The 54,835-nt window shown below is 54.4% G+C and carries 60 protein-coding genes, 2 tRNA genes and 1 pseudogene (2 of these 63 running past the window's edge); 32 read left to right on the top strand and 31 right to left on the bottom strand.

Features of this window, described 5'->3' with window-relative positions:
• Positions 1 to 43, top strand: partial view of a DMT family transporter gene (locus RHH81_RS12245; protein WP_310453778.1) — the 3' end only. 872 nt of this gene lie to the left of the window's left edge; the window shows 43 of its 915 coding nt (coding positions 873–915); its start codon lies off the left edge, out of view; its stop codon occupies positions 41 to 43.
• Here RHH81_RS12245 and RHH81_RS12250 read toward each other — a convergent pair.
• A complete protein-coding gene (locus RHH81_RS12250) occupies positions 33 to 392 on the bottom strand; it encodes a hypothetical protein (RefSeq protein ID WP_310453779.1) in 360 nt (119 codons plus the stop codon). The two genes, RHH81_RS12245 and RHH81_RS12250, sit on opposite strands and share 11 nt — an antisense overlap.
• A 78-nt stretch (positions 393 to 470) precedes the next feature.
• On the opposite strand from RHH81_RS12250, the gene prmC reads away from it, so the two are divergent.
• Positions 471 to 1,346, top strand: coding sequence for a peptide chain release factor N(5)-glutamine methyltransferase (gene prmC, locus RHH81_RS12255; RefSeq protein ID WP_310453780.1), 876 nt, complete (start codon positions 471 to 473; stop codon positions 1,344 to 1,346).
• Here the strand turns inward: prmC and RHH81_RS12260 are convergent.
• Entirely contained in the window at positions 1,343 to 1,606 is a 264-nt protein-coding gene (locus RHH81_RS12260; protein ID WP_149819902.1) for a DUF3493 domain-containing protein, read from the bottom strand. The two genes, prmC and RHH81_RS12260, sit on opposite strands and share 4 nt — an antisense overlap.
• Positions 1,607 to 1,713: 107 nt before the next feature.
• Here RHH81_RS12260 and RHH81_RS12265 point away from each other — a divergent pair, with 107 nt between their 5' ends.
• A complete protein-coding gene (locus tag RHH81_RS12265) occupies positions 1,714 to 2,292 on the top strand; it encodes a M23 family metallopeptidase (protein WP_206200409.1) in 579 nt (192 codons plus the stop codon).
• Between the two features lie 19 nt (positions 2,293 to 2,311).
• Here the strand turns inward: RHH81_RS12265 and RHH81_RS12270 are convergent.
• Positions 2,312 to 2,385: transfer RNA gene (locus RHH81_RS12270), tRNA-Asp, on the bottom strand.
• A gap of 63 nt (positions 2,386 to 2,448) precedes the next feature.
• Here RHH81_RS12270 and RHH81_RS12275 point away from each other — a divergent pair.
• Positions 2,449 to 2,835 carry a HEAT repeat domain-containing protein gene (locus tag RHH81_RS12275; RefSeq protein ID WP_302678443.1) on the top strand — a complete coding sequence of 129 codons (387 nt, stop codon included), beginning with the start codon at positions 2,449 to 2,451 and terminating at the stop codon, positions 2,833 to 2,835.
• Here the strand turns inward: RHH81_RS12275 and RHH81_RS12280 are convergent.
• Positions 2,788 to 3,592 (bottom strand): annotated as a pseudogene (locus RHH81_RS12280) (IS630 family transposase). The gene RHH81_RS12275 and the pseudogene RHH81_RS12280 overlap by 48 nt on opposite strands.
• A gap of 131 nt (positions 3,593 to 3,723) precedes the next feature.
• On the opposite strand from RHH81_RS12280, the gene RHH81_RS12285 reads away from it, so the two are divergent.
• Complete coding sequence (locus RHH81_RS12285) at positions 3,724 to 4,056, top strand: endonuclease domain-containing protein (RefSeq protein WP_206200410.1); 333 nt, start codon at positions 3,724 to 3,726, stop codon at positions 4,054 to 4,056.
• A gap of 198 nt (positions 4,057 to 4,254) precedes the next feature.
• On the opposite strand, the gene RHH81_RS12290 is transcribed toward RHH81_RS12285, so the two are convergent.
• Complete coding sequence (locus RHH81_RS12290) at positions 4,255 to 4,692, bottom strand: single-stranded DNA-binding protein (RefSeq protein WP_206200411.1); 438 nt, start codon at positions 4,690 to 4,692, stop codon at positions 4,255 to 4,257.
• A gap of 178 nt (positions 4,693 to 4,870) precedes the next feature.
• Here RHH81_RS12290 and RHH81_RS12295 point away from each other — a divergent pair, with 178 nt between their 5' ends.
• The 3 genes from RHH81_RS12295 to RHH81_RS12305 are packed head-to-tail and all read left to right on the top strand — an operon-like array spanning position 4,871 to position 7,272.
• The gene (locus RHH81_RS12295) at positions 4,871 to 6,169 is read left to right on the top strand and encodes an FAD-dependent oxidoreductase (RefSeq protein ID WP_310743120.1); all 1,299 of its coding nucleotides are present in this window, start codon (positions 4,871 to 4,873) and stop codon (positions 6,167 to 6,169) included.
• A 38-nt stretch (positions 6,170 to 6,207) separates the two neighbouring features.
• Positions 6,208 to 6,783: a DUF3365 domain-containing protein gene (locus RHH81_RS12300; RefSeq protein WP_310743121.1), complete on the top strand. Its 576-nt coding sequence runs from the start codon at positions 6,208 to 6,210 to the stop codon at positions 6,781 to 6,783.
• A gap of 12 nt (positions 6,784 to 6,795) precedes the next feature.
• Positions 6,796 to 7,272, top strand: a complete 477-nt coding sequence (locus RHH81_RS12305) for a DUF3122 domain-containing protein (protein ID WP_310438617.1) — start codon at positions 6,796 to 6,798, stop codon at positions 7,270 to 7,272.
• Here the strand turns inward: RHH81_RS12305 and RHH81_RS12310 are convergent.
• Genes RHH81_RS12310 through RHH81_RS12320 form a run of 3 tightly spaced genes read right to left on the bottom strand, consistent with a single transcriptional unit; the run spans position 7,269 to position 10,285 of the window.
• Positions 7,269 to 8,744: an anthranilate synthase component I gene (locus tag RHH81_RS12310; RefSeq protein ID WP_399379008.1), complete on the bottom strand. Its 1,476-nt coding sequence runs from the start codon at positions 8,742 to 8,744 to the stop codon at positions 7,269 to 7,271. The genes RHH81_RS12305 and RHH81_RS12310 overlap by 4 nt on opposite strands.
• On the bottom strand, positions 8,642 to 9,544 hold the full coding sequence (locus RHH81_RS12315; protein WP_206200416.1) for an energy-coupling factor transporter transmembrane protein EcfT: 903 nt from the start codon (positions 9,542 to 9,544) through the stop codon (positions 8,642 to 8,644). Before RHH81_RS12315 ends, RHH81_RS12310 begins: the two co-directional genes overlap by 103 nt.
• Positions 9,545 to 9,553: 9 nt before the next feature.
• A complete protein-coding gene (locus RHH81_RS12320) occupies positions 9,554 to 10,285 on the bottom strand; it encodes a PspA/IM30 family protein (RefSeq protein ID WP_302678449.1) in 732 nt (243 codons plus the stop codon).
• Between the two features lie 140 nt (positions 10,286 to 10,425).
• On the opposite strand from RHH81_RS12320, the gene RHH81_RS12325 reads away from it, so the two are divergent.
• On the top strand, positions 10,426 to 10,839 hold the full coding sequence (locus RHH81_RS12325) for a pentapeptide repeat-containing protein (RefSeq protein ID WP_302678450.1): 414 nt from the start codon (positions 10,426 to 10,428) through the stop codon (positions 10,837 to 10,839).
• On the opposite strand, the gene RHH81_RS12330 is transcribed toward RHH81_RS12325, so the two are convergent.
• Positions 10,840 to 11,940: a histidinol-phosphate transaminase gene (locus tag RHH81_RS12330; RefSeq protein ID WP_302677376.1), complete on the bottom strand. Its 1,101-nt coding sequence runs from the start codon at positions 11,938 to 11,940 to the stop codon at positions 10,840 to 10,842. It lies immediately after the preceding gene.
• 114 nt (positions 11,941 to 12,054) lie between these two features.
• Between RHH81_RS12330 and RHH81_RS12335 the strand changes: the two genes are divergently transcribed.
• Entirely contained in the window at positions 12,055 to 12,996 is a 942-nt protein-coding gene (locus RHH81_RS12335) for a DnaJ C-terminal domain-containing protein (protein ID WP_206200420.1), read from the top strand.
• A gap of 1 nt (position 12,997) precedes the next feature.
• Here RHH81_RS12335 and panB read toward each other — a convergent pair whose 3' ends face one another.
• Positions 12,998 to 13,783, bottom strand: a complete 786-nt coding sequence (gene panB / locus RHH81_RS12340) for a 3-methyl-2-oxobutanoate hydroxymethyltransferase (RefSeq protein WP_206200421.1) — start codon at positions 13,781 to 13,783, stop codon at positions 12,998 to 13,000.
• Between the two features lie 116 nt (positions 13,784 to 13,899).
• Here panB and RHH81_RS12345 point away from each other — a divergent pair, with 116 nt between their 5' ends.
• Together RHH81_RS12345 and RHH81_RS12350 are read left to right on the top strand one after the other, a co-directional pair.
• The gene (locus RHH81_RS12345; protein ID WP_310743123.1) at positions 13,900 to 15,423 is read left to right on the top strand and encodes an AAA family ATPase; all 1,524 of its coding nucleotides are present in this window, start codon (positions 13,900 to 13,902) and stop codon (positions 15,421 to 15,423) included.
• 45 nt (positions 15,424 to 15,468) lie between these two features.
• Complete coding sequence (locus RHH81_RS12350) at positions 15,469 to 16,755, top strand: homoserine dehydrogenase (protein ID WP_255521468.1); 1,287 nt, start codon at positions 15,469 to 15,471, stop codon at positions 16,753 to 16,755.
• Here the strand turns inward: RHH81_RS12350 and cysW are convergent.
• The 6 genes from cysW to RHH81_RS12380 all read right to left on the bottom strand — a co-directional run bounded on the left by cysW (position 16,752) and on the right by RHH81_RS12380 (position 24,785).
• Positions 16,752 to 17,591 carry a sulfate ABC transporter permease subunit CysW gene (gene cysW / locus RHH81_RS12355; RefSeq protein WP_206200423.1) on the bottom strand — a complete coding sequence of 280 codons (840 nt, stop codon included), beginning with the start codon at positions 17,589 to 17,591 and terminating at the stop codon, positions 16,752 to 16,754. The two genes, RHH81_RS12350 and cysW, sit on opposite strands and share 4 nt — an antisense overlap.
• Positions 17,578 to 18,429 carry a sulfate ABC transporter permease subunit CysT gene (gene cysT, locus RHH81_RS12360; protein ID WP_206200424.1) on the bottom strand — a complete coding sequence of 284 codons (852 nt, stop codon included), beginning with the start codon at positions 18,427 to 18,429 and terminating at the stop codon, positions 17,578 to 17,580. Before cysT ends, cysW begins: the two co-directional genes overlap by 14 nt.
• Positions 18,429 to 19,445 (bottom strand): sulfate ABC transporter substrate-binding protein, encoded by a 1,017-nt coding sequence (locus tag RHH81_RS12365; protein ID WP_255521469.1) that lies wholly within the window; start codon positions 19,443 to 19,445, stop codon positions 18,429 to 18,431. Before RHH81_RS12365 ends, cysT begins: the two co-directional genes overlap by 1 nt.
• Before the next feature lie 115 nt (positions 19,446 to 19,560).
• Positions 19,561 to 19,887, bottom strand: coding sequence for a hypothetical protein (locus RHH81_RS12370; RefSeq protein WP_190278112.1), 327 nt, complete (start codon positions 19,885 to 19,887; stop codon positions 19,561 to 19,563).
• 123 nt (positions 19,888 to 20,010) lie between these two features.
• Complete coding sequence (locus RHH81_RS12375) at positions 20,011 to 23,991, bottom strand: magnesium chelatase subunit H (RefSeq protein WP_206200426.1); 3,981 nt, start codon at positions 23,989 to 23,991, stop codon at positions 20,011 to 20,013.
• Between the two features lie 128 nt (positions 23,992 to 24,119).
• Positions 24,120 to 24,785 carry an ABC transporter ATP-binding protein gene (locus tag RHH81_RS12380; protein ID WP_206200427.1) on the bottom strand — a complete coding sequence of 222 codons (666 nt, stop codon included), beginning with the start codon at positions 24,783 to 24,785 and terminating at the stop codon, positions 24,120 to 24,122.
• Between the two features lie 25 nt (positions 24,786 to 24,810).
• Between RHH81_RS12380 and RHH81_RS12385 the strand changes: the two genes are divergently transcribed.
• Entirely contained in the window at positions 24,811 to 25,698 is an 888-nt protein-coding gene (locus RHH81_RS12385; protein ID WP_310453788.1) for a Sll0314/Alr1548 family TPR repeat-containing protein, read from the top strand.
• Here RHH81_RS12385 and RHH81_RS12390 read toward each other — a convergent pair.
• Entirely contained in the window at positions 25,695 to 26,684 is a 990-nt protein-coding gene (locus tag RHH81_RS12390; RefSeq protein ID WP_310453789.1) for an FkbM family methyltransferase, read from the bottom strand. The genes RHH81_RS12385 and RHH81_RS12390 overlap by 4 nt on opposite strands.
• A gap of 389 nt (positions 26,685 to 27,073) precedes the next feature.
• Here RHH81_RS12390 and RHH81_RS12395 point away from each other — a divergent pair, with 389 nt between their 5' ends.
• Entirely contained in the window at positions 27,074 to 27,814 is a 741-nt protein-coding gene (locus RHH81_RS12395) for a TerC family protein (protein WP_206200430.1), read from the top strand.
• Here the strand turns inward: RHH81_RS12395 and ndk are convergent.
• On the bottom strand, positions 27,789 to 28,241 hold the full coding sequence (gene ndk, locus RHH81_RS12400) for a nucleoside-diphosphate kinase (RefSeq protein WP_302677370.1): 453 nt from the start codon (positions 28,239 to 28,241) through the stop codon (positions 27,789 to 27,791). The genes RHH81_RS12395 and ndk overlap by 26 nt on opposite strands.
• Positions 28,242 to 28,296: 55 nt before the next feature.
• Between ndk and RHH81_RS12405 the strand changes: the two genes are divergently transcribed.
• Positions 28,297 to 29,094: a PhzF family phenazine biosynthesis protein gene (locus RHH81_RS12405; RefSeq protein ID WP_225901590.1), complete on the top strand. Its 798-nt coding sequence runs from the start codon at positions 28,297 to 28,299 to the stop codon at positions 29,092 to 29,094.
• Here RHH81_RS12405 and cobO read toward each other — a convergent pair.
• The 4 genes from cobO to RHH81_RS12425 all read right to left on the bottom strand — a co-directional run bounded on the left by cobO (position 29,091) and on the right by RHH81_RS12425 (position 33,227).
• Complete coding sequence (gene cobO, locus RHH81_RS12410; RefSeq protein WP_206200433.1) at positions 29,091 to 29,693, bottom strand: cob(I)yrinic acid a,c-diamide adenosyltransferase; 603 nt, start codon at positions 29,691 to 29,693, stop codon at positions 29,091 to 29,093. The two genes, RHH81_RS12405 and cobO, sit on opposite strands and share 4 nt — an antisense overlap.
• A 3-nt stretch (positions 29,694 to 29,696) precedes the next feature.
• A complete protein-coding gene (locus tag RHH81_RS12415) occupies positions 29,697 to 30,644 on the bottom strand; it encodes an RNA polymerase sigma factor, RpoD/SigA family (protein ID WP_206200434.1) in 948 nt (315 codons plus the stop codon).
• Between the two features lie 355 nt (positions 30,645 to 30,999).
• Complete coding sequence (locus RHH81_RS12420; RefSeq protein ID WP_310743124.1) at positions 31,000 to 32,835, bottom strand: SPFH domain-containing protein; 1,836 nt, start codon at positions 32,833 to 32,835, stop codon at positions 31,000 to 31,002.
• A gap of 71 nt (positions 32,836 to 32,906) precedes the next feature.
• Positions 32,907 to 33,227 carry a hypothetical protein gene (locus RHH81_RS12425; protein ID WP_206200436.1) on the bottom strand — a complete coding sequence of 107 codons (321 nt, stop codon included), beginning with the start codon at positions 33,225 to 33,227 and terminating at the stop codon, positions 32,907 to 32,909.
• Between the two features lie 349 nt (positions 33,228 to 33,576).
• Between RHH81_RS12425 and RHH81_RS12430 the strand changes: the two genes are divergently transcribed.
• Together RHH81_RS12430 and RHH81_RS12435 are read left to right on the top strand one after the other, a co-directional pair.
• Positions 33,577 to 35,118 (top strand): bifunctional pantoate--beta-alanine ligase/(d)CMP kinase, encoded by a 1,542-nt coding sequence (locus RHH81_RS12430; RefSeq protein ID WP_310743125.1) that lies wholly within the window; start codon positions 33,577 to 33,579, stop codon positions 35,116 to 35,118.
• Positions 35,119 to 35,176: 58 nt separating this feature from the next.
• The gene (locus RHH81_RS12435; protein WP_206200438.1) at positions 35,177 to 35,530 is read left to right on the top strand and encodes a hypothetical protein; all 354 of its coding nucleotides are present in this window, start codon (positions 35,177 to 35,179) and stop codon (positions 35,528 to 35,530) included.
• A gap of 44 nt (positions 35,531 to 35,574) precedes the next feature.
• On the opposite strand, the gene RHH81_RS12440 is transcribed toward RHH81_RS12435, so the two are convergent.
• Positions 35,575 to 35,796 carry a DUF4327 family protein gene (locus tag RHH81_RS12440; RefSeq protein ID WP_024123956.1) on the bottom strand — a complete coding sequence of 74 codons (222 nt, stop codon included), beginning with the start codon at positions 35,794 to 35,796 and terminating at the stop codon, positions 35,575 to 35,577.
• 268 nt (positions 35,797 to 36,064) lie between these two features.
• Here RHH81_RS12440 and RHH81_RS12445 point away from each other — a divergent pair, with 268 nt between their 5' ends.
• From RHH81_RS12445 to recF, 4 genes are read left to right on the top strand one after another with little or no spacing between them, the layout of a single operon-like run.
• The gene (locus tag RHH81_RS12445; RefSeq protein ID WP_206200439.1) at positions 36,065 to 37,273 is read left to right on the top strand and encodes a M20 family metallopeptidase; all 1,209 of its coding nucleotides are present in this window, start codon (positions 36,065 to 36,067) and stop codon (positions 37,271 to 37,273) included.
• Positions 37,274 to 37,280: 7 nt separating this feature from the next.
• Positions 37,281 to 37,934, top strand: a complete 654-nt coding sequence (locus tag RHH81_RS12450) for a response regulator transcription factor (RefSeq protein ID WP_206200440.1) — start codon at positions 37,281 to 37,283, stop codon at positions 37,932 to 37,934.
• Between the two features lie 47 nt (positions 37,935 to 37,981).
• Positions 37,982 to 38,470, top strand: coding sequence for a DUF427 domain-containing protein (locus RHH81_RS12455; protein ID WP_310438631.1), 489 nt, complete (start codon positions 37,982 to 37,984; stop codon positions 38,468 to 38,470).
• 10 nt (positions 38,471 to 38,480) lie between these two features.
• Positions 38,481 to 39,620: a DNA replication/repair protein RecF gene (gene recF, locus RHH81_RS12460; RefSeq protein ID WP_206200442.1), complete on the top strand. Its 1,140-nt coding sequence runs from the start codon at positions 38,481 to 38,483 to the stop codon at positions 39,618 to 39,620.
• Here recF and RHH81_RS12465 read toward each other — a convergent pair.
• Entirely contained in the window at positions 39,559 to 39,945 is a 387-nt protein-coding gene (locus tag RHH81_RS12465) for a hypothetical protein (RefSeq protein WP_206200443.1), read from the bottom strand. The two genes, recF and RHH81_RS12465, sit on opposite strands and share 62 nt — an antisense overlap.
• A gap of 7 nt (positions 39,946 to 39,952) precedes the next feature.
• A complete protein-coding gene (locus RHH81_RS12470; RefSeq protein WP_149821405.1) occupies positions 39,953 to 40,258 on the bottom strand; it encodes a cell division protein SepF in 306 nt (101 codons plus the stop codon).
• 237 nt (positions 40,259 to 40,495) lie between these two features.
• Here RHH81_RS12470 and RHH81_RS12475 point away from each other — a divergent pair, with 237 nt between their 5' ends.
• The 5 genes from RHH81_RS12475 (at position 40,496) to RHH81_RS12495 (ending at position 43,707) form a co-directional block, all read left to right on the top strand.
• Positions 40,496 to 41,272 (top strand): energy-coupling factor ABC transporter permease, encoded by a 777-nt coding sequence (locus RHH81_RS12475; protein ID WP_310743126.1) that lies wholly within the window; start codon positions 40,496 to 40,498, stop codon positions 41,270 to 41,272.
• The gene (locus tag RHH81_RS12480) at positions 41,265 to 41,570 is read left to right on the top strand and encodes an energy-coupling factor ABC transporter substrate-binding protein (RefSeq protein WP_206200444.1); all 306 of its coding nucleotides are present in this window, start codon (positions 41,265 to 41,267) and stop codon (positions 41,568 to 41,570) included. Before RHH81_RS12475 ends, RHH81_RS12480 begins: the two co-directional genes overlap by 8 nt.
• A gap of 7 nt (positions 41,571 to 41,577) precedes the next feature.
• Positions 41,578 to 42,366 (top strand): cobalt ECF transporter T component CbiQ, encoded by a 789-nt coding sequence (cbiQ, locus tag RHH81_RS12485; protein ID WP_310743127.1) that lies wholly within the window; start codon positions 41,578 to 41,580, stop codon positions 42,364 to 42,366.
• A gap of 1 nt (position 42,367) precedes the next feature.
• Entirely contained in the window at positions 42,368 to 43,228 is an 861-nt protein-coding gene (locus RHH81_RS12490) for an ABC transporter ATP-binding protein (protein ID WP_310743128.1), read from the top strand.
• Between the two features lie 116 nt (positions 43,229 to 43,344).
• Positions 43,345 to 43,707, top strand: coding sequence for a response regulator transcription factor (locus RHH81_RS12495; RefSeq protein WP_206200447.1), 363 nt, complete (start codon positions 43,345 to 43,347; stop codon positions 43,705 to 43,707).
• Between the two features lie 2 nt (positions 43,708 to 43,709).
• Here RHH81_RS12495 and RHH81_RS12500 read toward each other — a convergent pair whose 3' ends face one another.
• Entirely contained in the window at positions 43,710 to 44,972 is a 1,263-nt protein-coding gene (locus RHH81_RS12500) for a phospholipid carrier-dependent glycosyltransferase (RefSeq protein ID WP_310743129.1), read from the bottom strand.
• A gap of 1 nt (position 44,973) precedes the next feature.
• Positions 44,974 to 46,101: an HhoA/HhoB/HtrA family serine endopeptidase gene (locus RHH81_RS12505; RefSeq protein ID WP_206200449.1), complete on the bottom strand. Its 1,128-nt coding sequence runs from the start codon at positions 46,099 to 46,101 to the stop codon at positions 44,974 to 44,976.
• A gap of 155 nt (positions 46,102 to 46,256) precedes the next feature.
• Here RHH81_RS12505 and RHH81_RS12510 point away from each other — a divergent pair, with 155 nt between their 5' ends.
• A complete protein-coding gene (locus RHH81_RS12510) occupies positions 46,257 to 47,117 on the top strand; it encodes a prephenate/arogenate dehydrogenase (protein WP_225901722.1) in 861 nt (286 codons plus the stop codon).
• Here the strand turns inward: RHH81_RS12510 and RHH81_RS12515 are convergent.
• From RHH81_RS12515 to RHH81_RS12530, 4 genes are all read right to left on the bottom strand, one after another.
• A complete protein-coding gene (locus RHH81_RS12515; RefSeq protein WP_302677354.1) occupies positions 47,094 to 47,585 on the bottom strand; it encodes a phosphate-starvation-inducible PsiE family protein in 492 nt (163 codons plus the stop codon). The two genes, RHH81_RS12510 and RHH81_RS12515, sit on opposite strands and share 24 nt — an antisense overlap.
• A gap of 2 nt (positions 47,586 to 47,587) precedes the next feature.
• Positions 47,588 to 48,343, bottom strand: a complete 756-nt coding sequence (locus RHH81_RS12520; protein WP_206200452.1) for an MBL fold metallo-hydrolase — start codon at positions 48,341 to 48,343, stop codon at positions 47,588 to 47,590.
• 10 nt (positions 48,344 to 48,353) lie between these two features.
• Positions 48,354 to 49,850, bottom strand: coding sequence for a serine/threonine-protein kinase (locus RHH81_RS12525; RefSeq protein ID WP_206200453.1), 1,497 nt, complete (start codon positions 49,848 to 49,850; stop codon positions 48,354 to 48,356).
• 99 nt (positions 49,851 to 49,949) lie between these two features.
• Positions 49,950 to 50,022, bottom strand: a tRNA-Thr gene (locus tag RHH81_RS12530).
• Between the two features lie 241 nt (positions 50,023 to 50,263).
• On the opposite strand from RHH81_RS12530, the gene RHH81_RS12535 reads away from it, so the two are divergent.
• From RHH81_RS12535 to RHH81_RS12555, 5 genes are all read left to right on the top strand, one after another.
• Positions 50,264 to 51,508 (top strand): protein kinase domain-containing protein, encoded by a 1,245-nt coding sequence (locus tag RHH81_RS12535; protein ID WP_310743130.1) that lies wholly within the window; start codon positions 50,264 to 50,266, stop codon positions 51,506 to 51,508.
• 32 nt (positions 51,509 to 51,540) lie between these two features.
• Positions 51,541 to 52,212 carry a DUF1614 domain-containing protein gene (locus RHH81_RS12540; protein ID WP_206200455.1) on the top strand — a complete coding sequence of 224 codons (672 nt, stop codon included), beginning with the start codon at positions 51,541 to 51,543 and terminating at the stop codon, positions 52,210 to 52,212.
• 69 nt (positions 52,213 to 52,281) lie between these two features.
• Positions 52,282 to 52,734, top strand: coding sequence for a photosynthetic/respiratory NAD(P)H-quinone oxidoreductase subunit N (gene ndhN / locus RHH81_RS12545; protein WP_149821379.1), 453 nt, complete (start codon positions 52,282 to 52,284; stop codon positions 52,732 to 52,734).
• 130 nt (positions 52,735 to 52,864) lie between these two features.
• Positions 52,865 to 53,125, top strand: coding sequence for a TM2 domain-containing protein (locus RHH81_RS12550; RefSeq protein WP_206200456.1), 261 nt, complete (start codon positions 52,865 to 52,867; stop codon positions 53,123 to 53,125).
• Between the two features lie 125 nt (positions 53,126 to 53,250).
• On the top strand, positions 53,251 to 54,835 hold the 5' portion of the coding sequence (locus RHH81_RS12555; protein ID WP_302678469.1) for a DNA polymerase III subunit gamma/tau. 221 nt of this gene lie beyond the right edge of the window; the window shows 1,585 of its 1,806 coding nt (coding positions 1–1,585); the start codon lies at positions 53,251 to 53,253; its stop codon lies beyond the right edge, outside the window.

The raw sequence follows: 54,835 nt of genomic DNA on the forward strand, positions 1-54,835 counted from the left end.
GGTGCTGGTGGGTTTAAGTGTAGCACTGTGGCCTAGTCCCTAGGGGGGTTCGGCGATCGCCGCCGCTGTTTGAGGGTGTCCAAAGCATCCCCTAAGGCGGTAATGAGTCCCTCACGGGTACGGGCATGATTTTGCCGCTCCTCCTCTAGGGCACGCCGTAGCCGTTCATTTTCCAAGAGGGCTTCAATCAGTTGTGCCTGAAGTTCGGCAACAGAGGTTTCACTGCGCACGCGGGCTTCAATCCGTGCCCGTTCACCCGCGCATTCCGGGGCTTCGGGATCCACAGGCGGTGGGGGCGGTTCAGGAACCAGTGACGGCAGTTCATTTGCTCGCGCCTGCGCCCGTTGCAGTTGCTCTTGCAGACGTTGAAGCTGTTCCTGAAAATCTGCCACAGTGGATAAGGCACAGTTAGAAATTCTAGGGCTATTTTGATACGAGTATCCTCAGAAAACAAGGGTCAAGATATATTCGTGAGTAGCGAGGCACTCCAAGCATGGTGGCACTGGGCACAGGCGATCATTCCAGCCCCTGAGCGCGAGAGTGGCCTACGGGAGTTAAAACAATTTCTCAGTGCCTTCACACAGTTGAGTCCCCTTGACATCACCCTGCGCCGCTTTCCGCCCGAGATTCCTCTAAAACTGCCCCTTGCAGAACTCCAAGAGCGTTGGCAACGCCGCTGGCAGGAGCGGGTTCCCCTGCAATATCTCATTGGTACGGTTCACTGGCACGATCTGGAATTAGTTGTCACCCCCAGTGTGTTGATTCCTCGGCCAGAAACAGAGGAACTCCTAGAAGTGGTGGCAGTAACGGTACCCCCTTGGCAACAACAGGGGCATTGGCTGGATTTGGGCACCGGCAGTGGGGCGATCGCTATTGGCTTGGCGCGGTTATTTCCTCAAGTGGTTGTTCATGCTGTCGATTGCAGTCCTGAGGCCCTAGAGGTAGCGCGAATCAACATTCAGAAGTACGGTTTGGGCGATCGCGTGCGTTGCTATGTTGGCAGTTGGTTTGCCCCCCTTACCCATCTGCAAGGGCAGGTGCAGGGCATTGTCAGTAATCCTCCCTATATTCCCACCCGCCTAGTGGCCACTCTCCAACCTGAGGTGCGCTGCCATGAACCCCCTATTGCTCTCGATGGTGGTGCGGATGGCTTGCAGGCGATTCGTCAGATTGTTGAGACGGCACCAGAGTATCTTCAGCCCCAAGGCTGGCTCTTTATCGAATTGATGGCAACCCAAGGGGAAGCTGTGGCAGCGCTAGCAATGGCCAGCCAAGCCTATGAACGAGTGGAAATTCTTCGGGATCTCAGTGGCCACGATCGCTTTTTGCTCGCTCAAGCAGTTTAGCCGCGATCCCAGCGCCAGAGAGCAACCATCAGGGCAACCACTCCGATTTGTAATGCCAGATTCCACACCAAATCGTTACCAGCAGTGCCCGCCAATCCCTTGAGGCCAAGGATAAAGGCACCCATGAGTCCGGAAGCGGCAAAAACGGCATAGAAAACGCGCCGTAGTCCCCGATAGGGAGCGGCTGCCTCGGCTCGCAGGCGATCGCGCAGAGTTGATTGAGTCACTTCAGCCGGTTGCTGGGGTTTGTGAGTAGCCATTTTGATTTTCCCATCACCTGAAAATATCCTACGTCCCTACAATGGGGAACGGTGTGCATCAATAACGGTCTAAGGCCGTAGGCCAAAAGAGATGTGAGGAGTTTGATATGCATTGGCAGCGAATCAGTGTAGCCCTGGCGATCGCCTTGGGTAGCACGGTTGCAATTCCCCAACTCAGTCAACCCTCCCAAAATACTGGTGCAGGGACACTCCGCTGGAGCGATGCTTCCTTTCCTGTGGAAAATTTCCAAGGCTATACCTCTCCCTTTGGCTACCGGCGATCGCCCACGGGGGAACCCACGACCGAATTTCACAATGGCCTTGATTTTGCTGCTCCTCAAGGGAGCTATATCCGTAATTGGTGGGTCGGGCAGGTGATTGAAGTTTCCGATCACACCGCCTGTGGCACACTGGTACGAATTCAATCGGGGGCTTGGGAACACGTTTACTGCCACATGATGGGGCGGGTTGAGCAGACCCCCCAAGGACGAGCCATGGTCGATCGCGCCGGTGGCATTTTCATCCTAGAGGGGCAGCGGGTACCCACGGGGGCACGTATTGGTCGAGTGGGCATGACAGGCCGCACCACCGGACCTCACCTTCACTGGACGCTCCGCCACCGAGGGCAATTGGTCAACCCTGCCGTGGTTCTACAGGCCATGTATGGTAGCCAGGCCCAACGATAACTTTCTGATTAAAAACTAACGGGACTGACGGGGCTCGAACCCGCAACTTCCGCCGTGACAGGGCGGTGCTCTAACCGATTGAACTACAGTCCCAATTTTTGAGCGATTTTTAGACTATCAGGAAAATCATGGCTTTGTCAACTGGTTAAATTTGCCTTGCTGGGCGATCGCCTGCGGGGCATCAATCAACTGCGTAGCCTTGACCCCAACGATGCCTTTCGGCTCATTCAACCCCTCAGCCAAGATGAAAATTCCCGTGTCCGCTACACTGCGGTGAGTCAAATTGCCAGCCTTGGGCACGTCAATCTCAATCAAGCCCATGACCTGTTGCGCGATCGCCTGCTCCATGACAGCGAAACGGATGTCCGTGCTGCCGCAGCGGATGCGATGGCTGCCCTACAAGTTCCCTTTGCCCTTGAAGATTTAGAAACGGCCTACCACAGTACCGATGATTGGCTGTTGCAGTTTATAGCAATTCTAATCAAGAATGAGACATCATCCAGCACAATACTTGCGAATCACCTCATCAATCGAACTGTTTGACCCTGCATACATCCGCGCTCGCTTCAACGCACTAAAGTTGTGCTCAATCACATTCAAATCAGGAGAGTATTTCGGTAAAAATAACACCTCGTGACCCGCCGCTTTCACCACTGCCTGAATCGCCCCTTTTGGATGAATCGGTGCATTATCCATCATCAACAACGAACGTTTCTCTAACGCTAGCAAACAGTATTGACTCAGCCAGCTCACAAACCCTAACGCATTCAAATATCCTGAAAACAGCATTGGGGCGATGAAGTCTTTCTAGTATCTATACCGTCCTGCGACTCAACTCTCTCTTTTCTGACGCCTTCCCACTCGCTCTCCATCAATTCGTTGGCCTCGCGCTGACCACCCATACTCACACTCCACTCGAGAGTCAAACCCCCTCTCATCGATAGACACCACCGTTTCCTCCCCATGGCTCTCTACCCATGTGTCGAGCTGCTGTTGATACGCTTGTCGCTCTGCCTCACACCTTTCTTGGTAACGTATCTGTTTTCTTTCGAGTGATGCCCATCTGGGCGAGGGCATAACTAATGGTGGAAACTTGGACGCCAAATCGCTGGGCACGGTCGATTAAACGGTCATCGGGATGGGCAGCAACATCCGCTGCTAAGGCCGCCCAATCCAGTTTCCAAGGACGACGGGGGACAACCGTGGGGGCTAAGTCGTCTCGCTTCAGCCAGCGATGGATAGTGGCGCAACTGACTTGGAAGATTTGAGTTGCTTCACTGATTTTGCCACCTTGCTGGATGTAGGAGACAACCCGCTCTCGTCAGTCTAAGCTATAGCTCATGTTCTTGAGTAACATTCATGACGCTTTGAGTATAGCCTATCCCTCTTGAAAATATCTCACTCCCTTTCGAAATAGCCATACGAAAAAGAATGACGCGATCGGAGGTGATTCTCTGGCAGCATCTCAAGGGCAAGCAGATGAATGGCTATGATTTCGATCGCCAACGTCCTATCGATGAGTACGTTGTTGACTTCTACTGCAAAAAGCTGAAGCTAGCGATCGAAGTTGATGGCTCATCCCACGATAGCGAAGAAGCTCAAGAGCAAGACCGCTACCGTCAGCAAAGGCTTGAAGCCTTAGGGGTTCGATTCTTGCGGTTTCGAGATGAAGAGGTGTGCCACAATGTTGAGGGAGTCCTTGAGGCGATCGCAACCTGGATAAAGGACAACGCCTCCAAAACTTTCCCTCCAGAGAGAGGCTAGGGGTGGGTCTGAGTTGGGCTGACTACGAAAGGGATGCGAAGGGAATTCTTGCCCTGTGAATTGCTGCGTGAATCTCATTTGTGACCTCTGCCCATCAGACTAAGAAGCCTCCCATGGCTCTCTAGTTCTCCTCATCCCAAACTGACGTGGGTGAGATGATGTGTTCGTGCTAAACGCTAGCCGAATCAGCGTCAATCCCTAGAAGGGTACCTCATCTAGGTTAATATCTTCGGGTTCGGGGGGTGGGGGTGCCACCTTCGGTGTGACAGGTGCAGTGGCTGCGGGTGTGGCCATGGGGGTGGTTGCCGGCTGTGCCGGATGATCCACAATATTGCCCTCAACGGTGTAGAAGCGGCTTACCACCAACTCGGCGCGTTTTTCTTTGAAACCTTCGGGGCGGTCAATGGTGTCCATTTTTAGCCGACCTTCTAAGATCAGGCGATCGCCCACTTTGCATTCTGCCTGCATTTTTTGCCCCAAATTGCCCCACGCCACTGTTCGCAAACTCATGGGTGGCTCTTCACTGCGCAGGCTAGCAAACTGCACCACCATTGTGGCCACCGCCATCTGATTTTCTTGGGTGTAGCGCAGTTCTGGCGCTTGAATCACTTCTGCAAAGAGGACGCAACTATTCATCCGATGAGCTTCCAACAGGTCGTGTTCTTTCCAGTATAGTCCCAACGGCTGCCGCGACAAGGCCACAGGATCAATACAGCGCGACGCTGGGGTTCTCCCTAGCACAGACGGCTGTAGCCAATTGTATCTTCTTATACTACCATATAGTTAATTAAATAAACTTACAGAGGACACGGTCATGGCACGGGTGGTTGTCCTTGGGGCGGGCATTGGCGGATTGCCCACAGCCTACGAATTGCGGCATCGTTTGGGCGATCGCCATCAAGTGGTGTTGGTCTCCGATGTGGATCGCTTTACATTTATTCTAGGACTAGTGGCAGTTGCCCTCGGACACCATTCCCTCGAACGCCTGCAAGTGCCCCTAGGGATCGTGAGCCGTCGCCATGGGTTGCAATGGGTGCAAGGCAAAGTTCAGCAGATTGACCCTAAAGCTAAGAAAGTCTATTTGCCTGAGCAAACCCTTGACTACGACTATTTAGTGATTGCCACAGGGGCAGAACTCGCCCTCGATTTGATTCCCGGCCTTGGCGTTCACAGTCATTCCGTGTGTACCCCCGCCCACGCAGTTGCCGCCCATCGAGGATGGCAAGCATTCCTCAAAGACCCCAAGGACTTAGTTGTGGGTGCGGCGCCGGGAGCCAGTTGCTTTGGGCCTGCCTATGAATTTCTGTTTTTGGCGGAGTATGCCCTGCGGCGTCATCGGTTGCGCGATCGCGTCAAGATGACATTCATTACCCCTGAACCCTACATTGGCCATCTGGGGATTGGTGGCTTGGCCAACAGTGATCAACTCACCCTAGACCTGATTGCACAGCGGGGCATTGAAACCATCACGAATGCCGAGATCACGGCCATTGAGCCGCATCGGATTTTGTTGCGGGATGGACGGGTAATCCCCTTTGGCTACAGCATGATTTTGCCACCTTTTCGCGGGCCAGCCTTTGTGCGTGCCTCGGGTCTTGGCAATGAAAAGGGATTTTTGCCCCTGCTGCCCACCCTTCAGCACCCCGACTATCCTGAAATCTATGGGGTCGGTATTAGTGTTCACCTGCCGCCGATAGAAGTCACCCCTGTGCCTATGGGCTTGCCCAAGACGGGTCAAATGACCGAGGAGATGGCGATCGCCGCCAGCCACAACATTGCCGTTGCCCTTGGGGAATTAGCCGCTGACCCTGTAGTGCCGACCCTCGATGCCCTCTGTTTTGCCGACTTTGGTGACACGGGTATTGCCTATATTGCCGCTCCTGTGATTCCTGAGACCCTCGGGCAGAAGCGCCGCTTGGCCTACGCCATTCAAGGATTGTGGGTGAGTTGGGTCAAGGCTGTCTTTGAGCGCTACTTCCTGCTGAAAATGCGATGGGGGCTAAGTGTTCCTTGGTTTGAACAGTGGGGACTGCGGCTCTTCTTTGGCCTTTCCCTTGTGCGTCCCCTTCAACCCCCCCTAGTTTCCAAGCAGCAACCGTTCGCAAAAGTTTGATATGCAACCGTTAACAACACTGACAAGGAGTAATTTTTATGGCGCGCCTCTTTCTCATGGGTCTGTTGATGGTTTGTCTATGGCTCAACAGTTCCTCAGTCACATTGGCCAGTGTGAATCCCGATGAACTGGGGAAAGCCGTAACCGCCATTGAACAGTTGGATCAAATGCGCATTGGCCTTGCCTCTACTTTAGAAGGAAGTCCCACGGAACCCACCCTTGACACCTTTAAGGCTGTTTGTGCCCCCGTGGGCAAGAAAGCGAAGGAAATTGCTGCTGCCAATGGCTGGCAACTGCGTCAGGTAGCCCTCAAGTACCGCAACCCCAACCATGCCCCGCGCACAGCGCTGGAAGTGCAAGCCCTCAATCGCTTTGATAACAATCGTCAACTCCAAGCCTTTTGGCAAACGGATGCTGAAGGGGTGCACTACTTCCGTCGCATTGATGTCCAAGCCAGTTGCCTTGCCTGTCATGGGGCGAAAAATCGGCGGCCTGCCTTTATTCAAGAAAAATATCCCAGCGATCGCGCCTATGGCTTCCGTGTTGGTGATCTGCGGGGCATGTACGCTGTGACGATTCCGCAAATTCAACAGGCACTCCAAACCTCACCCTAGGGAGGAACTTCAATGAAACGTTGGCAGGGTTGGTTACTTGTGATCCTGCTCGTCATTCTCCTGTGGCTAGCGGTGTCCCCCAGTAGCCCTGCCATGATTCGCACCATTGAAGAGGCTCCCAATCAAGTGGTGGTGCAGTCGCGGCATCAGTTGCGCGATAATCGTGGCTTCACGTGGCAGGTGATTCTCTTTTCCCGTCGTGACCAGTTGCAATTACGCTTGGTGGGGTTTCCCGAGCAGTACCACTTTCGCCATCTCGATCCCTTGGTGCTGATCACATCGAGCGGTCAAACCCTCACAGCCGTAGATGACTTTCCCAAGGCAGACTCCGTTGCCAATGTGGGACAGTTTGACCTGTTGCCCCTTGTACCGCGCTTGCCCCAGAGTGAACCCTTGGTACTGCGTCCGCCCCTAGAGGAGCAGGGGATTGAGATTGCTGTGCCTGCGGCTGTGGTAATTGAATGGCACGCTCTGATGGAGGGAGTCTAGGAACGGGGGCTGATGGGCGTAGGTGTCCCAAGGGCAAGGAGTAGGGCTTGGGCTTTGCTCAGGGATTCTTGCCATTCCCGCTCTGGATCACTGTCGGCCACAATACCGGCGCCCACTTGCCCCCAAGTCGTCTGGCGATCGCCCGCCACCAAAAGAGTACGGATGAGGATATTCAAGTCCAAATGCCCCCGCTGATCCCAGTAGCCACAGGAACCGTAGAACAAATTGCGGGGAAAGGGTTCCAAATCGGCCAAAATCGCCATGCAGCGTACCTTGGGACAGCCGGTAATCGTGCCACCGGGAAAGAGGGCACGGATCACATCCACAGGAGACAGCCCCGGCTGCAACGTGCCGCGAACATTGCTCACCAAGTGAATCACATGGCTGTAGTACTCCAGCGTTAGGAGTTCATCCACCACCACACTGCCCCACTGGCACACTCGCCCCAAGTCATTGCGCTCTAAATCCACGAGCATCATGTGTTCTGCCTGTTCCTTGGTATTGCTGAGGAGTTCCTCGGCGTAGGCGCGATCGCCCGCTGGGGTTTGGCCGCGCGGACGGGTACCAGCAATGGGTCGGGTTTGCACCCTATCTCCCTGCACTTGCACCAAGCGTTCCGGTGAGCAACTGACAATGTAGCCCCAAGGGGTCTGCCAAAAACTGGCAAAGGGAGACGGGTTAATCTGCTGCAGCCGCAGGTATTGTTGCCAAGGATCAACGCGCCCGTAATGGCAAAAGCGGGCCGACAGATTGGCCTGAAAAATATCCCCGGCACGAATATGGCGGAGAATCTGCCGCACCGCTGCTTGGTAGGTATCGGGTTGCCAGCCAGCGGCTAGTTCAATGCTGCCGGCGCGATCGGGTAGGGGCAGATGAAGGGCAGGGGACGTTTGCTCTAGGCTCTGTTGGAGAAGGGTTAACTCTGCCTCGGTGGAAGCTGCTAGATAGAGGAGATCTTCTTGATGATCTAAAACCGCGAAGGCTTGGGGTTCATACCAAAAGGCCACTGGAAAAGGGAGAGGATCAGGCTTCAGAGGCGGCAGGGCTTCAATTTCCCACGCCAACTCATACCCCAGCCATCCCAACCAGCCACCAGTAAAGGGCAGATGGCGCACCGCTTCAGGAACCGCTTCACATTGGGGAAAGCTGTGTAGCGTCGGCAGGACTTGACCCAAGGAGAGTGGCCACTGGCGATCGCGCCGTGGTGACCCCGCACAAATGGAGTAGCGCGCTTGGGGAGTCGGGGCTTGGGCTGGGCTTTCCAGTAAAACGGCAATTGGCTCAGTCAAAAACAATTGCTGAAAAATAGCGCGACCCGTGCGACGCCGCAGCGGCAAACAGCACCATAGCCACGGCTGACAGGGGAACATCAATGGTGTGTCACCCCCAACCAACCCAAACGAACCAACCAAAATAACCCCATGCCCCCCAGAGCCAACCAATCTCGCCGCTGCAGTCGCAGATGGTGCCAGGGATTATCGTAGGTTCCCGGTTCTTGAAAGCCCCGCACCTGCATGGCACAGGCCACCTGTTCTGCCCGCAGGAGTAAATTGTCCAACAGCCGTACTGCTAAGGTGAGCCACAACTTGATGCTGCCCTTAATGCCCACCAGTCGCCAATTGATGGCACGCGTCCGCACTGAGCGGCTCAGGTTTTGCACCTCTTCTAAAACCAAGGGAATAAACCGCAGCGACAGCGTCAAGGTCAGGGCAATTTCGGCCACTGGCAGCTTAAAGCGTTTCAGGGGCTGCATCAGATTTTCCAAGCCAGCGGTGACTTCTTCTGGGGCAGTGGTCAGCAAAAACAGATGCGTGCTGTAAAGGAGCGTAAACAGGAGGGTACTCAGGCGTAACCCCAAATCCAGCGATCGCTGGGAGACTTGCAGATGAATTGGAAACTGACCCACTTGGGCACGAAACTGCCACAGGATATAACTGTAACTCGTGGGCGGAGCGGTGGCTTCCAAAGGACGGCGGGGTTGATAGGTGACCGCCATCCCATCCGGCATCAAAGCCGTGATGACTAGAATTAAACTCCCCACCAAGAGGAGCCACAGCAGTTGCCGCCGCCACACCCGTGCGGGAATCCCCCCTAGGAGGGTCAGGAGAATTAAACTGACCACTAGCCCCAACCGCCAACTGACATCCGCCAAAATAGGTGCCAACAGAAACGTCATCAACCATGCCAACTTAACCCGCGGATCAAGGCGGTGCAGCCAAGTCACCGGTTGTTCAAGGTATAGCCCCAAAGGGAGCGATCGCAGGAGATCCATGGAAAATAACTAGTTCTTCTTCAGTTCCCGCCGCAGGGCTTCCAACTCTGGATCGTAGGCAGGGGTGCTGCTGGGTGACAGTTGCGGGTTGGCCAATTCTGCCTTCAGCCGTGCCAAATCGTCATCCACACTGCCGGCTTCGAGGGCGGCAAACTTGGCTTCGAGGGTATCGCTATTGAGTTCAGCCACGGCTTGGGAGCGAGCCTCCATTTCCTGAACCCGTTCCTCCATGCGCTCAAAGGCGGCCATGGGGGCATTGGTGTTGAGGCTGCTAAAGGTTTGTTGCAGTTGCTCTGAGGCCTTGGCTGCCCGTGCCCGTGCCACCAGCATTTCTTTGCGGGTTTTCGCTTCCGCGATTTTGCTTTCAAGCTGCTGCATTTGTTTTTTGAGGGCTTCCACTTGGGTCACGGACTGCTCCAATTGCCCTTTGAGAGCCATGGCTGCATTCAGTGCTGTTTTTTTGCGACTCAAGGCCTCAAGCGCTAGTTGCTCATCCCCATGTTGCAGGGCAATTTTGGCACGGCGCTCCCACTCAGCCGCCTGCTGTTGATGTTGGTTGAACTGTTGCTCTAACCGCTTTTGGGAGGCGATCGCTTGGGCGACGGCTTGCCGCAGGGTCACCAGATTGTCCTGCATTTCAATCATGGTCTGCTCAAGGATTTTTTCGGGATCTTCAGCAGCACCCACCAGCGCATTGAGCCAACTGCGAACCACACGGCTGACGCGATCAAACAGTCCCACAGCGTTATCTCCCTATTGGTTCCTTATCTATAGCAGTATGCCACTTTCCTTAGACCCTTTGGCCACGAGTTCCAAAAACGGTCGCTGCCCTAGGCTTAAACTATAGTAAAATCATCAGAACCCTGATCCTACTTTTAGTGATGTCTGCTTCTTCGGGGCAACCTTCAGACGCCTTTGATAAACACGGTTTTCTCAGTCGCTACGCCCCAGCCATCATTAATCAAAATAGAGCTGATCAAATGCTGGCAGACTATGCCAAAGGGCGGCGTGACTTTCGGCGATTGGATTTGCGCGGTGTCAACCTAGAAGATGTGAATTTGGCAGGGGCCGATCTCAGTGGCTCGGATTTAAGCAATGCCACACTGACCAACGTGGATTTGACCAATGCCAAGCTGATTGAAGTTAAGCTGATCAATGCTGAACTGACGGCTGTGCAATTGCGCCAAGCCAACCTGAGTCGCGCCAACCTGCGGGGTGCCACACTGACCTACACGTCTTTAGCCACGGCAACCCTGCGGGGAACAGTCCTGCCCAATGGCCGCTTGTCCGATTAGCTAAAGCTGGTGCAAAAAAGCTTGCAGCCGTTGCCAAAAGCGCTCCATCTCCGCTGGTGTGCCAATGGTGACCCGAATGCCGCTAGCGATCGCCCGTACAAGAGTCCCCTGACGCCGCAAGGCATCACACAGGGGCTGGGTGTATTGCGGTTCCTGCAAGCGGAAAAAGAGGAAATTGGCCACACTCGGCCATACCCGCAGTTGGGGGCAACCCTGAAGCCGTTCATAGAGGCGCTCCCGCTCCGCTAGCACCGTGGGAATCTCTGCCAGCAACGCCGGCCGATGGTCAAGGGCAACCTGCGCCGCCACTTGAGAAAACGTAGGCAGGTTATAGGGCAGACGAACCTTTTCTAAAACCGCAATCACCTCGGCATTGCCAATGGCGTAGCCCACCCGATGGGCGGCGAGTCGAAAGGCTTTGGAAAACGTACGCAGAATCAACCAGTTGGGATGCGCTGCCAAGTCCCCCACCAGTGTCTTGCCCGAAAATTCAAAATAGGCCTCATCAATCACCACTAAAATGTCCTCAGGAAGCTGCCGTAGCCAGTCCACCTCCGCTGCGGTTAGGGGGTTCCCTGTTGGGGAGTTGGGTTGCAGCATAAAGAGAACGCGCACGGGGGGAGCCGCTTGGGCAATGAGGGTATTGGCTTCAGCAATTTGCACGGCAAAGGTGTCAGGATCGCGGGGCGATCGCTGGACGGGAATCCCTAGGGTTTGGGCGAGGATCCCGTATATGGAAAATGTCGGTTCTGCCACTAGGATAGAACCGTAGCCCCCGATCGCAGTGGCCAGTAAAATCGAGCGAATTAGCTCATCGGAGCCGTTGCCAACCGCAATTTGGTGTGGGGAGATCTCCGTTGGGCTGTGTTCACTGACATAGCGAGCGATCGCCTGCCGCAGCGGCCAATGATGACTGTCAGGATAGCGATGACTGGCGAGGGTGCTGACATACTGTTGAGCTAACGCCTCCTTAAGGGCAGTGGGCAAATCCCACGGAAACTCATTGGTATCGAGGTAATCCAGTTCTAGGGGTAGGGAGTCACTGCTGGGGGTGGAGTAGGCGCGGAGGTTGCTCAGTTCTGGACGAAGAAACGTCGCCATGCCAAGACGGTATAAAGGGATTCAACTATAATAGCACTGAGCTTTTTGCCTTAATTTGCTGCCAGCCCTGACACTAAATCTTCATCTTTTGATTACGTAGAGGCGAATGTTCCTATGGCGCGTACCGACTTCAAAGATTACTACCAAATCCTCGGGGTCAGCAAAAATGCCACGGATGCCGAAATTCGGCAAGCCTTTCGCCGCCTCGCGCGCAAGTATCACCCCGACTTAAATCCGGGGGACAAAGAGGCAGAAGCTCGTTTCAAGGAAATTAACGAAGCCCACGAAGTGCTCTCAGATCCGGAAAAGCGACGCAAATACGATCAATTTGGTCAGTATTGGCAACAGGCCAGTGCGGCGGGTGCTGGTGGCTTTAATGTCAATATTGGTGACTTTGGCGCTGACTTTAGTCAGTTTAGCAGCTTTGAAGACTTTATCAACGAGTTGCTGGGGCGATTTGCCACTGGCACCACCACAGGGCGTACCCGCACTTGGAGCAGCGCTGGCTTTGATTCATCGCCATTTGGGAGCACCGATATTGATTTAGAGGTACAAATTAGTTTCCAAGAGGCCTTTGAGGGGTGCCAAAAAACCTTCAAGATTGGCAATGAACAGGTGACTGTGACGATTCCCGCTGGCATTAAACCAGGAACGAAGTTACGACTGCGGGGGAAAGGTCAATATAACCCCTACACCCAACAGCGAGGGGATTTATATCTCGCGGTACAGGTGGCGCCCCATCCCCTCTTCCGCTTTGAAGAGGATCAATTGGTGATTGATTTGCCAATCACGCCGGATGAAGCTGCCTTGGGTGCTCAAGTCACGGTACCGACGCCCTCTGGGACTGTGGTTTTGAATGTGCCCCCTGGTACGCGATCTGGGCAATCGCTGCGGTTGCGGGGCAAAGGGTGGCGCAGTAGTAGCGGCATTACTGGCGATCTCTTGGCCAAGGTGCAAATTGTGCCCCCCAAATCCCTGAGTGCCCAAGAAAAAGAACTCTACGAAAAGTTGCGATCGCTGCGCACCTTTAACCCCCGTGCCCATTGGCCGCTCTAAGTTAGGGAAATTGCCGCGATTTTACAGCTTGGCAGTAGCTCTTAAGGGCAGCGATCGCCTGAGTGCCCAAGTCGGCATACACCTTAGCAAAGGGGGGCACCTGTGGACTCAAGCCCAAAACATCTGCCGTCACCAACACCTGACCATTACAGTAGGGGCCTGCGCCAATTCCAATCGTGGGAATTTCCAGCTTGGCAGTAATCTGCTGTGCCAAATCCGCAGGAATATGCTCCAAAATCACGGCAAAGGCTCCTGCTTCGGCCAGAGCAAGGGCATCTGCGAGAATTGCTTCTGCCCCCTGTGGCGTCTTCCCCTGTTGTCGCCATCCCCCCAACTGATGCACCCGCTGCGGCAACAGACCCACATGACCCAGCACCGGGATGCCGGCCTCCACTAAGCGCCGCGTTGCTGCCTGCACCACTGGAGAGGCACCTTCCATTTTCACTGCTTGGACGTCTGCTTCTTTGACTAAACGCCCCGCTGAGCGCAGGGCCTGTTCGGGGCTTTCGTGGTAGCTCAAAAAGGGCAGGTCACACACGAGGAAACTGTGGCTGACGCCCCGCCGCACCGCCTGCGCATGGTGAATCATCTGATCAAGGGTCACCGGCAACGTGGTTTGATAGCCAAGGGCAACCATACCAAGGGAATCCCCGACAAGGATCACATCCACCCCCGCCGCATCCAATAGCCGCGCCCACAGATAATCCCAAGCCGTGAGCATGGTAATTGGCTCTCCCTGCTGTTTTTTTTGCTGGAGTTGGGGTAATGTGACGGGGCGACGCACCATAGTCAAATCCACGAGCTTCGTATCCCCATCCTCTAAAGGAACGCTCAAAACGTCAATTTAGCCACAGGCATAGAGTCTAGTGATATGATTGGGGCGCGATGTTAGCCACAATACGCATGTCTTTGCCTGCCTTTGTCGAAGCCCTATTAACCCCTGCTGCGTACCCCCATGCAGTGACCTCTCCCATTCAATTGCTGCAAACGCATATTTCCTACGTATTTCTGACGGGGGACTATGCCTATAAGGTGAAAAAGCCGGCGGATTTTGGCTTTTTGAACTTTACAACCCTAGAAAAGCGGCTATTTTACTGTCGGGAAGAGTTACGGCTGAATCGCCGTTTGGCGTCAGATCTCTACTTGGCGGTGGTGCCCATTGTGGCGGTAGGCGATCGCTATTTTGTGGCGGATCCCCAAGACTTACCTGCGGGAGCTGAGGTGATTGACTATGCCGTGCAAATGCGGCAATTTGATCAGTCGCAACTGTTTTCGCACCTCTTTGCAGCCAACCAAGTCACCCCCCACCTAATTGAATCCCTCGGTAAAGAACTGGCTCACTTTCACCGCACGGCTGCCACCAGTCCCCACATTAGTGAATTTGGCTCCCCGCGGGCGATCGCCCAAGTGATTAACAATTGCCATGCCTTGGCGGCTCAGTTTGTCGGTCGCTGTCAATCCCCAGAGCAGTACGCGGCGATTCAGGCTTTTACCGATGACTTTCTGACCCGGCATCAGGAGTGGTTGGTGCAGCGGCAAGCCGCAGGCAAAATCCGCGAATGCCATGGGGATCTGCACCTGAACAATATCTGCCTGTACAACGGCAGGGTGCAAATTTTCGACTGCATTGAGTTCAACGAAGAATTTCGCAATATTGATGGCATCTATGACGCCGCCTTTTTGCTGATGGATCTAGAGTTTCGGGGTCGCGGGGACTTGGCCAATCTCTTCCTCAATACCTACTTGGAGTGGAGTGGGGACTACGCTGGGGCGGTGCTGTTGCCCCTTTACCTTTGCATCAGAGCCTATATTCGCGGCAATGTGAACGCCTTGGCCCTCAACGATCCCGCCATTAGCGAGGCCGAAAAGGCACAGATTCAAGCCACGGCTGCGGCCTACTATGAGGCGGCCTATCGCTACACCCAACCACGTCAAGCCAAGCTCTATGTCATGTGCGGTCTCTCTGGGGCAGGCAAAAGCACACGGGGACGGGGTCTCGCCCAAGCCGAGCAAGCCATTCAAATCCGCTCCGATGCCGTGCGTAAGCACTTGGCGGGCATCCCCCTTGACCGCCGCAGCAGTGATTTCCCGCAGGTCGATCTCTATTCTGAGGCCATGACCCAAAAAACCTATAATCAGCTCTTGGCCTATGCAGAATTGTTGCTGCGTCAAGGACAAACGGTGATTTTGGATGCCAAGTACGATCGCGTGGCGCTGCGCCAACCCGTGATTGCTTTAGCTGAGAAATTGCAGGTGCCCTTGGAGATTCACTTCTGTAATGCACCGCCTGAGGAACTGCGCCGTCGTCTGAGCGATCGCCAAGGGGATATTGCCGAGGCCACGCCCGATCTCATTGCTGCCCAAGTGGCGAGTTTTGAATCCTTTTTGCCTGAGGAGGAACCCTATGTTCGCCATGTGTGTGACTAGGACGAGCGCGACTGATAATAGGAACAGTGCACTAGGACGGGTCTGATGTATCACATTGGTTTACTGGGGTTGGGCACTGTTGGTGGCGGTGTGGCGCAAATTTTGGCGGATCCAGCGGGGCGCCACCCGCTGATCAAGGAACTGGCGATCGCCCAAGTGGGGGTACGGGATATCCATAAGCCCCGTGCTGTTGCCCTTGATCCCAAGCTCCTGACCACTGACTTAGAACGCATTGTGACTCATCCTGAGATTGACATTGTGGTGGAAGTCCTCGGCGGCATTGAACCGGCGCGATCGCTCATCCTCAAAGCCATTGCCCACGGCAAGCACATTGTCACCGCCAACAAGGCCGTCATTGCCCGCCATGGTGCTGAAATTTTTGATGCGGCCAATGCCCAAGGGGTCTATGTGATGCTCGAAGCGGCCGTGGCCGGTGGTATTCCTGTCATTCAAGCCCTGAAACAGAGCCTAGGTGCCAATCGTATCCACAGTGTCAGCGGCATTCTCAATGGCACCACCAACTACATCCTGACCCGCATGCAGCAGGAACAGGGGGATTTTGCCCCCATCCTTGCCGATGCCCAACGCCTAGGGTATGCCGAAGCCGATCCCAGTGCTGACATTGAGGGATGGGATGCCGCGGATAAAATTGCCATTCTGGCCAGCCTTGCCTTTGGGGGGCGGATTCGCCGCGAGGAAGTGTATTGCGAGGGCATTCGTGGGATCACGGCGGTAGATATTGCCTATGCGGAAAAACTCGGATTTCGCATTAAACTGCTGGCGATCGCCCGCCAGCTCAGTGGCCAGCCCCTAGAGGTGCGCGTTCATCCGACGCTCGTGCCCCTTGAGCACCCCCTTGCCGGCGTCAATGGCGTCTTTAATGCCATTCTCCTAGAGGCAGAGCCTTTGGGACAGGTGATGTTCTATGGTCCCGGTGCCGGTGCAGGGGCAACCGCCAGTGCCGTCGTGGCGGATTTAATCAACATTGCCGCCCTTCTCCCCCAAGGACGTGCCAGCCATCCCTTGCTCACCTGCCAGCACGATCAGTTTATGCCGCTGCTACCGATGGCGGAGGTGGATAGTCGTTTCTATGCCCGTGTCCATGCCCAAGATCATCCGGGAGTCCTAGGGAAACTGGGTACCTGTTTTGGCAACCACAATGTTAGCTTGGAATCCCTTGTGCAAATTGGCAGCCACAATGAACTGGCAGAAATTGTGATTGTCACCCACCATGTGCGCGAAGGGGAGTTTCGTCAAGCTATGGCCGAGATTGCCCAAATGACCGATATTGAAGCCGTGCCCTCGATTTTGCGCGTCCTCGGCACCTCCTAGGGATTGGGCTTGATCCCTGTTTTCCGCTCCAAAATTTCCTTAACCACGAGCGTCACAAGCGCTAGCAAGCCAAGGATCACCGCTGCCGCATAGGCGGACTCCGTATTGTAGTTTTTGTAGGCATCCTCCACAAAGAGGGGCAGGGTTTGCGTCAGACCCGCCACATTGCCAGAGACCACTGCCACAGCGCCAAACTCCCCCATCGCTCGCGCATTGGTCAACAAGACCCCATAGAGCAGCCCCCAGCGGATATTGGGCAGGGTGACTCGCCAAAAGGTTTGCCACTCATTGGCGCCTAGGGTTTTTGCGGCTTCCTCCTGCTCGGTGCCGATTTCTTCTAGAACAGGGATGACTTCTCGCGCCACAAAGGGCAAACTCACAAAGGCTGTTGCCAGCACCATCCCCGGAAAAGAGAAAATAACGCGAATATCTAAAGCTTGCAGCCAGCCCCCGAACCAGCCATTGCGGCCATAGACCAGTACCAGCATCAGTCCGGCAACAACGGGGGAGATGGAAAAAGGTAGGTCAATAATGCTCAGTAAAAGGGTGCGTCCCGCAAAGCGATGGCGGGCGATCGCCCAAGCGGCACAGAGACCAAAGATCGTGTTTAAGGGCACCACCACCAAGGCAAGGGCAAACGTCAGCCACACCGCATGCAGAAAATCCGGCTCCAGCAAATTTTCCAGAAAGGGCATGACTCCCTTGTGAAAGGCTTGGAAAAGGACATTGGCCGCCGGCAGCAAAAGCACAAGGGCTAAGTAGGCGATGGCAATGACAATCAAAAGGGCATGGAGCCATGGCTTTTCTTGGGTGGGCGAGGGTTTAACGCTCCGCATAGCGCCGCCCCCACGCTTGCAGCAGATTAATCAGAAATAAAATCGCTAGGGATACCAAGAGCATCACCGTACCAATAATGGTTGCTGCCTCATAGTCATACTGCTCTAAGCTCTGAAACACCAGCACTGAGGCAATCAAGTCCCGAAAAGGAGTGTTGGAGGAAATAATCACAATTGAGCCAAATTCCCCCACTGCCCGTGAGAAGCCTAGGGCAACGCCTGTGAGAATAGCGGGCATCAAAGGTGGCAAAATCACTCGCCAAAAGGTCTGCCCATGGGTAGCACCCAGCGACCATGCTGCCTCCTCCACATCCTTTTCCATTTCAGTGAGGACGGGCTGCACCGTGCGAATCACAAAGGGTAAGGAAATAAAGAGCATCGCCACCGCCACCCCCCAGCGGCTGAAGGCAATTCTGATTCCGAAGGGCGCTAGTAAGCTACCAATCCAGCCATTTTCGCTATAGACCGTTGCGAGGGTGAGACCCGCCACCGCCGTTGGCAATGCAAAAGGTAGATCCACGACAGCATCAAAGAAGCGCTTCCCCGGAAAGGAATAGCGCACCAGCACCCAAGCAATCAGGGTACCAAAGACGCCATTGATCAGCGCTGCGATGAGGGCAGTCACAAACGTGACTTCATAGGCCGAGAGGGCGATCGCCCGCGTTGCCACCTGCCAAAAATGCAGTGGCCCAGCACTACTGGCACGGCTCAAGAGGGCAGCAATGGGTACAGCCAGCATCACGAGTAAGTAAAAGACCGTGATTCTCCAAACCCAAGGAAACTGCCAGCGCTGTTTCTGAGGAGAGAGTGACGGCGAAATGGGGTGGGTAGCGGTCATCAGGCTTGATTCTCCTGCTGAATTTGATCAAACAGGGCGCCATTAGCGAAAAATTGGGCTTGCACCTTCTCCCAGCCCCCTAAATCTGCCACGGTAAAGAGGGTGGGCACGGGTGGAAACGTCTGCTGATGAGCGGCAAGGACGGTGGCATCCACGGGTCGAAAACCATATTGGGCAAAGATCTCCTGAGCTTGGGGAGTATAGAGAAAGTCAATATAGGCCTGTGCTACCTCCCGTGTGCCATGTTTATCCACGTATTGATCCACAAGGGCGATCGGGTTTTCAATCAGGATATTCACAGGAGGAAGGATATAGGAAAGGGTCTTGCCCTTTTGGCGAGCCAAGATCACTTCATTTTCATAGTTGATCAGGGCATCCCCCTGTCCCTGTTTCAAAAAGGCATCAGTGGCTTCACGACTATCGCGGGGGAGAGCAGCCACATGGCGAAAGGCTTCAGTCACAAACTGCCGCGCCTGATCAAACGTTCCCCCTGTTTCCGTGACCGATCCCCACAGCGCAAGGAAGTTCCAGCGAGCCGCGCCAGAGGTTTTGGGATCGGCAGTCACAAATGTCACCCCCTCACGGGTGAGATCCTGCCATGTTTGCAGATTTTTCGGGTTGCCGTCACGGGTAATCAGGGCACCGACAGAAGTGGTGACAATGCTGTTGTGGGGGGCTTGGCTAGCCCAATCGGGGCGAATTAACCCTGCTTTGGCAATGCGATCGACATCTAAAGCAAGGGACAAGTGGACAATATCGGCTTCTAGGCCATCAATCACCGCCCGTGACTGACTGCCCGAGGGACCATAACTCGTTCGGAAGCGCACTTTTTGTTGATGTTCCTGTTCCCATTGAGCAGCAAACAGGGGCATAATAGCCTCGTGCGCTTTTTTAGTGACCGAGAACGAAGAAAGCGTTAGATTCACCTGAGCAGGGCGACCATCGGGCAGAGTGGCCTGAAATTGACAAGCAGCGGTGAGACCACTGAGACCTACCGCTAGTAAGAACAAGCTCAACCAAACCCTAAAACGCCGCCAATTGACCATTCTGCCATCAATCTACGATAAATCGGTCGGAATACTGATGTGTAATCCATCTTAGCAGAAGGGGCGGCGATTCTGACTGGAATTCTTAAAACGTGATCAGCACCCCACTCGGATTCGCGGGAATCACATACTGCGGTTGATTGCGATGGGGCTTTTTGCGGTGATGGCGCGATCGCGGGGAGGCTGGCGGAACACTAACCACTCTTGGCTGTACCACATACACGGGTTGTGTTTGAGGGGTAGGCACCACATAGACGGGTTGGCTAGAGGGACTGGGCACCACATACACCGGCTGACGGGAACCACCAAGATTCACGTTGACATTCAGTTGAGCCGCGGCGGTATCCACAAAGGAAAGAACCGCCAAACCAGTCAAGGACGATAGGCCAACGACTTGAAGTGTCTTCAACATCGTCAACTCCTCCACAGAAAAAACGTACTGCGGGGTCTGACGCTTAAGGAGCAGGGTGGGTTCCGATCACATCGGCGTCCAAATAAAAAGGGGGAAGAGCTTCCCCCATGCTATTAACGTTGTTTACTCAACGCCCTCAATCTTGTCCTCGACCTCTTGATAGAGTTGCCGCAGCAGTTCCAGATTGGCTTCACTGGTCTGCCAATAGCCGCGTCCGTGAAGTTCGAGGAAGGTGCTCACCATTTTGCGGAAGGAGTGGGGGTTGGTATTCAGAAGCCGCTGCCGCATCTGCTCATCGAGAATAAACGTGGCATTCGCCTCCTCATAAACCCAGTTATCCACAGCTCCTGCGGTGGCCGACCAGCCCATTGTGTTGACTAGTCGCTTCGAGATCTCGCGCACCCCTTCGTAGCCGTGGGAGAGCATCCCTTCATACCACTTGGGATTCAGGAGCTTGGTTCGGCTGTCGAGGCGAACGGTTTCCGAGAGCGTCCGCACTTGGGCATTGGCTGTGGTGGTATCGGCAATATAGGCCTTGGGTTGCTTGCCATCGCTGCGCAGTGCCGCCACCAGCTTGGTCGGATCTGAGTCAAAGTAGTGGCTGACATCGGTGAGGCTAATTTCTGAGGAGTCGAGATTCTGGAAGGTTACATCCACGGTTTTGAGGGCGGTTTCAAACAAATCCCGCGCCTGCTGCATCGTCCCCGGAGAATCTGCCGAGAAGGCAAAGGACTTACGGGAGAGATACATATCCTGAAGTTCCGACTCCTGCTCCCAAGAGCTATTTTCCACCGCTAGGTTGACATTCGCCGCGTAGGAACCGGAGGCATTGGTGAAGACCCGTGTGGCCGCTTGGCGCAGGTCAATCCCCAATTCTGAAGCCTGTTGCAGGGCGTGCTTGCGGATAAAGTTTAGCTCAAGGGGTTCATCGGCTTCGGCAGCCATCTTGATGGCACGGTCAATGAGCGCCATCTGGTTGATAAAGAGATCGCGGAAGACCCCAGAACAGTTGACGACAACATCAATGCGTGGCCGCCCCAGCTCTTCTAGGGGGATGAGTTCCACTTTGTTGACCCGTCCCAAGGAATCGGGTAAAGGACGTGCCCCCACTAGCCAGAGCACTTGAGCAAGGGACTCGCCATAGGTTTTGATATTATCTGTGCCCCAGAGCACCATGGCGATGGTTTCTGGCCATTGGTTGTTGTTTTCCGCTTTTTGCCGCGCTAGAAGGCGATCGACCACAACTTTGGCAGACTGCACAGCAGCGGCAGTGGGAATGGCTTGGGGATCCAAGGCGTGGATATTTTTGCCCGTCGGCAAGACCTCAGGATTGCGAATTGGATCGCCACCGGGGCCGGGGAGAATGTACTCGCCTTCAAGGGCTTGCAGCAGTGCCCCCAGTTCATTGTCGGCCACAATCTGCTGTAAACAGAATTCGAGGTATTCCATCAGGGGCTTGAGGGCAGCGGCATCCACTTGGGTATAGCCTGCACCATGGAGGGATTCAATCCACGGCTCTTTGCGCCCCATGTTAAAGAAGTTCAGCTTCGAGACCCGCGACACACGACCCTCGGCATCGGCTTGGGCTTGGACGAGGGCACTGACGGCAGCACGGGTCGCCTCGTTAATCTGGCGCAGCAGTTCAACATCCGCCAGTACCCCGCGATCGCTATTTTGATAAATCTCATCAATGTCCCGCCCTAGACTCTCGGCAATGAGCCTGGGCAAGCTCTTAATGCCGTCCTCAGAGCGATCCAAGCTGGCAATATTGACCAAGGTAGCCACTGCTTCTTCCGTTGTCGGCGGTTTGCCAATTACGTGCAGGCCACAGGGCAGGAGGCGGCTTTCAATTTCCATCAGCTTGATATAGACCTTGCCCACGAGGGTATCGCGCTCCTCGGCAGTGAGATCTGCCGCGTCCTTAGCGGGGAGAGCCACATCCTGATCGAGATTGACTAGGCGGCACTTGTCCATGATCGTGTTGACAATCTGAACCCCCCGACCGCTATCTTTCAGGGTTTGGTAGGAACCAATGAGATCGCTGAGTTCCCGCAGCCCTTTGTAGAGGCCGGCATTTTCCGCGGGGGGCGTGAGGTAACTAATCGTGTTGGCATAGCTGCGGCGTTTGGCAATGGTGGCTTCGGAGGGGTTATTGGCAGCGTAGTAGTAGAGGTTGGGAATACAGCCAATGAGATTATCGGGGTAGCAATCCCCAGACATGCCCATCTGTTTGCCCGGCATGAACTCCAAAGAACCGTGGGTGCCAAAGTGGAGCACTGCATCCGCCTGCCAAATGTGGTTGAGGAAGGTGTAATAGGCAGCAAAGCCGTGGTGGGGACTGGCAGAGCGAGAAAAGAGCAGCCGCATGGGATCCCCTTCGTAGCCAAAGGTGGGCTGCACGCCAATAAAGACGTTGCCGTAGGCTTTGCCGTAGATGAGCAGGTTTTGGCCGTCACTGTTCAGGTGCCCTGGCGGTTTGCCCCAGTTTTCTTCAAGGCGCTTGGCGTAGGGGGTGAGGCGCTCGTATTCCGGCACGCTCATGCGGTAGGCAATGTTGAGTTCAGGACTCCCCACTTGGGCACGGGCATCGTGGAGAATTTCCTGCATCAGGGCTTCGGCACTCTCGGGCATGTCCTGCACGTCATAGCCGTTGTTTTTCAGGGCTTCCATGACTTTGTAGATGGAGCCAAAGACATCCAAGTAGGCGGCGGTGCCAACATTGCCTTTATCCGGCGGGAAGCTAAAGATGGTGATGGCGACTTTCTTTTGCACCTTGGGTTTGCGGCGCAGATTGGCCCACTTCAGTGCCCGCTGTACGATCATTTCGACGCGGTCTTGGAGGGCGATCGCCTTACCGGTCATGCCATCGCGACCGGAAAGAATAATTGGCTCAATGGCACCATCCAGTTCCGGTAGAGCAATTTGCAGCGCCACTTGAATCGGGTGCAGCCCCAGATCGCTGTCTTCCCATTCCTCAGTGGTTTGAAACACCAAGGGCAGTGCCACCATGTAGGGACGGTTGAGTTTTTTCAGTGCCGCCACAGCTTTGGGATGATCCTGCTTGGCAGGCCCCCCCACAAGGGCGAATCCCGTGAGAGAGACAACGGTATCAACAATGGGTTTCTCAGGGTTGACGGGATCGTAGAAAAATTTTTCTAGGGGCGTCGAAAAGTCCAGCCCACCAGAGAAGACGGGAATCACCCGCGCCCCTTGGGATTCAAACTCTTGCACAATGGCGACATAGTGAGCGTCATCACCGGTGACAAGGTGGGTACGCTGCAACAGCAGGCCAATGGTGGGCACGAGAGGGTCTTTGAGATCAGCGCCAATATCGCGGCGACTGTTGAACCAGTTGAGGTACTCCTTAAGATCCTCAAACATTTGCGGTGCAAGGGGGTGCCAAATACCGGTGTCGGGGTAGGTGACCGGTTCTTGGTAGCTGAGGTTGCTGTTTGGCTGACCTTTGAAGACGTAGCGATCGGCCAGCATGAGGAGGAAGTTTTCTAGGTTCTCTGGCGACCCGCCCAGCCAATACTGGAAGCTGAGCATGAAGTTGCGGGCATCCTGAGCCTTGTCAATGGGGAGGTACTTCAGCACTTGGGGCAGGGTTCGCAGGAGTTTGAGCATGGCATCTTGGAAGCCGGCACCTGACTTCTCCTTGCGCTTTTTCATGAAGTTGGCAATGACGCTCTTGGATTGGCCAATCTGAGCCAAGGAAAAGCTGCCCATTTTGTTGAGGCGCATCACTTGGGGCAGCGAGGGGAAGACAACCGCTACATCCAAGCGATCGCGATAGGGCTGAACCGCCTCGACCACCTTATCCGCTAAGTCCTCAATGAAAATCAGGGAGGCGATAAACACATTTGCCCGCGCCACGTCCTCACAGAAGGCGGCATAGTTTTCGGGATTGCGCAGTTCCTCAAGGAGATAGCCACTGATTTCAATGGCCACCTGTGGATGGGTATCGTTAATGCTGCGAACCGCTGCCGACAGCGCGCTCTGGTATTGGGCTTCAAGTACCACATACACCACTCGCAACAGCGATCGCCCATTTAACGCCGCTGGCGCGATATGCCGAATCGTGGACTTGACGTGGGTGAACATGCGTTCAAACTCCTTGTAACGATCGAGACCAAACCCCAAGGGGGATATACCTTTTGTGGTTGTAGCAGAAAATCAAGCTGGCAAGCGACTTTGCGGTTCTGTGGTAACAAATTGCAAAGTATTGCTACCTAAGTATTAAAACTTATTACAGGACTGGATCGCTGGGAAATCAAGGGCACTAGACAACCGTTTTCCAATCGCCACGTGCGATCGCTAATCTCTCGCAATTCAGTGGCCTCATGGGTGACCACAAGCAGGCTCCAGTGTTCCTTGAGGCGGCGCAGCACCTGTACCAATTGGCGGCGCATTGACCAATCCAGACCCGCTGTGGGTTCATCGAGCAAGAGCAGGTAGGGTTGGCGCACCAGTTGCACAGCAAGCGCGAGGCGACGCTGCTGACCACCGCTCAAGGATTCGGGGCGGGTGTGCAAAGGCAAATGATCGAGACCCACATCGGCAAGGGCGCGGTAAAAGTTTTCGTAGGGAATTTCTGGGTGGCCAAAGCGCAGCTCTTCGAGAATGGTACTGCCACAGAAGTAGCGATCTGGGAACTGAAAGACCAATCCGGCCAACTGTTGTAAATGATCGGGTGTGAGAACCTGATCCTGCCATCGAATGATTCCCCGACTGGGGGTAGCCAAGCCCGCTAAAATCTCTAGTAGGGTGGTTTTGCCGGATCCACTGGGTCCGATAATTAATCCCAGTTCAGCCATACCCAAGTCTAAATTAATGTCCCGCAAAATGGGCTGGGGGGTGGCGGCGGGGTGGTAGCTGAGATGGTGAACCGAAAACAAGATGCAGACTCCGGAGGTAACGACCGTGCAAACACGTCAACTGCGCCTGTGGCAACGCTTTGCTCTCTATCTTAGTGGAGCGATCGCCCCCTGGGTACTGAGTACCGCTGCCCTTGCTGGGGATCCTTTCCGTACGGGCGCTCAAGCACGACCCATTTCCGATCAAACGGAAGCTGTCTTTGTTGCCCTCTTTCGCGATGGCAACTATGTCAAAGGTAAAGAGTTACTGCCGGCGGCCTTGGAGCGCGATCGCCAAGAACCCCTAACCCTGACCTTGGCTGCTGCCATTGCCTATCTCAATGAGGATTGGGCAGGGTACAAACGCTACGCTGAGGAGACCCTGCGCGCTGCCCAAGCCCTCACGAGCCGCGATCGCCTGAGGGGAAATCTCTATCAAGCCGTGGGGCATTTCCTGATGGCCGGCTATGAAATTTCCGATGCCGGATCGGGGCCTGTGGCTGGTGCCCCTGCCGCTCTGTTGCGGGTACAGCGGGTTCTCGATCATGTGGGGCGAGCCGAAGCTGTCAATCCTCGCGATCCGGAATTGAATCTTGTTCGTGGCTTTATGGAGTGGGGTATTGCCAGTAATGTGGGCTTTGTCAGCATGGATCGGGCCATTCAAACCCTGCAAACCTACGCCGCTCCCAATTACCTGAGTTATCGAGGCTTGGCCTTGGCCTATCGCGATCGCAAGCAATGGCCGCAAGCCTTAAACGCAGTTGATCAAGCCTTGGCACTTGCCCCCAACAATCCAGAACTCCTTTATCTGAAAGCACAAATTTTGGCCGCCAGTGGCAACCGATCGCAGGCACAGCAATATTTCCAGCAAGCCCTAGCCAAACAGAGCCAATTGCCGCGAGGGATTCGCGAGGAAATTCAGCAGTTTAGCCGTCGCCTTTTGCCCCAAGGCTAGGTTGTTGGCTCAGACAGCAGCTTTGAAATTGGCAGCTTGGCAATATCTGTGCCGAGCAGGGGCTGAACCTGTTCCAAAATAGCGCAAATTTCTTTGCGGCAGTTCCACTGAGGGATTTTGCCATAGCGAAGCGTCAGTTGCGTTAAAACTTCCAGCGCATAATCAGGAAAGTCCAGTGCATCAGCAATTGCCGCCAGTTTTAGCAAGTGGCTAGGGCTCTGTAGGTGCTGGTTTTGCTGCTGTTGACTCTCATTGAGCAAATCCCGCAGGTAAATTGCATCGGCCCATAGCAGTTGACCCCCTCGCCGTTGGGAGTGAAATGGGGAAACGTAGCGCGGTAATCGGCACCAACCATCATTGGTGAGTAGGTCAAAGAGCACAAAGCCTTGAGCGCGCAAATATGCATCAATATCCCCAAAGAGGGGTTGCCCTCTGTAAACCTCCGAAAACTCAACTTCAACTATGATTGCTAAAGTACTGGCTGCCAGAAGCCGCTCACCGCCTTGCAACACATCTAGATCTGCACCTTGGACATCCACTTGCAGGACATCTACGCTCTCAAGGCCTTCAGCTTGGGCAAATGCGTCAAGGGTGGTTGTTTCCACCTGAACACTTGCCGCTACATCCAAGCCAGGATTAAATCCTTGAAATCGCGATGTGTAGCTCAAATTTGGTGGATATAAAGAACTGCAATGAATGGCGTTGGTAATGTAAAGGGTTGATTCTCCCACCTCTTTGCCCAACGTCAGCGGATAGTGACGCTCAAACCACGTAATTCCTTGGGCGGCTAAGGCGGTATTGGCCTCATCACAGGCGTCGGCATCCGCATCAAAACCATAAATTCTGAGATTGGGGGCAAAGATATGCCATGGAGATTGGGCATAATCATCCTCATGATAGATTTTGCGAGAGCCAACGATGCACAGCGTTAAAGAAAGCGGATCGAGCTTGCCTGCCGCTTTTAGCGTATTGTTAACGAGTCCCATAGCAACGTAGAATTCCTGCAACGTCAACGACAATTCTGAATTGTGCCCCAGCGAAGACTGTCTTTTGCTCAATCATCGCCACCTTGGTAAAGCGAGCGATCCAAGAATGTTCACCCCCTTGGCTCCCCAAGATTTCAGTCCTCGTGATAGGTTAACGGTGAAAATGCGACAGGATGCAGGACTATGCACACCAGAACCAAAGGGGAATCGCTTGTCCGCTGACTGGATGTGCGTAAGGCCTACCGTCAGCCCAACGGTCAGGTCACTAGCATTTTTGGTTGCGCCTACGTCTGGGTTTGAGGGTGTTCCATCTTTGGGAAAAGGGCTGTACCGCTCCTGTGCGACGATAAATATAAGCAGCCAAAAATCTGGAGAACTTCCCTCACCCGATGATTGATGAACTATTGGAACTCTCGCCCAACTGGGGACTGGATACCCTGTTGTTACTTGTGGTGTTGTTGGCACTCGAAGCGGTTCTCTCAGCGGACAATGCGATCGCCCTAGCGGCCTTGGTACGAGGCATCGAAGACTTAGATGCACAACGGCGGGCACTCAATCTGGGACTGGCCATTTCTTACGTTTTTCGCATTGGCCTGATTTTCACAGCGACTTGGGTCTTGCGGTTCTGGCAGTTTGAGTTGGCGGGGGCACTCTATCTGCTGTGGTTATCGGCAAAGTACTTTTTCTTTACGACCGAGCCAGAACATGAACACGAGCGGGTGATTCGTTCTTTTTGGCAGGCAGTCCCCCTATTGGCCTTAGCGGATTTGGCCTTTTCCCTCGATAGCGTGACAACGGCGATCGCCCTGTCGGATGAGCGTTGGCTGGTATTACTCGGCGGCACGATTGGCGTGATTATGCTGCGCTTTATGGCGGAGCTATTTATCCGCTGGCTAAAAGAATTTCCTCGACTTGAGGATGCGGGCTATTTCACAGTGATGCTGGTGGGTCTGCGGCTGCTCATTCGCGTGATTAATCCCCAGCTGGTACCCTCGGACTGGGTGATGATTAGCCTGATTGCCCTTTGCTTTACGTGGGGCTTTTCCAAGCGGGAGGTGGAGGAGCCAGACACCCCCCCAACCCTTCCCAAGTCAACCCATGAACCTACATCTCATACACCCAAGAGGTGAAGGCCGGCTCCCAAGGCACCAGTTCCTGCGTCTGGAACCAGAGATTGATTTCCCGCTCAGCATTTTCGGGACTGTCGGAGCCGTGAATTACATTCCGTCCCACATCTACAGCAAAATCGCCCCGGAGCGTTCCTGGCTCCGCATTGAGGGGATTAGTGGCACCAATCAGTTTGCGGGCATTGGCAATCACCCCCCGGCCTTCCCAGACCATGGCCACCACCGGTCCAGAGGTAATGAAATTCACTAGCCCCGTAAAGAAGGGCTTATCTTTGTGTTCGCCGTAGTGCTGCTCTGCCAATTCGCGGCTGACCCGCATCAGTTTGAGGCCGACCAGTGTGTAGCCTTTTTGTTCAAATCGTTGGATAATCGTCCCCACTAGCCCACGCTGAACGCCATCGGGCTTAATGGCTAGAAATGTCCGTTCCACGCAGTCTGTCCTCTGCTCGATCTACAGGATTGATTTTACGGTTTTCGGGGGTCGGATGCCGCTACCACTGTACCAAGTTGATGCCTTTACCCAAGAACCCTTTCGGGGTAACCCGGCGGCCGTATGTGTCCTAGGGACGTTTTTTGAGGATGCAACCTTGGCGGCGATCGCCCGCGAAATGAATCTTTCAGAAACGGCTTTTGTCGTACCGCTGGCCAGTGGCTTTCACCTGCGCTGGTTTACCCCTGTGGCAGAAGTGGATCTCTGTGGTCATGCCACCCTCGCAACAGCCCATGTCCTCTGGCAGCATCAAGGGGTGGTAGGGGATCTAGAATTTCACACCCGCAGCGGTCTCCTGTGTGCCCAGCGCCTTGGGGATTGGATCGCCCTTGATTTTCCGCAGCAGCCCGTAATGCCCCTTGCGGATCAGCAGGTGCAAGCCTCAATCATTGCAGCGCTCGGGACACCACCCATATTTATGGGGCAAGCGGGCAGCGATCTGCTGGTGGATCTGGTCGATGCCAGTGCTGTAGCCCAGTTGAAACCCGATTTTGACCAAATTGCCCGCCTGCCTTGCCGAGGATTGATTGTGACCGCCCAGGCCAATGGCGCGGAATATGACATCGTCTCCCGTTTTTTTGCCCCCCAACTGGGCATCCCTGAGGATCCGGTCACTGGCTCGGCGCACTGTAGCTTGTATCCCTACTGGCGAGCAAAACTGGGGAAGGACAAGTTATTGGCCTATCAAGCCTCAGCGCGGGGGGGCGTGATTAAAATTCACCCCCACAGGGGCGATCGCCTGCGGCTATTGGGTCAGGCGGTTACGATTTTCGCTGGCGAACTCCTGCTTTAGAATTCAATCCCCGGCTGGGCTTTAACGCCCTGTTCGCGAAAGGGATGCTTGACAAGGGTCATTTCCGTCACCAGATCTGCGGCGTCAATCAGGGCTGGGGGAGCACCGCGTCCGGTGAGAATCACATGGGTCATTTCTGGCTTGCGGGCAAGTCCCTCGAGCACCTGTGCCACAGTTAAGTAGTCCAGCTGGAGGGCGACATTAATTTCATCGAGCAGTACCAAGCGGTACTCGGGGTTGGTGATGTAGCTCAGACCCAGCTCCCAAGCCGCTTGGGCACAGGCGATATCCCGCTGGCGGTCTTGGGTTTCCCATGTAAAGCCCTCCCCCATCGCATGGAAGGCCAGTTGGTCTGACCAATGGCTAAGAACCGCTTTTTCCGCTGGCTCCCACGCCCCCTTGATAAATTGAATAATTGCCACGCGATAGCCATGCCCCAAGGAACGCAGCACCATGCCCAAGGCTGCTGTGGTTTTGCCCTTGCCGTTGCCCGTATGGACAATAATGAGACCTTTTTCACGGGTGCGCTCCGCGAGGCGTTGCGCCTGCACGGCTTTGCGCTGCTGCATTTTTTGGCGGTGCTGTTCGTCAGTGAGCATGGGCTAGCTGGCAAGGTACTCGTGAATATCGCCGCGGCGTTTGCGGAGTTTGCTGAGGGCCTCCCGCTCAATTTGCCGCACCCGCTCGCGACTAATGTTGAGCAGTTCGCCCACTTTGGCAAGGGTGAGGGGCTGGCCGTTTTCTAGGCCAAAGCGTAGGGAGAGCACATGGCGTTGCTGCGGGGTCAGATCCGCCATCAGCCGTTCAAGGTCACTGCGCAACGAGGATTGAGCGGCAAACTCCTCCGGTGAAATGGACGGATCCTCGAGCAATTCCCCCAACTCCGTATCCTGATTATCGCCGACACGGACATCAAGGGAGAGGGGTTGTCGCGCCCGTTCGAGATATTCCCGCACTTGGGCAGGGGTTAATTCCAGTTCTGCCGCCAGTTCATTAATCGTGGCAGCGCGACCGAGGCGTTGGGACAGTTGTCGCTGGGCTTTTTTGATTTTGTTCAGCTTTTCAGTGATGTGGATGGGCAGACGGATCGTGCGCCCCTTTTCAGCGATCGCCCGTGTAATGGCTTGGCGAATCCACCAGTAGGCATAGGTGGAGAAACGATACCCCTTGGTGGGGTCAAATTTTTCTACCCCCCGCTGCATCCCGATTGTGCCCTCTTGGATTAGATCAAGCAGATCCACATTGCGCTTGATGTACTTTTTGGCAACCGAAACCACCAGCCGCAGGTTGGCCTCCACCATTTTGCGTTTGGCGCGCTCGCCATTTTCGATAATTGTCTCTAATTCTGCTTCACTCATGTTGGCGGCGGCGGCCCATTCAGCACGGGTAGGTTCACGGTTGAGTTCTGCCGCGAGCTTTTCGCGAATCTCGTTCATGGCGCTAAGCTGCTGCACCTGTTTGCCGTAGATCACTTCCTGTTCGTGGGTGAGCAATGGCACACGGCCAATCTCCCGTAGGTAAGTGCGCACTAAATCTTTTGAAGTATCCATAGTCCCTATCGCTCGTTCTCAAGGTTGACAGCAGTGATTCGTCCAAGGCCTAGGAATATCGTTTTCTCTATAGGATGGGCGATCGCCCCTGCTAAAGATCGCGGCCAAGCCAACGGTGCTTTAACAGCGTTTTCGTAGATACGTTACATATATTAAGAATCTTAACATTTCTAAATCTGTTCATCGGAATACTAACACCGACCTTTGGTGGTTCTTAATCTTTTTTTTATATTTACCCCATTGAAAAATCTCTATGAATTTTGAAAATATAGATGGAGTTAATAAATCTTTGGTTCACGCCTCAGACCTACTGAAGAGTTATCCATTCTTGCGGCTAGGGGTATGCAGTCGCGTCTTAGGAATGAGACGTATTTTCTTGGAGTAGGGATTTAATTTGTGCTAACAACTGCCCCAGTTTCCCCTCCTCAAAAAGGGCATTGATCAGGGCTAGCCCGCTGGTGGATAGGAGCAGTTTATTGAGATCAGCAGGGGTGCCCCCGTTGGCAAAGGTATAAATTTTGGCATCGCCAATCACCCCCGGTTGCGGGGCAAGGGCTTCGAGAACTTGTGGCAGTTGCGGTGCCAGTTCTGGCCAGAGGGCTGTAATCACTTGAGCTGTCAAGTTAGCGTTGCTAATCACATTTTTGGCCGCGAGCATGGCCTCCATCCCTTCAGCTTCAGCAAGGGCTTTATCACGGTTGGCCGCCGCAAGGGTGCGAATCGCTTCCGCCTCCAGTTCCGCTGCCTGTTGGGCAATTTCCGCTTGCCGCCGCCGCCGAAAGGCATCAATTTCCACAACGTTTTGCTCTAGCACCCGTTTTTCAGCCGCTTCCCGCTCTGCGGCAATAATCGCTAGGTTTTTCTGGCGATCGGCTTTTTCCACTTCGATGGCGGTGGTGACCGCAGATTCTGCCCGTGCCCGCTCGGCTTCGGCAATCAAACTTTCTTTTTTCTTGGTGGCAACGGCGATCGCCACATCCTCTTGGGCAAGACGCGCTTGACGCTCGGACTCCGCAATGGCCACCTGTGCTTGCAAACGGTTGGCCTCCACCTGCTGCTGGCGACTGATCTCGGCGATTTCTGCCTCCTGCTGTTGCTGGGCTTGCGTTACCTTCAGGAGTTTATTTTTTTCCTCCAGTTCAATGCTGGCCTCGATTTCCTTCTGTTGGATGGCAAGTCTTTTGCGGATTTCTTCTTCCTCAACCGCTTGGGCTTGGAGCAACTTTGCCCGCTGAATCGCGGCTGCCTCTGCTGCTTTGGCCTCCTCAATTTCCCTTTCCCGCTGCGCTTTTAGGGCTTCCACCTTCAGGCGTTGGCTTAACAGTGCCGCTTCTTTTTCCTCTTCAATTTGCAGGGAGCGTTTTTGGGCATCCAGTTCCTTTTGTTCGATCGCGACCCGGGTTGAGAGTTCGACTTCCCGCTTTTGTTGAATCGAGCGTTGAATCGTTTCTGTGCGCAGCCGCACCCCCTGAGCATCAAAAAAGTTGTTTTCGTCGTAGGTGTCACTCTCTTGGACTTCTGAGATGGCAATGTTGTTGAGGGTGAGTCCAACTTTTTGCAGATCCTGCTGCATCAGGTTGAGTACCTCTTGGGCAAACCCTAGTTTGTCGGAGTCAATTTCAGCCAAGGACTTGTGTTTTGCAGCTGCGCGAATGGCATCGTCCGCCCGTTTTTCAAGGGCATTCTTGATGTCTTCGGGGGTAATGCGGTTATTTTGGGAAAGGCGAGCGGCGGCAGTGAGGACATCCTCTTCGGTGGCATTGATGCAGACATAAAAGGTGACCCGCATATCAGCCCGCAGATAATCTTGGGTACGCACCGCCAATTTGCCCGTTCGCTCTACGTCAATGGAGATTTCCCGCAGCGGTACCCGTGTCAACTCATGGAACCCCGGCAGGGCAATGCAGCCACCATTGAGAATGACTGTTTTTTTCTTAACAAAAATCCCCCCCGTGCGCACAAAGGCTTCGTTGTTGGGGGTAATGACATAGACGCGCGTGTAAGCCCAAATGCTCAGGAGCAGTAAAATCACAATGCCGGCAATCACACCGGGAAAAAAGAGCAGCCCACCCAGATTACCCATGACAATGGGGGGAGACTCCACCAGTACTGTGGCTTTGGTTTGGGTGCGGGGAGGTGCTGGCAATTCTGGTGTCGGTAATGCCTGCAAAAATGTCAGCCAGTAAAGCATAGAACTGCCCCCTCAGCGTTAATTTCAGTGTGGCATTTTGGGGGCGATCGCCCGCTATTTTTAAGGGTTCTTTAATTCGCTGGAGCCACTTCAGTGGTTGAGGCCACGGCGGCATCTTTGCGCTTTTTCTTCTCTGTGACTGTCACAGGTCGCATTTCAATATGGTTGAGCAGTGTCGTGACAAAGGCAAAGAGCAAAAAGGGCAAGGTTAAGACCAAAATTAGCCCCCCGACCAGAAACGCCTGCACGGGATTGTTGTAGAGGGTGAGGGATGCGGCCAAACCAATAAAGATCACAATCAGCCAAACAATGACTTGGCCATAAATATCTCCGAAGGTGAGGGTGCAGACGAAACGGTATTTTTGTAAGCTGTTTTGTAGTTCATTGGCCATAGGGGCTATCCTCGCGGCGTATGCTGAACAGTTCCAGTTAAAAAATAAGCTTTTGGCTCAGGGGGAGTAAAACGGAGGTTGCGTGACAGGGTTGGCAAGTACAGAGAAACGAGGGTACCTGAATTTTAGAAAACCTGCCCCCAAGATTAAAGCCCTTGCAACAAATGTACAAACTTTGGTTAGAAAAAGCGGGCACGGGCATTGGACAGCCCTTTTCTAACATTGGGATCCACCAAACCCGCCTCTCTGATCGTGGCTTTCAGAAGCTGGCGTGTCTTCTCTCGGTGTGAAAAGGGCTGTAATATGACAGATTGTATCAAAACTGCACCGATCGCCCCCGAAGCACTCTATGGGTAAGTTTTACCGTTTGACCACCACGGCGGGTTTACAGGCTGCCCTTGGCACATTACCTCCCGCAACCACCCTTGGTTTTGTGCCGACAATGGGGGCACTGCATGGGGGGCATGCCGCCTTGATCCAGCGGGCACGGCAAGAGTGTGATGTGGTCGTTGTCAGTATTTTTGTCAACCCGCTTCAGTTTGGCCCCCAAGAGGATTTGGAGCGCTATCCCCGTGCCCTTGAGGCGGATACGGCGCTTTGTCAGCAGTTAGGGGTGGATCTGCTCTTTGTGCCCAGTGTGGCTGAACTGTATCCAGCGGGGATGGAGAGTCTCACGGTAGTTGAGCCACCAAGGGAGTTAACGGAACGCCTCTGTGGGCGATCGCGCCCCGGCCATTTTGGCGGGGTAGCAACAATTGTGCTGAAGCTCTTGCATTTGGTGCAGCCCGATCGCGCCTATTTTGGCCAAAAGGATGCCCAGCAGTTAGCAATTATTCGCCGCTGTGTGGCGGATTTGAATCTGGACGTGGAGATCATTGGCTGCCCCATTGTCCGCGATGCCGATGGCCTTGCCCTCAGTTCCCGTAATCAATACCTCAGTGCGGGCGATCGCGCCACCGCCTTAGCCCTAAGTCAGAGCCTAGAGGTAGCCACCACCGCCTTCCGTCAGGGCTGCTTTGAAGCTAAGCAGCTATTAGAGCAGGTGCACCACCATCTGCGCCAGTTTCCCCAGTTGCGCCTCGACTATGCCGAATTGGTGCATCCCCAGACCCTTGTGCCCTTGGAACGCATTGAGACCGTGGGACTGCTGGCGATCGCGGGTTGGGTGGGGCAAACGCGCCTCATTGACAATTGCCTATTGGATCGCCGCCTGCCGATTCTGGCTGTGGATGGCCCTGCCGGCGCGGGGAAGTCAACCGTGACGCGACTAGCAGCCCAAGCCCTAGGGTTGCAGTACCTTGACACCGGTGCCATGTATCGAGCAGTAACTTGGTGGTGCTTGGGCAATAACATTGATCTCAGGGATGAGCCAGCCGTCGTAGAGGCGATCGCCCATTGTCAGTTGCGTCTTGAGAGCAGCGATCCCCCTCAACCCACACGGGTGTGGATCAACGATTGCGAGGTCAGCCAAGCGATTCGTTCCCTAGAGGTGACGCAGCGAGTGTCCCAAATTGCCGCCCTGCGGGGTGTGCGACGACTCATGGTACAACAACAGCGGGCGATCGGAGCCAATGGGGGCATTGCTGCCGAAGGTCGTGATATTGGTACCCATGTCTTTCCCGAGGCAGGCTTGAAAATTTTCCTAACGGCCTCGCCCGAAGAGCGTGCCCAGCGCCGCTGGCAGGAGTTACAACAACAAGGACAATGCGACCTCTCCTACGAGGAATTGCTCGCTCAGATTACCGCTCGCGACACAGCGGATCAGCAACGCACCTACGCCCCTTTTCGCAAAGCTGCCGATGCCATAGAAGTCTGTACGGACAACTTGGCGATCGATGAGGTGGTGAGTAAAATTGTTCATCTCTACCGCAGTCGCTTTCCTCAACCTTGATGAGCAAGGGAGATTTCCCGTACAGTAGCAGAGGAGAGTTCACGCCGAGCACATTTCTATGGATCGCAATCCCCTCGATCTTGTACAACAACTCTACTACACCGGTATTGGAGCGGCGGCTGCTGCCATTGAATCCCTACAGGATGAGGCCAAACGCCAAGAATACCTGACGCAACTGCGGGTGGATGCCCGCCAATTGGCCACCGTCTGTGCTGAGAAAGGCCGCCTCACCGAAGCGCAAGCACGGGAACTGATTCAAGCCTTCATTGCCCAACAGCAGCAACCCTCTGCGACCCCTGAGCCTGCTCCTCGCGAGAGTGCTGACTTAGCCGCAGATATTCAAACGCTTCTCGAAACGCTGCGCGCCATTCGCCAAGACCTACAGCAGGATTCTCAGGCACCCACGTCCTAGGATTTGCGCATTATTGGGAAGTCGGTGCCCTGAATGATGGCTCTTTAGTCGTTGTCCCAGCACTCACGGCCAATGAGGTCGCCAATGCGATCGCGCAGCATAAAATCACAGCGCTCTAGCTCTGCCTCAATGAGGGGCCACTCCCGAACGGGCACAAACTGGCAGAGGGTGTAAATGGGCTGCTGCCGACTCACCACACCTTTGGCCACCAGTCGTCGTGCTTCATCTTTGACGAGTTCGATGGAGTATTGAAGGGATTGAACCATAACATCCTCGTTTGGCTGAAGAGACCCTAGGATTCAGAATTGGCAAAGTGTAATATCCAATACTGAACTATTTTAACTTTTGCCCTAGGGAGCTACCTGTCATAATAACAAATGTTTCCTAAGTCAGGGGGTTCTGATCAAAAAATCCTACTACTGGTGGAAGCGAGTGGCGCGTCACCTGTTCTTGAGGTTACATTGACTGTCACTGCCCCAGAGCATCGTTTATCCTAGAGAAAGGCAATGCTAAACAAAATCTAAAGACTGCCCCATGGCTTTCCATCTTCCCCAATTGAGCTGCCAACTGCGTCCAGAGGTGGCTGCCCTCCAAACCGAACTTGTGCAGTGGCGACGCTATTTGCACCAACGACCAGAATTGGGCTTTCAAGAACACCTGACGGCGGCCTTTGTCAGTGAGAAACTACGGCAATGGGGCATTCAGCATCGCACGGGTATTGCGGAAACGGGAATTGTGGCCGTGATTCCGGGAGCGCGACCGGGGCCAGTGCTGGCGATTCGCGCCGATATGGATGCGCTGCCAGTGCAGGAGGAAAACGATAAGCCCTACCGCTCTCTCCATGAGGGGAAAATGCACGCCTGCGGGCACGATGGTCACACAGCGATCGCCCTTGGGACTGCGAAATACCTTGCTGAGCACCGCGATTTTGCTGGTACGGTCAAAATCATCTTTCAACCAGCGGAAGAAGGCCCCGGTGGGGCTAAACCCATGATTGAAGCGGGAGTTCTCGATGCCCCGAAAGTGGATGGCATTATTGGCCTGCACCTCTGGAACTTTCTGCCCGTTGGTACGGTGGGGGTGCGTAGTGGGCCGTTGATGGCGGCAGCGGAATTCTTTGAGTGTGAAGTACACGGCAAGGGGGGACACGCCGCTTTACCCCAATTTACGGTGGATACGGTTCTCGTTGTTGCCCAGATCATTACGGCTTTGCACACTATCGTCTCGCGCAACGTGGATCCCCTAGAGACAGCGGTGATTTCCGTGGGGGCAGTACATGCGGGCACCGCCAAGAACGTGATTGCCGATACCGCGACCTTTCGGGGAACAGTGCGATACTTTAAGCCAGAGTTGGGGGACTGGCTACCCCAGCGCATTGAACAGGTGATTGCGGGTATCTGTCAGAGTCATGGCGCCACCTATGACTTTCGCTATGAGCGGATGTATCCCCCCACCGTCAACGATGCCAAGATGGCGAAATTTGTGCGCTCTGTTGCTGAATCGGTGGTTGAGGTGCCGGCTGGGGTCACGTCCCACTGTCAAACCATGGCGGCGGAAGATATGTCATTTTTCCTGCAAGCGGTTCCGGGTTGCTACTTCTTTTTGGGGTCAGCCAATGGCACACTGGGGTTAGATTTTCCCCACCATCATCCCCGCTTTGATTTTGACGAAACTGTTTTAAGTATTGGGGTTGAGCTGTTTGTCCGCTGTGTGGAGAAATACTGTGGTCTAGTGGAGACCTAAATTTCCTATGTCCCTCACGGTACTCATTGCCGATGATGATCCCGGCATCCGCCTGTCGGTGAGTCACTTTTTGGAATCCGAAGGGTACTGTTGTCTGACGGCGGGAGATGGTGCCCAGGCTCTCGAAATGATCCACCGCTATCAGCCCCATCTGCTGATTACGGACATTGCCATGCCCAACATGAATGGCTATGAGTTGGTGCGGCAGGTGCGCCAGCATCCTTCATTGCGCTTACTACCGGTAATTTACCTCACCGCACGCACAGAACTAGAAGAGCGGATTCGCGCCTATCGCACCGGGGGCGATGTCTATCTTTCCAAGCCCTTTGACCTCAATGAGTTGGCAGCGGTGGTGCGTAACCTGTTGGATCGGGCGCAACTGGTACAAATCGAATGGCAGCAACGACAGCAACCCTTTGCGGCGCCGAAAACACGAACCCTCAGCGTTGATCTCACCCAACGGGAAAAGGAAGTGCTAGGGTTACTCGTGGCAGGACTCTCCAATGCCCAGATTGGCGATCGCCTGCACTTGAGCGCCCGAACGATTGAAAAGCACGTCAGTAGCCTCTTTCAAAAAACAGCGGTTCACAATCGAGCTGAGCTGGTGCGACTGGCCATTGAACAGGGCTTGGTGGAGCGACAAACCAGTTCCCAAGCTTGAGCCATAGCTGTTACCGTCAAGGAAGAGTGTTGAGGACCTGAAACGCGATGCAACGGATTCCCCCTGCCCCCGGCCAAGAATCGGTTTGGGACTATCCCCGTCCGCCCCGTGTTGAACCCACCTCAAAACACCTGCGGGTGGTCTTTAATAGTGTGGTGATTGCCGACACCCAGCGGGGACAGCGGGTACTAGAAACCAGTCATCCCCCAGTGTATTACTTTCCGCCAGAGGATGTACAGGTGCAGTATCTGCTGCCCTCAGCACGGCAAACCTTTTGCGAGTGGAAAGGACAAGGCGCCTACTACCACGTCAAGGTGGGCGATCGCCAAGCGGATAATGCAGCCTGGTACTATCCCAAACCTACCCCTGCTTTTGCGCCAATCTGCAACTACATTGCCTTCTATGCTGCTTTGATGGATGAATGCACCGTGGATGGTGTGGTGGTGATTCCGCAACCGGGGGGCTTCTATGGCGGCTGGATTACTCCGGACATTGTCGGCCCGTTTAAGGGGGCACCGGGGACTTGGGGCTGGTAAGGGCTGCTAAGTGTTTCTCAAATCACTCCATCTGCGCCACTTTCGCAACTACAGCGAGCAATCGGTGACGTTTGCTGCGCCAAAAACCATCGTCGTTGGGGACAATGCCCAAGGCAAGTCCAATTTGCTAGAGGCTGTGGAGTGGCTGGCCACACTGCAATCCCATCGCACCCATCGCGATCGCGACCTTATTCAGCAGGGACAAGAGAGTGCCCAAATTGAAGCCACCCTAGAGCGCCAAGGCGTCCCCCTTGATCTGGCGGTGAGTTTGCGCCCCCTCGCAGGCCGTGTCCTACGGGTGAATGGCTGTACCGTTAAGCGCACGGCGGAATTTCTGGGGCAACTCAATGCGGTGGAATTTTCCTGCTTGGATTTGGAACTGGTGCGGGGCACACCGGCCATTCGCCGCAACTGGTTGGATCGGATTTTGGTGCAATTGGAACCCCTTTATAGCCAACTGCTGCAAACCTACCAAAAAGCCCTGCGCCAACGGAATGCTCTCCTCAAACAGGCCGGCAGCCAAGGATGGGATGAAGCCCTCTGGCAGGCATGGAATCAGCAATTGGTGATCAATGGCACTCGCATTATCCGCCGCCGACAGCGCCTCATTGAACGCTTGGCACCCTTGGCACAGGATTGGCATCGCGTGTTGAGTGGCGATCGCGAGACACTCACCTTGACTTATGAGAGCCATGTGCCCCTTGGGGATGGCACTTCTGAAGTGATTGTGGCTGCCTTTAATGAGGCCTTGGCCGCTCGCCGCACTATTGAACTGCTGCAAAAAACCAGTCTGGTGGGACCGCACCGTGATGATGTGGGCTTGTGCCTCAATGAGCAAAGTGCCCGTCAATTTGCTTCCCAAGGGCAGCAGCGCACGCTGGTATTGGCGTTGAAACTGGCGGAACTGGCTCTTGTGGAAAGTGTGGTGGGCGACACTCCCCTTTTGTTGTTGGATGATGTCCTCGCCGAATTGGATTTGCAGCGGCAGGGAATTTTATTAGAGGTGATGGGCGATCGCTACCAAACGCTGATTACCACCACCCACCTTGCCCCCTTTGCCACCCCTTGGCGGCAACAAGCACAAATTCTTAAGGTGACGGCGGGGACGATCGCAAGCGTGCCTGACACTGCTGCTGAAACCAGTGACTAATCTGGGAAACGGTTAGCTCAGCAATGGGCACCCCCTCCCTTGCAGCAATTTGCCGCAGTTGCTTGAGGGCACTGATTAAAATTTGGCCATACCATGTCATAAACCCCCCTTGGCGCTGCTCCTCCGCTTGCAACTGGGGATCGGCAGCAACAAGTTCATAGACTTGGGCTTCCGTCAGGTCTTCGAGGGGGTTTCCCTCAGTCTTAGCTCGCAAATAGCGCTGGGCATACACCGCCACTCGAATAGCAAAGCGATCTGCGGCCGGTAAGAGCAGTTGATCAATCTCTTGACACTCACTGACGGTGAGCAGATCTGCAGGATTCATGAACGGCTTAGGCCAGTCCAGCGGGTGTCGGTGCTGCTGTGGATTCTTGGATATTAATCACGTTGGGCGTAAAGAGAAAGACCCCATCCCCAAGGCGCGATTGATGGCCATTGATGGCATAGGTGCTACCAGCGGCAAAATCAGAAATGCGCTGTGCCTCGGTGACATCGAGGTGCTCTAGGTTGAGAATCACTGCCTTGTCAGCCCGCAGCGCTTGAACGATCAGGGTCGTATCACTGAGGGACTGCGGCTTGATCACCACTACTTCATAGCCACTACTCAAGGAATGACCAAAGGCAGTCAGTTCACTCATGACAACTCCCCCCTGGGAACATAGCAACAGTACCTACGATTCAATAATGACATTAGACTTCATCCTGTTATACCGACTACATCAAAATTTATGCAAATTCCAGCCTTACAGTCTTGGCACTGCGTGAATTTTTGAGCAGGCATAGCTCTTTCTAATATCGGTTGCAGCCCCCACTGGGCATAGGCAAGTTACTGGTTGCGCACTAGAATAGGCGCACTTAGGTTTAGGAATGTCTCAATGATCAAACGTAGCCAAGCGAAGCGATATGGCTCCCTTGGGGCGATCGCCCTTCTGAGCGCGTATCTCGTGGTCGCGAGTCCTCACCCCGCCTTGGCGATGCACATTAGCGAGGGGTTTTTGCCCCTTGACTGGGCAGTGGGCTGGTGGCTGGTTTTTTTACCCTTTTTGGCATGGGGACTATGGGCACTGCGACAACAGATTCAACAGCAACCAGAGTCAACCCTGCTGATTGCCTTAGCCGGTGCCTATGCCTTTGTCCTCTCCTCGTTGAAGATTCCTTCCGTTACGGGTAGCTCTTCCCATCCGATGGGGATTGCCTTGGGAGCCGTTCTCTTTCGGCCACCGCTGATGGCCGTGCTGGGGACATTGGTGCTGCTCTTTCAAGCCCTGCTCCTTGCCCATGGCGGCCTGACCACCCTAGGCGCTAATGGCTTTTCGATGGCGGTGGTGGGACCTTGGTTGGCTGGGTTGACCTATTGGGGGATGTCCCGTGCCACGGCTAAGCCAGCGATCGCGATTTTTAGTGCTGCTCTGATCAGTAACTTGGCCACCTACTCGGTGACTTCTTTACAATTGGCATTGGCCTTTCCCGATAGTATGGGTGGGGTGGCGACGGCTTTTGCCAAGTTTGCGGCGCTCTTTGCTGTGACGCAGATTCCCCTGGCGATCAGTGAAGGGTTACTCACGGTGTTGGTGTGGAACTGGTTGACCACGTACTGCACAGCAGAATTGCAAACCTTAAAACTCTTGCCTGGAGGGGAATCCAATGAATAAAAAAACAGTGGCGTTCCTATTGGGCGGCGCAATTCTCTTAAGTACACTTCCCCTACTGCTGGTTAAGGGTGACTTTGAAGGTGCCGATGCCCAAGCCGAAGCGTTAATCAGCGAGGTGGCACCAGACTTTGAACCTTGGGCAGAGCCATTGTTTGAACCGCCCAGTGGTGAGATTGAATCCCTGCTGTTTGCTGTGCAAGCAGCTCTGGGGGCGGGGGTCATGGGGTTTATCTTGGGTCAGTACCGCGAACGCCATCGCCAAAGGGCAACCGCTGCCTCAAAATCGCAACAGTCCTGAGCAGTCAATGCACCATCACCTCGATACCTATGCCTATACCAATGGTCTGCGGCATTTGCACCCTGAACAAAAGTTGATTTTTGCGATCGCCAGCCTGTTATTGACGTTTTTTGCTCGCCCCCTTGTCCAGAGTTTGCTTTGGCTGTGGCTGAGCCTTTGGATTCTCGGCTATGCCCGCATTCCGTGGCGGGTTTATTTCACCCTCATAGCCACAGTTGCTGCGTTTTGGCTGGTGAGTTTGCCAGGGTTAGTGGTGCAAATCATCCCGACGGAGACTTTACGGGCTTCGGGGCAAGTGGTTCTCAGTGACATCTCCCTAATGGGCTGGTCGTTCTTTATCAGTGCCGAGAAATTGCACCAAGGCTTAACCCTAGGACTGCGGACAATGGTTGCCAGCACCTGTTTACTATTGATTTTATTGACGACCCCCTTTCCAGCCCTGTTGAGTGTGGCCGAGCGCTGGCGGGTTCCCCATTTCATCCTCGATATTCTGATGTTGATGTACCGCTATATCTTCACCCTCTTAGAAACCGCTTTCACGCTGCAATTGGCGCAGCGGGCACGGGGCGGCTATCAACGGCGATCGCGCTGGCTCGTTAGTGTGAGCCTGTTGGCGGCTCAACTCCTGCAGCAGTCTCTGTACCGCTATGAACAGGTGAACCTTGCCCTGCTCAGTCGTGGCTTTCAGGGGCAGTTTCGGGTATTGCGTCCCCAGTCCTATGCCTATTCGCAACGGTATGGCCTTGAAATCGTCATTGGTGGCGGTGCCCTCATTCTGCTGAATGCAATCACCTGAGATGTCTGTGCCGCTACTGGAATTTCATCAGGTTGGCTTTCGCTATCCCAATACCACTACCCCCGTGCTGCAAAACTGCTCCTTTACCCTAGAGGCGGGACAGAAAGTTGCCCTTTTGGGGCTGAATGGCTCAGGCAAATCAACGCTCTTTTATCTGACAGCGGCCCTCTATCGGCGCGATCGCGGTGAAATTTACTGGCAAGGGCAACGGCTCGTCCATCAACCAGAGCGACTGCGGCAGTGGCGTCAACGCATTGGCTTGGCCTTTCAAGACCCCGAACAGCAACTGGTGGCAGCCACCGTGGCGGAGGATATCTCCTATGGGCTGTACAACTTAGACCTACCCAGCGCCGAAATCGAAGCGCGTTTGTACCAAACCCTAGAGGACTTTGATTTAGTGGAGCTTGCCGATCGCCCCCTGCATCATTTGAGTTTGGGGCAAAAACGGCGGGTGGCACTGGCTGGAGTAATGGCCTTAGCACCGACGCTATTACTGCTCGATGAACCCACCACCTATCTCGACTATCAGCAGCGGCAGCAACTGGAGCAGGCCCTAGAGAACATTCACCAGCAGGGAACCACGATTATGATTGCCACCCATGATCTTGATTTTGCCTATGGCTGGGCCGACTGGATTATGGTGCTGGTCAATGGTCAGGTCACCGTGAGCGATCGCGCTTCCCATGTCTTTGGGCAGTGGCCGACCCTTGCCCCTGAATTGGGAACGCCTACCCTACTGCACCTGTGGCAACAATTTCCGCCCTTTTGGCGTCGCCAGCGACCCTTGCCCCGCACCCCCTTAGCCTTGAGTCAAGAATTGGCTGCTCTCTTTCAGGAATTCCAAAGGAGCGATCGCCCCTAAAGACCAAGGTGCCGATGTTCAGGACTCCGGTGAAAATGATAAGCTAGGCGATGGGTAGAATATCCAACTGTTCACTAATTACCAGCGTATTATTTGCGGCATCAGGCAGAACCTTTATGGCCACAATTATGGTTGTTGATGACAGCCCCACCCTGCGGGCAATGATTGTTCAGCTGATGAAAGAGCAGAACTATGACGTTGTTGAGGCTGAGGATGGTATCGAAGCCCAAGAAAAGATCAAGGCTCAATGTCCTGATTTGGTGATTCTGGATGTGGTGATGCCGCGCATGAATGGTTACGAACTGTGCCGCTGGATTAAGGGTGAAGCGGCTTGCCAAAGTGTGCCCGTGATCATGTGCACCACCAAAAGCGAAGAGTTTGATATTCACTGGGGTAAAAAGCAGGGGGTGGATGCCTACATCACCAAACCCTTTGATCCTGCAGAACTCATTGCCACTGTTAAACAACTCCTAGGATAGTCCTAAATCCAAGACGGCAACCACATCCGCCTCAAAAAGTCTTGGGGCGTCAGGGGTAGTCCTAAATACAGGGGGAGCCAGTAGAGGAAGCCCCCAACAACGACCCCTAGGACGGCAATGCCTGCCCAGCGTGCCCAAGCTCCCCAATCGCGGCTGGCTTCCCAGACCAAGGCCAAGGCCATAAAGCTATAGAGGGCAGCGGGGAGGGAGTGATAGATAAAGACACAGCGGCTCACCAGTGCCCAGGGCAAGAGATTGGCAGCATAGTTTAAGAGCACAAAACGGCCTGCGGTTGTCGTCAATCTAAGGGGGATAAGAGCCAACGTGGCCAAGGTGCCCAGCCACAGAAGAGGGGGATTAAAGAGGGCATAGACGGCATAAACCCATTGGGTATCTGCCAGTGGTAGGGGCGGGCCAATGACGGGCACGGTTTCACTGAGGGTTTGCACCCGCTGAAAAAAGTAGCTCATGGGGCGCAGCAGGAGCGGCCAAGACCACCACGGCGAACAGTAGGGATGGGCAGTACTGGCCACACTGCGGTGAAAGTTAAACATTTGGCGATGGAGGTCAAGTAGGCTCTGGTGGGGATGAAACTGGAGATGGGGTAGCCAGAGCAGGGTATAAACCACAAAGGCGACAACGGGGAGTAGCAGGCACATCTGCCACCACTGGTAAGTGGTCTTCCATTCAGCAGGCAGCGGTAACCTCTGCTGGAGAAGCCAGAAAAGCCCTACCCCCAACAGGAATCCCAAGCCACTCCACTTCACTGCCCCACAGGCGCCAAAGGCAATGCCTGCGGCCATCAGCCAGAGCGATCGCGCCCTTCCTTGGTAGCGCAACCCCCATAGCCAGAGAATCTGTGCCACCACCCCAAAAAGGACAAGGGAGATATTGATGAGAGCATAGCGAGACTCCACCAAAAAGAGGCCATCGAGGGCAACAAAGAGTCCCGACAACAACGCCACGGGCGATCGCCGCGTCAGGAGATAGGCCAACACTGCCACCGCTATGGGAATCAGTGATCCCATCAGGGCATTCAACCAGCGATAGCCCCAAGGGTGAAAGCCACCCCCCAGCCAAATGCTCAGGGCAATCAGGTATTTTCCCAAAGGCGGATGGGCATCAAAGAAAGGAACACCGGCGAGATAGTTGCGGCCAAAGCGGGCAAAATAGACCTCATCAAATACCAGTGTGGGAAAGCGAGTCAGCCCCCAAAAGCGGGTGGCAAGGGCAAAGAGCCACAGCAGCAGTAGCCCCAAGGGCATCCTAAGCCGCTCCCTGCAACTCCGCTGTCCGCACTGCAATCCGTTGGCTGCGATCGCCCCGTTGAACGGTCAGGTTGAGAACTTGCCCCACAGCGGCACTATCAACAATCCCCTGCAACTGATCGGCACTGGTAATCGGTTCCCCATCGACGGCTGTAATCACATCCCCCCAGCGCAGACCAGCTTTTGCCGCCGGTGTATTGGGCAACACTTGCAGGACAAGAACGCCATTGACCTCTGGCAGAATCACTGGTGAGTTGGGATTAGCATTGTTTTCCTTGGCCATTGCTGGCGTGAAGGTGGTCATTTGAATGCCAATGTAGGCGTGTTGAATTTTTTCACCGCGAATCAGGCGCTCTTGCAGGGCTTTGGCCTTATTAATTGGAATCGCAAAGCCAATCCCCATGGCATCGGCACGAATGGCAGTGTTAATGCCAATCACTTCTCCCTCTTCGTTGAGCAACGGCCCCCCAGAATTGCCGGGGTTGATGGCCGCGTCCGTTTGAATAAAATCAAGGCGCTTATCGGGGATACCCACTTGGGCGCTGGAACGGTGGAGTGTACTGACAATGCCCAATGTGACGGTGTTATCAAGGCCAAGGGGATTCCCGACGGCGATCGCCCAATCCCCCACTTTCACGTCACTGGAATTGCCGAGGGGCGCAGTGGGTAGGGGTTCGGTGACCCCTTTGAGTTTGACAATCGCTAGATCAGATACCTCATCCACGCCGCGCACTTCTCCCTCAAAGACCCGGCCATCCTTGAGGCGCACCGTCACCGTATCTGCTTGACTCACCACATGGGCGTTGGTCATGACAATGCCACTGGGATCAATGATGAACCCCGACCCCTGACCCCGCAGCCGATCCTCTTGGGGGGGCAAGGCTAAACCGGGGAAAAATTGGCGAAAGAAGGGATCACTCAAGAGGGGATCCGCTGGGCGCACAATCGTGCGTTCGGTATCAATGCGAACAACCGCATCGCCAACCCGCTCCACTGCGGCTGCCACAAAACTATGGTGAGCTGCTGCTGCCCACACCGGTGTACCGCTACTGAGGCACCAAACAAGAGCAAGGCCAAGGCAGCATTTGAGGGTCTGCTGAAGCAAATGGGCAAGGCGTTTCATCATTGGTGGCCTAAAGCGCAACAGAGTCATTTCTGATTGTATCGAAGCCCCCCCTCTGGCTGTGAATCCAAAGCACAAATCTGCATAGGAGGGGAATGTCCCTCAGAACAAGAATCAATGTCACAATCGTAAAGGTATTCAAGTTTAGGGGCACTATGCTGCGGATTGGCATTGTCGGGCTGGGACTCATTGGTGGTTCACTGGGCATTGATCTGCGGGCAAAGGGGCACTATGTGGTTGGGCTGAGTCGGCGTCCTGAAACCTGTGAGCGGGCGATCGCCAAGGGTGCCATTGACTGGGGCAGTACGGAGCCAGAAATTTTGCGTGCCCTTGATCTGGTGTTTCTCTGTCCCCCCATTGGCAGCATTCTCAGTGTCGCCTTGGATATTACCCCCTACCTCAGTCCAGAAACAGTGCTGACAGACGTGGGATCCGTCAAGGGAGAAATTGTCCCCGCCCTCGAAAAACTCTGGCCTCGCTATGTCGGTGGGCACCCGATGGCCGGTACCGCAGAATCCGGCATTGAAGCGGCGCAAGCCCATCTCTTTGACAATGCCCCCTATGTTCTCACCCCAACCCTCTACACTGACAGTGCGGCCATTGACTGTGTGGCTGGTGTGGTCAATGATCTCGGCGCCAAGCTACTCTATGCCACCCCCTCGGATCACGATCGCGCTGTTGCTTGGATTTCCCACCTTCCCGTCCTCGTGAGTGCAGCACTGATTCTTGCGAATGCCCAAGAAGCCAATGAGCCGATTCGGAAGCTTGCCCAGCAGTTGGCTAGCTCCGGCTTTCGCGATACCAGCCGTGTTGGCGGCGGCAATCCAGAGTTGGGACGGATGATGGCGGAATATAACCGCGCGGCGTTGCGCCACTGCCTGATCCACTACCGTGCCACCCTTGATGATCTGATTCGCCAAGTGGAGCAGGAGGACTGGGAGCGGCTGCAAACCACCCTAGAACAGGCGCAAGCCTACCGCGAGCAGGTCTATCCCTCAGGGACGCCGCCGGTAGTTTAAACGACGCACAATCCAGTAACTGGCAGACAAGGCCAAGATGGCGATCGCCAGCCCCAAGAGCTTTGCCACCGTTTCCGGTTGGCCAATATCCAGAATGATAATTTTGCGGGCAATGGCAATTAGAGACGTGACAATTACTAGCTCAACGATTTGCGACGAGACGTGGGTTTTCAGGTAGGCGGTGATATTTTCAAGAATCTCCAGAGCCACAAGCACATTGAGAAAGAGGCCAAAGATTTTCACCAGTTCAAGGCTAAACTGTCCCAAGGGGGGTGAGAATAGCTCCACGGTCAAAATCCGCCCCAAATCAATAATGGCGACGATGACCACCAGCAGCATCCCGATCGCCAGCACCCGAGTCGCGATCCCCTCAATCTGACTGAGCAACTGCAAAAACCGCTGATTGTCCTGAAGTAGAAGAATTACCTCTTGCCAAAAGAGAATCAAAGGCCGTAGCCAGCATCGCATCCCTAGACCTCAGCCAGAAGAACAAGGGGAGTGTAGGCTACTGGTTCCACCAAACGAGTGTTGAGGCCTAGCCGCTGAAACGCCACTTGCAGTTCCTCAAGGGTGCCTTTGACCGAGAGCAGTCGCGGTAGCCATCCCTGAAGACGGAGGGTACCATTGCCAGCAGTGGTGATCATCACCTTGGGCTGAAGCCATTGTCCCAATTCCAATGCCGTTTTGCCCCCCTTGAGAATCGCACCCACCATGGGTAAACAGACATCCAACAGCGGCGTAATCACCACATCCACCTTGCCGTAGGTGCGCAGCCACGAATCATGACAGCCGTGGGGTTCATAGTAGAGACTTTGAGTGCCCCAGCGCACAATGTAACCATTTTCCTGTTGACGAGGGCCGATACTGGCGCCCTTGGTGGCTTGGATTGTGAGATCGCGGTACGTGTAGGTTTGGTGGGGGCTAAGGGCAATCACTGTTTCAAAGCCAAGGCCTTGGGCAACTTTGGCAGCACTGGGGGAGGCAATGACCGGTAGGGCGCGATCGCAGGTGCGGAGGGTAGGTTCATGGCAGTGATCTGGTAGCCCTTGGGAAAGCAAAATGACATCCCCATCGCTTGGCATGGGGCAGGGGCGCGATCGCTCCGCCTGAAACAGCCAAGGCGTGTTGCCAAAAGTCAGTGCCCCCACAAACCACGGATCAACCAAAATCCGCGTATGACCTAACTTCCACAACCAAGTATTGCTCTCCAACCACGTTAACTGCATTGCCCCGCTCCTACAGTAATCGCGCCAAGATATTGTAAATTAGCAAAAAAATGTTGCCCATAACCATGCAACCCAACCCCACTAAACCACAAATGAGCAGCGCTGTCACACCCCCTAGGCCTGCTTGCAAGAGGGGGACAAAAAAAAGAACTGCCCCTGAAATGACTGCAATGATCAACTGCTCCCAGTGTTCAATCCAGCGTTTGTACTGCAAAAACACCAAAAAGGCAAATAGAGCACCAATCAACCCCGCACTCACACCAACAGGCAACTGCCAAGCGGTCATCAAACTAAAAATCATCAACCCCAAGGCCGTCATTTCAAAGCCCGTAAAGCCAGCACCAATGAGAATTTTCAATGCCGGTAAGGGAGGCGCAGGCTGGCGGGGCGGTTTTGCTTTCGGACGTGGTGTGCTGGTCGGTGGCATCACCGGTCCAGGTGAAGGAGGGGGTGCCGGTTGTGACACTACGGGTGGCGGGGAAGGGGGTGCTACTGTTACTGGTTGTGGCAGTGGAGGCGGTGGTGGGGCGGGGGTAGAGTAAGCATTTAAGTCCGCTAAGACCTCTGCCGCTGATTGGTAGCGATCGCTAGGCGCCGGTTGTAGCATGCGATCGAGAATGGCTTGCAGTTGTGGACTGACTTGGGCATAGGAATGCCAATGCCAGCGGTTGTTATAAGCGTCGAATAGCTCACTGGGATCTTTGCCGGTCAGCAATATGATACAAGTCACTGCTAAGGCATAGAGATCTGAACTGGGATAGACCCGTTCCCCCCGTGCTTGTTCCGGTGGCGCATAGTATTGGGTATAAATACCCGTAAAGTGTCCTTGTTGTCCCCCCGCTTGGGAAATCTGCTTCACCGCACCAAAATCCAGCAGATAGAGCCGCCCTTGGCCGGGAAACTTTGTCTTGCTGGGGTGCTGGCGCATAATATTTGAGAGCTTAATATCACGGTGGATCGAGCCGTGGTCATGGACGTACTGCAACACGGGTAGGAGTTCCCGCAGCACCTGCCGCACCTCTTCCTCACTAAAGCATCCCTTTTGAGCCAGTTCATCCTCGAGGGTTTCGCCGTCAATATATTCCTGTACCAAGTAGAAATACTGCTCTACCCCTTGTCCATCCACACTGGGGACTTCTTCAGCAAAAAATGCTAGTAAATCAGGAATCTGCGCATGCTGCCCCAGTTGGTCGAGAACTTCACCCTCTCGCTCAAAGAGTTCCTGAGCTTTTTGCCGACTCTGGGGATCGGACACGTTGGGACGAAATTGCTTAATCACACACTCACGCCGACCAGGGGTATCCAAATCCCGTGCTAGATAGGCCGCCCCAAACCCCCCCTGACCCAGAACCCGCTCTGCAACGTATCGTCCCCGTAGAATCAAGGGCATCCCACAGGCCGTACAAAATCGCTCCGCCACGCGACTGTAGCGTTTGTTGGGGTTGTCTAAGTCTGGAACATCGTTTTGGGGACAACGACAGTGGGGACGGGTGCAATAGACAAGCATGGCAAGGGTGGCAAGATCGTTTCCTTGATCATCATAGTGCCGTCATGGCAGGCAAGGCTAAGCCAAAGACCCAATACTTTTTGGGCGAACACTGAGTAAAGCTGATGGTCGGACTCGAACCGACGACCTACTGATTACAAGTCAGTTGCTCTACCAACTGAGCTACACCAGCACTACCCCTAGTGTACTACGCTTTGGCAGTAGTGAGAAATCCGAGACTATAGTCTCTTTCATAAACAATTGCGCACTGCCAAGCCAGATAGACAGTCTAAAATAAGGCTGCATGCTCAGTTAGAACAGTTAGCCTTGGCATCTTGAGCTGTTTATGATTTATTGCAAAACACTGCAGACATCGGCAAAGTGTAGGAAAATAGGCTAAATCTCGATGAGTTTGCTGTGGCAGTTCCACACCCGTGATTATTCTGCACCTGTTAGATCCTTGGAAACGCACCCCGGTCAAAACATGGCGTTTCCCGATTAAAACGACCATCCGTATTGGTCGTGCCGCAGATAACGATGTGATTCTCAATGATATTCTCATTAGTCGCTATCACGCTGAACTGTGTTGCTATCGGGATCCAGAAAATCTCGGACGTTGGTATCTCAAAAGTTTGGGGGCGATCGGGACGTTTGTTGATGGTCGCCTTGTTGATGAGAGCAAACTTGCCAGTGGCAGTCTCATTCAGCTAGGCCCCACAGGCCCAATTCTTGAATTCCATGAGCAAACCTTTCGCCGCAGTGCGCCCACCCTCAGTGAGTGTACCCATGCCGGTAATATGCCGGGGAATCTGTTTTGCATTCACTGTGGTCAACCCCTCAATGTGCAGCGCACCATACGCAACTATCACATCCTGCGCCTTTTAGGGCATGGCGGCATTGGCACAACCTACTTGGCCTGTGAAGCGCAACCCTCCGGGGGATGGACTGGCAAGGTACCGGAGGTGTGGGTTCTCAAAGAACTGCGGTCTGATATGGAGGACAATGAAAAGGCACAGGAACTCTTTGAACGGGAAGCTCGCATCTTACAGCTCCTTGACCATGCAGGGATTCCCCGCTTTTATGACTTTTTTGTGGAAGATGGTAAAAGCTATTTGGTGATGGAACTCATTCATGGCATTGACCTAGAGCGCTGGGTACTGCGCAATGGCACGGTGCCGATTCCTCAGGCGGTGCAGTGGATGATTCAAACCTGCGGTGTCTTGGACTATCTGCACAATCAGGATCCACCCGTGATTCATCGGGATCTCAAACCCAGTAACCTACTGGTGCGATCGCGCGATAACCAAATTGTTTTGATTGACTTTGGGGCGGTCAAAGAACTGGGGCATTCCCCCGGTGGCACCCGCATTGCCGTGGAGGGCTACAGTGCTCCGGAACAGATGATGGGTCAACCCACCATTCAGTCGGATCTATTTGCAGTAGGCGCAACCCTAGCCTTTTTGCTGTTGGGGGATAGTCCGATTCGTTTCTATCACCACTGTGATGGCTTTCATCGCCTTGATGTTTCGGATCGCCCCGAGATTCCCGACCCCTTGAAACAGGTGTTGCACCGCGCTACGGCTCCTCTGTTGCCCGATCGCTATCCTTCCGCGATTGCTTTGGCCAAAGCGCTGAGGGAGGCTCTGGCGGCAGTGTCCCAGGCGTCCTCCCACGTTTGAGTCCCAAGTTTTTAAGGTCATTTTGCGTTTCTATGATTTATCTGCCTGTTACTGCTCTACTTTTTGTGCTGCTGTTACTGTCGCTGCCTTTCCTTTGGCTAGCGATCGCCCTCGATGCTGTACAAGTGGCCGTTGCCAAGTTGGGCTTTTCACCTACTGCTGCTTCGGTCTTACTGCTGCTTGTGATTCTCGGCAGCACGATTAATATCCCCCTCTATGAGCGGGTTTCTACGGTGGCCATTGTTCCCGACTTTGAAGAACTCTGGCTCAGTCGGTTTTGGGGCATTCCCCTGCGCAAAATTGAGCAAAAGACGATTGTGGCACTGAATGTGGGGGGCGGCTTGATCCCGACGGTGCTAGCCCTCTATCAATTTACCCGCGTCAGTCCCTTGGCAATTCTCTTGGTGACGGCAATTGTGGCCGCTGTCAGTTACTACTCTGCTCAGGTGGTACCGGGGATTGGTATTCAAATGAATGCCTTGGTCGCGCCCCTAACAGCAGCAATGACAGCCATTTTGATTTCTGGGGGCGTGGCGGCGGCACCCATTGCCTTTGCCGGAGGTGTGCTGGGAACCCTGATTGGTGCAGATTTACTCCACCTACGGGAAATTGAGCGGATGTCGGCGGGAGTGCTGAGTATTGGTGGTGCGGGTGTTTTTGATGGTATTGCCTTATGTGGGCTATTTGCCCTGCTATTAACTTAGGCATACCCGTAGTAGGAATGACCATGATAAAGTGCTGGATGGAATGCTAAAACCTGTGAGAAAGGATCTATGGGTCTGCTGGCTGGCTATCAATTTGTCAAGGATTTAGAATCCGCTGGGGCATTGGCACTCTTTGTTCCCCCGGAGGGTGGTTTTGAGGGTCGTTATCAACGGCGACTGCGTTCCAAGGGCTATACCACCTTGCACATGAGCGCACCGGGTTTGGGGGATTTAGCAGCCTACCTGACCCAAGCGCACGGGATTCGTCCGGCTCACACGGGCAAGGAAGACATTCGCGTTTATTTCCAGCCCCCCCTAGTGACCTACCACTTGGAAAACCTGCCCCCCAATGCCAAGGGACTGGTGCTTTGGCTGATTGATGGCAAGCGGCTCTCAAGGCAGGAATTTGCCTACTTGGCACAGTTAACCCAGACCCTACCGAAGTTCAAAGTGGTGGTGGAAGTGGGGGGCGATCGCACTGTGCGCTGGGAACCCCTTGCTGATTGGGTCGCTGCCGCTTAAGACCAGACACGTCTTGCGTCAATCAATAAACTGCCTACTCACCCCTTGACGGTTCCCCTGAAACCCTGAAGGATATAGGTCAAGAGAGCGCGATCGCGCTGTATCAAAAATAACCATTGGGGAAGGGACAATGACCTCGAATTCCGATATTTCAGGGAAAAAAACTGCAGCCGGCATTTGCGGTATTCTCTTGGGTGCCTTGGGCATTCACAAGTTTGTTCTCGGCTACAACACGGAGGGCTTGATCATGCTACTGGTGAGTCTTTTGACCTGTGGCCTGCTTGCCCCTGTCATAGCCATTATTGGCCTCATTGAGGGCATTATTTACCTGACCAAAAGTGATCAAGAATTTCACAGAACATACATTGCTAACAAAAAAGGCTGGTTTTAGATCCTAGGGCTGGTTCCATCGCAGGCGCATCAGGGGGTCAGCCTATGGCCATCGTTGGCCTGTTAGAATAACATGCGTGGCATTTACCCATCAGCGTCTTCTGGCATATCCATTGCAGCCCAGCAGTGACCTACGAACCCCTGCATCACAAATATCGTCCCCAACGCTTTGCAGATCTAGTGGGTCAAGGGGCGATCGCCACCACGCTTACCCAAGCCCTACTCAAGGAGCGCATTGCCCCTGCCTATCTTTTTTGTGGTCCTCGCGGCACGGGTAAAACCTCTAGTGCCCGTATTTTGGCTAAGTCCCTCAACTGCCTGAGGAGTGCCAAGCCTACCCCCGATCCCTGTGGCCAGTGTGAAGTCTGCCGTCAGGTGGCCAACGGCAACAGCTTAGATGTGATTGAAATTGATGCTGCCAGCCACACGGGGGTGGACAATATCCGCGAACTGATTGAGAAGGCACAATTTGCCCCAGTACAGTGTCGCTACAAAGTTTATGTGATTGACGAATGCCACATGCTCAGTGTGTCGGCCTTCAATGCCCTCCTCAAAACCCTAGAGGAGCCGCCGCCCCATGTGGTCTTTGTCCTTGCCACCACAGATCCGCAGCGAGTCTTGCCAACAATTATTTCCCGCTGTCAGCGGTTTGATTTTCGGCGGATTCCCCTAGGGGAGATGGTTGCCCACCTTCAGCACATTGCCGATAAGGAGCAAATTGACATTGAGCCGCAGGCCTTGACCCTGGTGGCGCAATTGTCCCAAGGGGGACTGCGGGATGCTGAAAGCTTGCTGGATCAGTTGAGCTTATATCCTGAACGGATCACCGTAGAACATGTATGGCAACTGGCTGGGGCAGTACCAGAACAGGATCTGCGGCAATTGCTGGGGGCGATCGCCCGTCGGGATGCGGTGGCGGTTCTTGAGCACACCCGCCAATTACTAGAACGGGGTCGCGATCCGCTGACAATTCTGCAAAATCTGGCCAGTCTCTACCGTGATTTGCTCTTGGCGAAAACCGTCCCTGAACGGCAGGACTTGGTAGCCCTGACAGCAGAAACTTGGCAGGCTTTGATTGCCGTTGCTGAGGGATGGTCCGTTGAGGAGATTCTGCATGCCCAACAACATCTGCGCACCTGTGAAAGCCAAATCAAACAGAGCAGTCAACCCCGTCTCTGGCTGGAAATTAGCATTCTGGGGTTGATGACGGAAACGGCACCCCAATCCAGTGTGCCCAATGTAGCGCCTACTGCCATTCCGAAGCTCACGATTGTCTCGCCCCCTCAGCCTGACCCCCCAGGGATTGCGGCACCCCCCAAGGAGTCAGAGTCACCAGTCAAACATATTCAAATTAAAGACACGAAAGACACGGTTGCTCCAGCTCCTGAACCCAAGCCAACCCCTGAACCGCGGGCAGATCATACCGAACCTGTGTGGGAACAGGCACTACAGGTCTTGCAGCAGATGCAAATGAGCACCTATGCTCTGCTCTCGCAGCATGGTCATCTGCGACAAATGAGCGATCGCGAGGTGCACATCGGCATTGTTAATCAAACTTTGTTAAATCTGACAAAGAATAACCAAGCCAAAATTGAAGCCGCCTTTGCCCAAGTTCTAGGCCGCCGCATCAAAGTCGCCTTTGAGATTGCCCCCCTACCCCACAAAACCACGCCTGCGCCAAAAGCCAAGGAGCCGCCGCACTCCGCTGTCG

It is taken from the genome of Thermosynechococcus sp. PKX95 (assembly GCF_031583295.1).
In the GTDB taxonomy this organism is placed as follows: Bacteria; Cyanobacteriota; Cyanobacteriia; order Thermosynechococcales; family Thermosynechococcaceae; genus Thermosynechococcus.

Bases quoted from the DNA above. Each gene is read 5' to 3' on its own strand.
- RHH81_RS12520 (WP_206200452.1), bottom strand. From the start codon at position 48,343: ATGCAGTTAACGTGGTTGGAGAGCAATACTTGGTTGTGGAAGTTAGGT.
- RHH81_RS12470 (WP_149821405.1), bottom strand. From the start codon at position 40,258: ATGAGTGAACTGACTGCCTTTGGTCATTCCTTGAGTAGTGGCTATGAA.
- RHH81_RS12445 (WP_206200439.1), top strand. From the start codon at position 36,065: ATGGCTTTCCATCTTCCCCAATTGAGCTGCCAACTGCGTCCAGAGGTG.
- RHH81_RS12405 (WP_225901590.1), top strand. From the start codon at position 28,297: ATGCCGCTACCACTGTACCAAGTTGATGCCTTTACCCAAGAACCCTTT.
- RHH81_RS12490 (WP_310743128.1), top strand. From the start codon at position 42,368: ATGTCTGTGCCGCTACTGGAATTTCATCAGGTTGGCTTTCGCTATCCC.
- RHH81_RS12290 (WP_206200411.1), bottom strand. From the start codon at position 4,692: ATGAATAGTTGCGTCCTCTTTGCAGAAGTGATTCAAGCGCCAGAACTG.
- cysT (WP_206200424.1), bottom strand. From the start codon at position 18,429: ATGACCGCTACCCACCCCATTTCGCCGTCACTCTCTCCTCAGAAACAG.
- RHH81_RS12300 (WP_310743121.1), top strand. From the start codon at position 6,208: ATGGCGCGCCTCTTTCTCATGGGTCTGTTGATGGTTTGTCTATGGCTC.
- RHH81_RS12415 (WP_206200434.1), bottom strand. From the start codon at position 30,644: ATGGATACTTCAAAAGATTTAGTGCGCACTTACCTACGGGAGATTGGC.
- RHH81_RS12390 (WP_310453789.1), bottom strand. From the start codon at position 26,684: ATGGGACTCGTTAACAATACGCTAAAAGCGGCAGGCAAGCTCGATCCG.
- RHH81_RS12295 (WP_310743120.1), top strand. From the start codon at position 4,871: ATGGCACGGGTGGTTGTCCTTGGGGCGGGCATTGGCGGATTGCCCACA.
- RHH81_RS12515 (WP_302677354.1), bottom strand. From the start codon at position 47,585: ATGCGATGCTGGCTACGGCCTTTGATTCTCTTTTGGCAAGAGGTAATT.
- RHH81_RS12265 (WP_206200409.1), top strand. From the start codon at position 1,714: ATGCATTGGCAGCGAATCAGTGTAGCCCTGGCGATCGCCTTGGGTAGC.
- RHH81_RS12330 (WP_302677376.1), bottom strand. From the start codon at position 11,940: ATGGCGACGTTTCTTCGTCCAGAACTGAGCAACCTCCGCGCCTACTCC.
- RHH81_RS12370 (WP_190278112.1), bottom strand. From the start codon at position 19,887: ATGTTGAAGACACTTCAAGTCGTTGGCCTATCGTCCTTGACTGGTTTG.
- RHH81_RS12315 (WP_206200416.1), bottom strand. From the start codon at position 9,544: ATGGATCTCCTGCGATCGCTCCCTTTGGGGCTATACCTTGAACAACCG.
- cobO (WP_206200433.1), bottom strand. From the start codon at position 29,693: ATGCTCACTGACGAACAGCACCGCCAAAAAATGCAGCAGCGCAAAGCC.
- RHH81_RS12455 (WP_310438631.1), top strand. From the start codon at position 37,982: ATGCAACGGATTCCCCCTGCCCCCGGCCAAGAATCGGTTTGGGACTAT.
- RHH81_RS12350 (WP_255521468.1), top strand. From the start codon at position 15,469: ATGTATCACATTGGTTTACTGGGGTTGGGCACTGTTGGTGGCGGTGTG.
- RHH81_RS12425 (WP_206200436.1), bottom strand. From the start codon at position 33,227: ATGGCCAATGAACTACAAAACAGCTTACAAAAATACCGTTTCGTCTGC.
- RHH81_RS12440 (WP_024123956.1), bottom strand. From the start codon at position 35,796: ATGGTTCAATCCCTTCAATACTCCATCGAACTCGTCAAAGATGAAGCA.
- RHH81_RS12325 (WP_302678450.1), top strand. From the start codon at position 10,426: ATGTCTGCTTCTTCGGGGCAACCTTCAGACGCCTTTGATAAACACGGT.
- RHH81_RS12450 (WP_206200440.1), top strand. From the start codon at position 37,281: ATGTCCCTCACGGTACTCATTGCCGATGATGATCCCGGCATCCGCCTG.
- RHH81_RS12500 (WP_310743129.1), bottom strand. From the start codon at position 44,972: ATGCCCTTGGGGCTACTGCTGCTGTGGCTCTTTGCCCTTGCCACCCGC.
- panB (WP_206200421.1), bottom strand. From the start codon at position 13,783: ATGGTGCGTCGCCCCGTCACATTACCCCAACTCCAGCAAAAAAAACAG.
- RHH81_RS12550 (WP_206200456.1), top strand. From the start codon at position 52,865: ATGACCTCGAATTCCGATATTTCAGGGAAAAAAACTGCAGCCGGCATT.
- RHH81_RS12420 (WP_310743124.1), bottom strand. From the start codon at position 32,835: ATGCTTTACTGGCTGACATTTTTGCAGGCATTACCGACACCAGAATTG.
- RHH81_RS12480 (WP_206200444.1), top strand. From the start codon at position 41,265: ATGAATAAAAAAACAGTGGCGTTCCTATTGGGCGGCGCAATTCTCTTA.
- RHH81_RS12375 (WP_206200426.1), bottom strand. From the start codon at position 23,991: ATGTTCACCCACGTCAAGTCCACGATTCGGCATATCGCGCCAGCGGCG.
- RHH81_RS12525 (WP_206200453.1), bottom strand. From the start codon at position 49,850: ATGCTTGTCTATTGCACCCGTCCCCACTGTCGTTGTCCCCAAAACGAT.
- RHH81_RS12505 (WP_206200449.1), bottom strand. From the start codon at position 46,101: ATGATGAAACGCCTTGCCCATTTGCTTCAGCAGACCCTCAAATGCTGC.
- RHH81_RS12475 (WP_310743126.1), top strand. From the start codon at position 40,496: ATGATCAAACGTAGCCAAGCGAAGCGATATGGCTCCCTTGGGGCGATC.
- RHH81_RS12345 (WP_310743123.1), top strand. From the start codon at position 13,900: ATGTCTTTGCCTGCCTTTGTCGAAGCCCTATTAACCCCTGCTGCGTAC.
- RHH81_RS12465 (WP_206200443.1), bottom strand. From the start codon at position 39,945: ATGAATCCTGCAGATCTGCTCACCGTCAGTGAGTGTCAAGAGATTGAT.
- RHH81_RS12435 (WP_206200438.1), top strand. From the start codon at position 35,177: ATGGATCGCAATCCCCTCGATCTTGTACAACAACTCTACTACACCGGT.
- RHH81_RS12540 (WP_206200455.1), top strand. From the start codon at position 51,541: ATGATTTATCTGCCTGTTACTGCTCTACTTTTTGTGCTGCTGTTACTG.
- ndhN (WP_149821379.1), top strand. From the start codon at position 52,282: ATGGGTCTGCTGGCTGGCTATCAATTTGTCAAGGATTTAGAATCCGCT.
- cbiQ (WP_310743127.1), top strand. From the start codon at position 41,578: ATGCACCATCACCTCGATACCTATGCCTATACCAATGGTCTGCGGCAT.
- RHH81_RS12430 (WP_310743125.1), top strand. From the start codon at position 33,577: ATGGGTAAGTTTTACCGTTTGACCACCACGGCGGGTTTACAGGCTGCC.
- RHH81_RS12260 (WP_149819902.1), bottom strand. From the start codon at position 1,606: ATGGCTACTCACAAACCCCAGCAACCGGCTGAAGTGACTCAATCAACT.
- RHH81_RS12335 (WP_206200420.1), top strand. From the start codon at position 12,055: ATGGCGCGTACCGACTTCAAAGATTACTACCAAATCCTCGGGGTCAGC.
- cysW (WP_206200423.1), bottom strand. From the start codon at position 17,591: ATGCGGAGCGTTAAACCCTCGCCCACCCAAGAAAAGCCATGGCTCCAT.
- RHH81_RS12305 (WP_310438617.1), top strand. From the start codon at position 6,796: ATGAAACGTTGGCAGGGTTGGTTACTTGTGATCCTGCTCGTCATTCTC.
- RHH81_RS12395 (WP_206200430.1), top strand. From the start codon at position 27,074: ATGATTGATGAACTATTGGAACTCTCGCCCAACTGGGGACTGGATACC.
- RHH81_RS12495 (WP_206200447.1), top strand. From the start codon at position 43,345: ATGGCCACAATTATGGTTGTTGATGACAGCCCCACCCTGCGGGCAATG.
- RHH81_RS12285 (WP_206200410.1), top strand. From the start codon at position 3,724: ATGACGCGATCGGAGGTGATTCTCTGGCAGCATCTCAAGGGCAAGCAG.